This is a genomic window from Aureimonas sp. SK2, assembly GCF_029813115.1.
Classification (GTDB): Bacteria; Pseudomonadota; Alphaproteobacteria; order Rhizobiales; family Rhizobiaceae; genus Aureimonas.
On the sequence record NZ_JAPZDS010000023.1, the window covers coordinates 1 to 41,428 of the forward strand.

Consider the following 41,428-nt stretch of genomic DNA (forward strand, 5'->3'; position numbering starts at 1 on the left):
CGCCGCCGTCGCCAACTACGTCTCGATCCTCGAACGCACGCGCTGAGGCCGACCATGCACACGATCCACCCGAGGGGCGGCGTCGCCCCGGTTTCGCGCCGCGTCATGAATCTTTCGCGCTTCGTCACCCAGGCCGCTCGGCGCGAGCCCGACGCCGTCGCCCTCGTCTGGGGCGAGCGGACCTGGAGCTGGGCCGAGTTCGACGCGCGCATCGACGCGCTGGCCGGCGCGCTGCGCGGGCGCTTCGGCGTGAAGAAGGGCGACCGCATCCTCGTCCAATCGCAGAACTGCAACCAGATGTCGGAGGTCATGTTCGCGTGCTTCCGCGTCGGCGCCGTCTATGTGCCGGCGAACTTCCGGCAGACGCCGGAGGAGGTCGCGCAGGCCGCCCAGTCGAGCGGAGCGAGCGGCCTTGTGTGCAACGCGAGCTTCCCCGCCCATGCCGAGGCCGTGCGCGCCGCGATGCCGGGCCTTGCCTTCACGCTGGCGATCGGCGAGGCGCCGTTCGGCCCCTCCGTTGATGCCGTGATCGCCGAACATGCGGGGACGACGGCCGCGCCCGAGCCGGTGGAATACGACGACCCCGCCTGGTTCTTCTTCACCTCCGGCACCACCGGCCGGCCGAAGGCCGCGGTGCTGACGCACGGGCAGATGGCCTTCGTGGTCAACAACCATCTCTGCGACCTGATGCCGGGCACGACGTCGGCCGACTCCTCGCTGGTGGTCGCGCCGCTCTCGCACGGGGCGGGCGTCCACCACCTGATGCAGGTGGCGCGCGGCGCCAAGACGATCTTGCTCCCGACCGAGCGCTTCGACATCGACGCCGCGTTCGCGCTCATCGAGCGCTGGCGCGTCACCAACCTCTTCACCGTGCCTACCATCCTGAAGCTCATGGTCGAGCATCCCGCCGCCGCGGCCCACGACCATTCCTCGCTGCGCTACGTGATCTATGCCGGCGCGCCGATGTATCGCGAGGACCAGAAGCGGGCGCTGAAGGTTCTCGGCCCCAAGCTCGTCCAGTATTTCGGGCTCGGCGAGGTGACGGGCGCCATCACCGTCCTCCCGCCCGCGCTCCATGCGGCCGAGGACGCGGAGGGCGTGCGGATCGGCACTTGCGGCTTCGAGCGGACGGGCATGGAGGTGCAGATCCAGGACGAGACGGGCCGCGAGCTGGCGCCGTTCGAGACCGGCGAGATCTGCGTGATCGGCCCGGCGGTCTTCGCCGGCTACTACGACAACCCGGAGGCCAACGCGAAGGCCTTCCGCGACGGCTGGTTCCGCACCGGCGATCTCGGCCACCGCGACGCCGAGGGCTTCGTCTACATCACCGGCCGGTCGTCGGACATGTACATCTCGGGCGGCTCCAATGTCTATCCGCGCGAGATCGAGGAGAAGATCCTCACCCATCCCGCCGTGAGCGAGGTGGCCGTTCTGGGCCTCCCCGATCCGATGTGGGGCGAGGTCGGCATCGCCGTCTGCGTTCTGGCGGAAGGGCAGACGGTGGACGAGGCGGCGCTCCTCGCCTTTCTCGACGGCAAGCTCAGCCGCTACAAGATGCCAAAGCGCGTCACCTTTTGGGAGGCGCTGCCGAAATCCGCCTATGGCAAGATCACCAAGAAGCTCGTGCGCGAGGAGCTGGAGCGGCGCGGCGAGACGAGCGATCCGGCGCTCCGGAAGGCGAGCTGATGGACGCGCCCGTGCGCCGCACGCTGCGCCATCCAGGCCCCGTCGCGCCCGCGCGCGTCGCGGCCGCCCCGGTGCGCCTACGCGCCATTGAGGGCGAACTGCGGCCCGGCTTCACGGTGCTCGCCGAGGTCGCGCGCGTGTTCGCTGAGGCGGGCGGCGCGAGCGGCGTCCTGACGCTCCAAGGCGGACGCTGCCGGCCCTATCGCTACGTCATTCCGGCCTGGAGTACGGACGGCGTTCACGCCGCCTGGTACAGCGACACGTTCGAGGCGCCGGACGGTGCGGAGATCGAGGAGGCTGTCGCCATCGTCGGCCTGGAGAACGGCCGGCCCTTCCTGCATTGCCACGGGCGCTGGCAGGCCGGCGCCGGGATGCCCGAGGCCGGCCACATGCTGCCGGGCGAATGCGTGGTGGACGAGGCGATCCCGTTTCGCGGCCTCGTAGCCGACGGCGCAGCCTTCGAGCGCCTGCCCGACTTGGAGACCGCCTTCTCGCTGTTCACGCCGGTGGCCGATGCCGCGCCCGAGCGGCCGGACGGCCTCCTCCTGCGCCTTCTGCCCGGCGAGGACGTGGTGACGGCGGTGGAGCGCGCTTGCGAGGCGGCCGGCATCGGCCGCGCGCGCATCCACGGGATCGGCAGCGTCGACGGCGTGCGCTTTGCGGACGGCGCGCGCGTCGATTGCGCGGCGACGGAGATCTTTTTCTCGAATGGCCGCCGGGTGGCGGACGGCCGGGTGGACCTGCCGGCGGTGGTCGTGGACGTCGACGGCGCGGTCGGCGAAGGCACGTTCGCGCGGGACGACAACCCGGTCGGCGTGACCTTCGAGATCGTCGTGGAAGCTTTGGGAGACATGGAATGACCAGGAACCTCGTGATCGTCACCGGGGCGGCGTCGGGCATCGGCCTCGCCACCGTGGAGCGCTTTCTGGCCGAAGGCTGGCCCGTCACCGCGCTCGACCGCGACGCGGCGGGGCTGGACACCTTGGCGGAGCGGCTCGGCGACGAGGCCCTGTCCGTCCACCCGATCGACCTGACGGACGAGGCGGCCATCGCCGCCTTCGTCGCCGGCCTCGGGGGGCGGCCCGTCGCCGGCCTCGTCAACAGCGCGGGCGTCGGCTTCAACACGAGCTTCCGCGACACGACCCCGGACATGTTCCGGCGCATCTACGAGATCAACGTCATCGCCGCCTTCGCGCTGGCCAAGGCGCTCCTGCCGGCGCTGGAAGCGGGCGAGGGCTCGGTCGTCAACGTCGCCTCGGTGTCGGGCATGGTCGGCAATGCCGGGCGCTCGGCCTATGGCGCGTCGAAGGGCGCGCTCATCACGCTGACCAAGATCATGGCGGTGGAGCTGGCGCCCGCGGGCGTGCGCGTCAACGCCGTGTCGCCCGGACCGATCGAGACCGCCATGGTGCGCGAGTTCCACGACGCGGGAACGCGCGAGCGCTGGCTCAACCGGGTCGCTATGCGCCGCTACGGCCAGCCGGAGGAGATCGCCGGCACGATCGGTTTCCTCGTCGATCCCCGCGCTTCCTCCTACGTGACGGGCCAGATCCTGGCGGTGGATGGGGGCTTTGCCACGGCGGGCCTCCTGCCATGAGCCTGTCCACCCGCGCCGCGCTTCTGCAGGCCTCCCCGGTCGAGCGCCCGTTCGACCGGACGCGGCCGCTGTCGATCGAAACGGTGGAGCTCGACGCGCCGGGTCACGGCGAGGTCCTGGTCCGGGTGCGGGCCGCCGGGCTCTGCCATTCCGACCTGTCGGTCATCGACGGCGCGCGCCTTCGCCCCGTGCCCATGGTGCTCGGCCACGAGGCGGCGGGCGAGGTGGAGGCGGTCGGACCGGGCGTCGAGGATTTGGGCCCCGGCGACCATGTCGTGATGGTCTTCGTGCCCTCCTGCGGCCATTGCAGCCCCTGCGCGGAGGGCCGGCCGGCGCTCTGCGAGCCGGGCGGAGCGGCCAACGGGCAGGGCACCCTCCTGTCGGGTGCGCGGCGCCTGCGCTGGCACGGCGAGCCGGTCCACCACCATATCGGCGTCTCGGCCTTCGCCGAGCGCGCCGTCCTGTCGCGCCGCTCCCTGGTGCGTATCGACAAGGACATCCCGTTCGAGATCGCCGCCCTCTTCGGCTGCGCGGTGCTGACGGGCGTCGGCGCCGTCATCAATACGGCGGGCGTGAGGGCCGGCGAGAGCGTCGCGATCGTCGGGCTCGGGGGCGTCGGGCTCGCCGCGCTGATGGGCGCGCGCGCGGCGGGCGCCGCGCGTGTCGTCGCCCTCGACCTGTCGCCGGAAAAGCTGGCGCTCGCCCGTGAGCTGGGCGCGACCGACGCCTTCGACGCGGCCGATCCGCAAAGCGTCGAGGCCGTGCGGACGTTGACCGGCGGCGGTGTCGACCATGCGATCGAGCTGGCCGGCTCGGCACGGGCTCTGGAACTCGCCTTCTCGCTCGCCCGTCGCGGGGGCTCCACCGTCACCGCCGGCCTCGCCCCTCCTTCGGCTACGATGGCCCTGTCGCCGCTGCGCCTCGTCGCGGAGGAGCGGACCCTCAAGGGATCCTACGTCGGAAGCTGCATTCCATCGCGAGACATTCCCCGCTTCATCGCGCTCTATCGAACGGGGCGTTTGCCGGTCGACAAGCTGATCACCAGTACCGGCACGCTCGACGACATCAACGAGGGGTTCGAGGCGCTCGCGGCGGGCCGGACGGTTCGACATATCCTGCGGATGTGAACGGCATGCCGATGCGCCGGGGACGCGTCCCCATCTCTCGCACCCCCTAGATTTCTCGGCGCCGAACGGTGGTCATGCCGGACGGATCGCATCCCGAGCAGGGAAATCCTGACACAAGGGGCGTAAGCCATCGTGTCTGGGTTAAGGCGGTCACGGGGTGAGCCTTCGATCGCGCCCCGATCCTCGACCGATCAAGACATCGGCCGAGTTTCAGCGTACCCGGCGTTCGGCCAGGTCTCCGCTGGGGCCGGCGATCTCGGCGCTTCCCGCACGGATGCGAGGGGCTCTTTCCACGAAAGGAACCGGTGGGGTCCATTTACCGAGACAGGCATGACCATGGACCCAAGCCCTCGTCAGGCCGGATTGGGAAAGAAGCCGAGGACGGCCTTGGTTTCGAGATATTCTTCCATCCCTTCAGGGCCGTACTCGCGCCCGTTGCCGGATCGCTTGTAGCCGCCGAAAGGTGCCTGGGGGTCCCAGGCCGGCGCATTGATGTGGACCTGCCCCGCGCGGATCCGAGAGGCGACGAAGCGCGCCTGATCGAGATCGGCGCCATGCACATGCGCGCCGAGACCGTAGATCGTGTCGTTTGCGATCTCGATCGCCTCCTCAAGGCTGTCGTAGGGCAGAATGACAAGGACCGGACCGAAGATCTCCTCCCTTGCGATCGCCATGTCGGGATGCACGTCCGAGAAGACGGTCGGCCGCGCGAACAGCCCGGCGTCCCGACCGTCCGGACGCCCCGGCCCGCCAGTGACGAGCTTGGCGCCTTCCGCGATGCCGGTCTCGATCATGGTCTGGACGCGGTCGAACTGTGCCCGGTTCGCGATGGGGCCATGGGTCACTTGCGCGTCCGAAGGGTCGCCGACGCGGAAGCTCTCGGCCGTTCGGGCCGCCAGCGCCTCGACTTCGGCGAGCCGTGCGCGCGGCACCAGCATGCGGGTCGGCGCGCTGCAGGACTGGCCGAGGTTGCGCATGGCCGCCGCGACGCCAAGCGGGATGCAGCGGGCGAGATCGGCGTCGGCCAGGACGATGTTCGGCGATTTGCCGCCAAGTTCCTGCGCGATCCGCTTGACCGTCGGTGCGGCTGCCTGCGCCACCATGACGCCCGCCCGCGTCGACCCGGTGATCGAGATCATGTCGACGTCCTCGTGCGCTGCGAGGGCTTCGCCGACCACGGGACCCGAACCATGAACGAGGTTGAAGACGCCCGGCGGGCAACCGGCTTCCTCCATGATCTCCGCGAAGAGAAGAGCGCTCAGCGGAGAAAGCTCGCTCGGCTTCAGAACCACCGTGCAGCCGGCTGCCAGCGCCGGGGCGACCTTGGCGGTGATCTGATAGAGGGGCCAGTTCCAAGGTGTGATCAGCGCGCAGACGCCGATCGGCTCCTTCAGGATCGCCGTGGTTCCCCGCTTCGAGACGAAGGGGAAGGTCGCGAGATTGTCGGCCGCCACGCGCACATGCGCCGCTGCCAGCGGAACTTGTGCCTCCCGCGCATAGGTGATGGCCGCCCCCATCTCCAGACGGATCGCATGCGAGAGAAGATCCAGCCGCTCGAGCACGAGCGTATGAACGCGGCCGAGCAGTTCGGAGCGTTCGCTCAAGCTCGTGCGCGACCATGGGGCGAAAGCGCGACGAGCCGCCGCAACGGCCCGGTCGACATCCGTCCGATCGCCGAGCGGCAGGTCCGCGATCGATGCTTCCGAGGCGGGATCGATCACCGGGACGCTCTGCCGGCCCGCCGGGGGGCACCAAGCGCCGTCGATGAAGAAGTGCCCGAGGTGTCCCGAACCTTGGAGGTGCGAGATAGGGTCGATCATGGAACGCAGTCCTTCAAACGGTTGCAGGCGCCGGCCGCCGGCGGCAACCCGAGGCTTGCCGAAAGGGCGGGAATGGCGGGTGGGATGCGGCGCCGAGCATGACGGTGCGTCGCGACAGGTACGGCGGACGTCGGTCCGGCCGCTCCCTGTGTGACGCGTGGGCACGGGGCGAACGCTCAGCGAGTTGGGGGCCACCGACAATTCGGGCCTTATCGGTTCTTCGGCTGTTTCGCCGCGAGAGCAATCACTGGCCGTTCGTTGGATCAAGATCGGAGCTCGTACTTCGTCAGCCGCCGCGCATGGCCGCTTCTCAGCTTCCAGCGTGATCCAGGCGGCGCCGAAGATTCTGCCGCAGTTGAAAAACTCCCGGCATCATCGTTCGAAGTTTCGTTTTCGATCGCAGGAATGGCCCTTCCACTGTTCCTGCCGAAACGGACTTCCATCCGCTCTCGAGCGCATTTCCTCAGTTTGAGGAGGTCAAGGCGGACGGGCGCCCCGTGCTCGGCTCGGCAACGCCGAGCGGAACCATCCGGGACCTCGCCAATTATCGACAACAGGCTGTCAAATTGAAAGTCTATTGCGGAAATGGCCGACCTCGATCCCGACGTGCGCGAGTTCGCGTTATCGATCTTCGAAGCCAATGGCCGTTTGGTCAGTGCAGGCAATGACCTTGTCGCCCATCTGGGTCTCACCAGCGCGTGGTGGCAGGTTCTTGCCGCACTTCGATACTCGCCAGTTCCGCTCGCAGTCGCCTCGATCGCTCGCAACATGGGGCTGACACGGCAGGCGGTCCAACGCATCGTCGACCTCCTCGCCGAGCAGGGCTTGGTCGAGTTCAAGCCGAATCCGCACCACCGCCGGGCAAAGCTCGTCGTTCTGACCTCCGCAGGATCCGACGCTCTCCTTGGCGCCGAACGAGCGGTTGCACCGCTCGATCAGGCAATCGTGGATGAGATTGGCGTGGCGCGCATCCGAGAGGCAACGGCGACCATCCGGGCGATGGTGGGCGTCATCTCGGACCGGCTGGACGGCCCGGACGACCACTGATCCAACAACCGAGAAGGACCGACCAACATGATTCTGGTATCTGGCGCCACCGGCGGTATCGGCGGTGAAGTCTGTCGGCTGCTCCAGGCGTCCGGAACGCCGTTCCGGGCGATGGCCCGAAAACCCGAACAGGTCGAAAGCTTCAGGCGGAACGGCATGGACGCTGTCCTCGGTGACTTCGACAAGCCCGAAACGCTGACGGATGCGATGCGGGACTGCGACGTGATGTTCCTCGTCACGCCGCCGACGCCTGACCAGTTCGCTCAGGAAACGGCTGCCATCGACGCTGCCAAGCGCGCGGGTGTGGGCCGGATCGTGAAAATCTCGGCCTCCGACGGCAACGTGCGCTCTCCCGTGCCATGGGCCCGAACGCATGCGCTCATCGATCACCATCTGCGTTCGGCCGGCGTCGGTTGGACGATCCTCAAGCCCACCGCCTTCATGCAGAACTTCCTGTGGTTCAAGGACCCGGTCTCGAAGGGCTTCCTTCCGCAGGTGGCGGGGACGGGGTCGGTCTCCTGGGTCGATACGCGCGATGTGGCGCGTGTCGCCGCGACGGTTCTCTCCCAGGACGGTCATCGGGGAGCGACCTATTTCCTGACGGGGCCTGAGACCCTGGACATGAGAGAGGCGGCCAAGCGCCTATCGGAGGTCTTGAAGCACAAGGTCCGCTACCTGAACCTGCCGAAGCCGCTTTTTCGCCTACTGCTCCGGCTGACGGGCAACTCACGGTGGATGACAAAGGGTCTGGTCGTGCAGTTCGCGGACGTCGTCGCCGGTCATCACGACATCGACCCCACCTTCGAGATCGAACGCCTCACGGGCCAGCGACCACATAGCTTCGCGGACTTCGTCCGAGATCACCGCAAGGAGTTCGCGAAGGCGGGCTCCTGAGGGGAGCGGGACCTGGCCTGCCCCCGTTAGGTGGCCCGGTTCGAATCCGATGCATGGCGGGCTTGGCGTGCCGGAACGGGCCGGTCCGTCATCGGGGCAGCCTATATCCGAGTGCCCCCGCCGCACGAGAGGTTGGGCGCTGCATCCCCGGCATGCCTCCGGATACCAGTCTTCGCGTCGCCCTCGCGACACGGCCTCGGGCCGGCTGGGCTGGAAGCGGTCCTCCGGTCGTCAGGGGATCGTCCCGCCCTTTCCTCGCCGTCACGGCGATGTCCTCCCGACGTCGATCTACATCATCTCCGGCCGCTTGATAGCCGAGCCGTCCGAGAAGCGGCCGAGGCGGAAGGCATCGATCTCGACGAAGGGCGTGTCGTTGGTCGCCAGCTCGCTTGCCAACCGCCCGGCGCCCGGCCCCAGCGCGAAACCGTGGCCGCTGAAGCCGGTGGCGATCGTCAGGCCGCGCAGCCCGGCCGGATTGCCGATCACCGGTACGAGATCGGGCGAGGTGTCGATCAGCCCGGCCCAGGCCCCCGCGACGCCGATGCCCTTGAAGACGGGAAAGTCGGCGACGAGGGCTCGGATCGCTTCGTCCACCAAGTCCTGCTGGGGCACGGGGTCCATGATGCGGATCCGCTCGAAGGGCGAGGTCTTGTCGAAGTCCCACGTGCCCCAGGCGTCGGGTCCGTTGAAGAACTGGCCGTTCAGCCTGTACTTGAGCTTCTTGGCGATCTTGGCCTTCATCATCTCGCGGAACTTGGCGGCGTAGCGGATGCCCTGTGGCGCGAGATTGACGACGCCGTGGCCCGGCACGGAGATCGTGTAGCCGCCGTCGAGGCGGCGGCGCAGCGCATAGCCGGCGCCCGTCACGCAGCCCGCCTCGACGACCTCCGGGGCCGGCGTGGTGCGAAGCGCGGTACCCTCGATGTTGGCCACGGGCAGATCGATCCCGTGGCGACGCAGGAAGCGCGAGCTCCAGGCGCCGCCCGCCAGCACGGCGGCGTCGGCGCGGATCAGGCCGCGCTCGGTCCACACGCCCGTCACCTGTCCGTTGGCGATGTCGAGGCCGCGCACGGCGCAGTTCTGGTGGAGCGAGGCACCGAGCGCCTGCGCGCCTTGCGCAATGGCAGGGGCGGCCATGCCGGGCTCGCCGCGCCCGTCGGTCGGCGACCAGAGGCCGCCGATCCAGGCGCTGGTGCTGCCCTTCATGCGCTCGAGCGCCTGCGCCTTCGTCAGGCTCTCGTTGGTGAAGCCCATGGCGCGGGCCTTCGCGCTCCATGCTTCCCATTTTGCGAGTTCGGCTTCGTCCTTGGTCACGTAGAGACAGCCGGTACGGCGGAAGCCGAGGTCGGCGCCGATCTCCTCGCCCAGTTCTCCCCAGCGCCGAAGGCTGTACATGGCAAGCGGGAGTTCGTGTAGGTCGCGGTTCTGCTGGCGCACCCAGCCCCAGTTGCGCCCGGACTGCTCGCCCGCCACGATGCCCTTCTCGATCAGGGCGACGGACAGACCCTTGCGGGTCAGTTCGTAGGCGGTGGAAGTGCCGACGATGCCGGCCCCGATCACGACCACGTCCACCTTCCCGGGAAACGCGGGGCTGTCCTGGATACGGTTCACGACGATGCGCATGGCCTGTCTGTCTCTCGGGTATGATGCGCCGCGAGGGGCGGCTGTCTTTTCTGGCGAGGCGGCCGCGACGGGACGACCGCCTCGGATGTCCTCGGCCCTACTTGTGGTCGGCGCGCACGTCGAAGGCGTCGCGCAGTCCGTCGCCGATGAAGTTGAAGCTGGCGACCGCGATGGTGATGGCCGCGCCGGGAATGATGGCGAGCCAGGGGGCGCTGCCGAGATATTGCTGCGCGCCGTTCAGCATGTTGCCCCAGGAGGGAAGCGGCGGCTGGATGCCGTAGCCGAGGAAGCTGATATAGGCTTCCATCAGGATGGCGCGCGCGACGGTCAGGGTCGCGGCCACGATGATCGGCCCGATGGCGTTCGGCAGGATCTCGCGGAACATGATGTGCGCGCCGCTGAGGCCGAGCATGCGGCCGGCCAGCACGAACTCGCGCTCGCGCAAGGAGCGCACTTCGGTCTCGACGATGCGCGCGACCTCCATCCAGCTCGTCAGCGCGATGACGACCGTGATCATCGTGGCGCTGGGCTTGAGCGCCGCCGCGAGCGCCAGCACCAGGAAGATCGAGGGAAAGGACAGGAACCCGTCCACCGTGCGCATGAGCACCGTGCCCACCCAGCCGCCGCGATAGCCCGCGACGACGCCGACCAGCGTTCCGATGATCGTGGACAGGAGCATGGCCGAGAAGCCGACGGCCAGCGAGATGCGCCCGGCCTCGAAGAGACGGGCGGCGATGTCGCGCCCGAGCGGATCGGTGCCGAGATAGTGCTGGCCGGTGAAGGGCGGCGCGAAGCGCGCGCGCAGATCGATGTTCAGCGAGGTGTAGGGCAGGAGATAAGGGCCGACGGCACAGGCCAGAACCAGCATCGCGATCATCGCCACCCCGAACAGGGCGAGGTTGTTGCGCCGGAAGCGACGGGCCGTGCGGCTGCGCCACCAGCGCTCTCGGAGGGGATGGGGGAGGGCGACGGTGGTCATGGCGGCTGACTCCCTGTCTCGAACGATGAAGGACATGGCTCAGGCCAACCGGATGCGGGGGTCGATCAGGGCGACCGCGATGTCCGCGAGAAGATTGCTGACGATGACGAGGATCGCCGAGAACATCAGGAGGCCCATCACCACGGGATAGTCGCTGTAGCCGAGGCTATCGAGAAAGAGACGCCCCATGCCCGGCCAGGTGAACACCGTCTCGGTGACGAGCGCGCCCGTCAGCACGCTGGGAAGCTGGATGCCGGCGAGGGTCACCATGGGCAGGAGCGCGTTGCCGACGACGTGCTTCATCAGGATGCGCCGCTCGGACAGGCCCTTGGCGCGGGCCGTCTTGACGAAGTCCTGGTTGATGACGTCGAGCGTCGCCGAGCGCATGTAGCGGCTCCAGACGGCGACATGGACGAGGGCGAGCACGACGCTCGGCAGGATGAGGTGGTGGAGATAGTCCAGCACCGTCTCGTCGCCGATCGTGTACATGTTGCCGGCCGGCAGCCAGCCGAGCTTCAGCGAGAAGACGTAGATGCCGACGAGACCGAACCAGAAGGTCGGGATCGACAGGGCCACCATGGCGCCGACCGTTGAGATCGTGTCGAAGACCGAGCCGCGATGCGTCGCGCTGCGGATGCCGATCCAGGCGCCGAGGGCCACGGCGATGACGGTGGACGAGCCCATCAGGAGGAAGGTCGCCCAGAGGTGGCGGCCGATCACCTCGAGAACGGGGTTCCCGTCGCGGAACGACACGCCCCAGTCGCCCTGCACGAGCCGCCAGGCCCATTCGGCATATTGCACGTAGAGCGGGCGGTTCAGGCCGAGCTGCTCGCTGAGGCGTGCGAGGTCCTCCTGCGTCATGCTCGAGTCGAGGCCGAACTGCGCCAGCGGACCCCCGGGCAGAAGGTTCAGCACCACGAAGCCGATCACCGAGACGATCAGCAAAAGGACGAGGCTCTGGAAAAGCCGTTTGAGGAGGAAGCCGTGCATTCAGCTCATGCCCTTCGGGTGGAGGCCGGAGGCGGTGCCCTCCGCCGGCGGGCGGCGGAGGGCGGCGGAGACGATCAGGCCTTCCAGCGCCAGACCGCGGCGTGCGAGGACGCCGTGCGCGTGTTGGGGTTGAAGACGAAGCCCTCCAGACCCGCTTTGTGGCCCATGACGTTCGTGTTCACGAACAGCGGCATGAAGGGCAGGTCCTCGCGAACGATCTGCTGCACCTCCTGATAGACCGCCTTGCGTTCGTCGATATCGAAGGTGCCGCGCCCCTTGGCCAGGAGCTCGTCCACCTTCGGGTTCGCGTACTGCATCACGTTCGACCCCTTGCCGCCCTTCGCGACGCTGGAGGTGGAGGCGAAGCGGTTGGTGACGTCCGGGTCGGAGGCGATCAGGAAGTTGACGCCCGAGATGGCGGTGTCGAACTGCGACTTGACCCAGAAATCGCCCCACATCACCGCGGCCGGCAGGTTGGAGATGGTCATCTCCACGCCGAGGTCGCGATAGATCTGCTGGATGTACTGCTGAACCTGCTCGCGCAGATGGTTGCCCGCCGTGGTGGAGTTGGCGAAGGACAGGCGCACGCCGTCCTTGGCACGGATTCCGTCCGAGCCCGGCACCCAGCCCGCGTCGTCGAGCATCTTGCGGGCCGCTTCGAGGTCGAAGGCCTGAACCGGCAGGTTCGGGTCGTAGTAGGGGGACTGCGGCGGCATGAAGGTCTCGGTGACCGACGGGACGCCGTAGTAGATTCCGTCGATGATCGACTGCCGGTCGAGCGCGGCGTAAAGCGCCTTGCGCACCGCCGGGTCCTTGAACTGGGGCCGCTCGAGGTTGAAGAAGATGCCCTCGATCGAGGACCCGGTTTCGGTCTCGACCACGCGGTCGGCCAGCGTCTTGGCCTCCTCGTAGTGGTCGGCCGTGATGTAGGCCTGATCCACCAGATCGACGTCGCCGCTCTGGAACTGGGTGTAGAGCACCGTCATGTCGGGGATGTACTTGAAGACGAGCTGCTCGATGAACGGCCCTTCGCCGAAATAGTCCTTGTTGGCGACGAGCTCGACGCGGTCGCCCGCCACGCGCTGGCTCCACTTGAAGGCGCCGGTGCCCACGGGCGCCTGGTTGAAGGCCGCCGCGTTCACGTCGGCCTCCTTCTCCAGGATGTGCTTCGGCACGATGAAGGTTTCGGCGAGGAAGGCGAGATAGGGCGCGAAGGGGCTTTCCATGCGCCAGGTGATCTCGGTCGGCGAGACCACGTTGATGTCACGGACCAGCGCGTGCCCGCCCGTGCGCCAGGCGCGGAACTTCGGATCGACGATCAGCTCGATCGTGTACCTCACGTCCTCGGCGGTGAACGGCGTGCCGTCGTGCCAGGTCACGCCGTCGCGCAGCTTGATCCGCCAGTTCAGGCCGTCGGCGGAGATGCCGCCGTTCTCGAGGGTCGGCACCTCGGCGGCGAGGTTGGGCTGGATCGTGCCCTGCGCGTCGATGCGGAACAGGGCGTCGAAGACCGAGAACGCGACCGCGTCGTCCACTTCGGCATGGACCATCAGCGGATTGAAGACCGTCGGTTCCTGCGACATGCCGACGACCACACGGCCCTTGGGCGCCTCGCTCCCTTGAGCGAAGGCGGCGCCGCCCAGGAACTGGGGGGCGACGAAGGCGGCAAGCCCGCTCGCCGCCATCAGGCGCAGGGCTTCGCGGCGCGAAAGGCCCGACTTCGGGGTGGTCGTGTCCGTCATGACGTCGTCTCCATTCCAGGTTGCGTTGCAGGTTTCGGGTGTCGGGCGGGTGCGCTCGGGCCGTCAGTTCAGGACGGCGGGCCGGCTGTCCGCCGGCTTCTCGCCCGGAATGGCGGCCACGAGTTCGCGCGTGTAGGCCGAACGGGGATCGAGGAAGATCTGCGAGGGCGGACCCTGCTCGACGACGCGGCCCTTCTGCATCACGGCGATCTCGTCGCAGATCTGGCTGGCGACGCGCAGGTCGTGGGTGATGAAGATCATCGAGACGCCCGTCTCGCGCTGGATCTGATCGAGGAGCTTGAGGATCTGGGCCTGGATCGACACGTCGAGTGCCGAGACCGCCTCGTCCGCGACGAGGAGCTGGGGCTTGAACATCAGGGCGCGGGCGATGCCGATGCGTTGGCGCTGGCCGCCCGAGAACTCGTGCGGATAGCGCTCGAAGGCGCCGGCATCCAGCCCGACATGCGACAGGAGCGCCTTGGCCTCCGCGCGCGCGTCCGCATAGGCCGTGCCGTGCGCGACGGGGCCGACGGTCAGGATGTGGCCGATCGTCGATCGCGGGTTGAGCGAGGCGAAGGGATCCTGGAAGATCATCTGGATCTTCGGCCGCAGGGAGCGGAACGCGGCCTCCTCGAGCCCGGCGATGTCCTGCCCCTCGAACAGGATGCGCCCGCCGTCGCAGTCCTGCAGCTTGACGAGAAGCCGCCCGAGCGAGGACTTGCCCGAGCCGCTCTCGCCGACGATCCCGAGCGTGCGCCCGGCCGCGATCTCGAAGGAAACGTCCTGCACCGCCGGCACGACGCGAAGGCTGCCGAACAGCCGGCTGCCGCTGCGGTAGGTCTTCTGCAACCCCTCCACCTTGAGGATCGGCTCGCGTGCGGAGGCCATGGCGCTGGCCCGGTCCTTGCCCGTCAGCCCCGGCACGGCGGCGATCAGGCGCCGGGTATAGGGATGGGACGGCGACTTCAAGACCGCCTCGGCGCTGCCCTTTTCGACGATGTGGCCCTTTTCCATGACGATCACGCTGTCGGCGATCTCGGCCACGACGCCGAAGTCGTGGGTGATGAACATGACGCTCATCCCCTTGCGGCGCTGGATGTCTCGGATGAGATGGAGGATCTGAGCCTGCGTCGTCACGTCGAGCGCCGTCGTCGGCTCATCGGCGATCAGCACCTTGGGTTCCAGCGCAAGCGCCATCGCGATCATGACGCGCTGGCGCTGCCCGCCCGACAGGCGGAAAGGGTACTGATCGTACATGAGCTGCGGATCGGGAAGGTTGACCTCCGTCAGGAGCTCGATGACCCGTCGTCGCTGCCAGTCCTTCGTGCCGACCCCGTGGGCTGTCAGAACCTCGGTGATCTGCGCCCCCACCGTCATCAGCGGGTTGAGCGCCGAGAGCGGGTCCTGGAAGATCATCGAGACCGTGCGGCCGCGAAGGCCGCGCAAGGTCGCAGCCGATGCGCCGATGATGGAGGTGCCTTCCGGCCCGCCGAGCCGGATGTCGCCGGAGGAGACGCGGATCGAAGGGGGCAGAAGGCCCATGATCGTGTTGGCCGTCACCGACTTGCCCGAGCCGGACTCGCCCACGATGCAGAGGATCTGGCCTTGCTGCAGATCGAAAGCGATCTTCTCGACGGCGTGGCGTCGCTCCATGCCCTTGGGCAGATCGATCGTCAGGCCGCGAACTGAAAGCGCCGGCGCCGCCGAGCCGTCCGTTTGTTGGTTCAGCGTCATCGAACCTTTCCTTTGTCAGTGCAGCCAGTGGGATCGGCGCGACATTGGTTGGACAATTCAGCTTCCGATACCTAGGCTTCTGCTTGAAAGAGATCGGGTGCTTATGGGATATTCTTGCTTGAAGGTGGGTATCGGACGTTCCAGTGCGGCGCTTTTATTCCCAACTGCTTTGGTTCCGCGACTGAGTGTTACGCATTTGTGGCAAACTAACTTGCTGCATTTTGCGGGCGCGGCGGCACGAGCTGCTGCAAATTGTCCATGTTTCAGCATCTTTTGCTTCGTAAAGAGGTCTTCGGTCTCCTCTTAGGGGCGGGCCTCATAGTTCAGAGCCGGTGGCGCTGACCTGGAAAACTGGTCCGGACGGCGTGAGAATTTTCGGGCGCGATTTCTCGACGAGAGGAGAGAGCCGACCCTCGACTGCCATACGAGAGAGGTTCTCGCGACCTGTGCGAGGACGAACTTCCGGGCGTATCAGGTCGCCGAGGAACTTGACCGGCTGGTCGCCCATTGTGGCAAGCCGGCGAGCATTCGGGTGGACAACGGTCCTGAGTTCGCTGGTCGGATGCTCGATCAAAGGGCTTATCTGAACAAGGTCGAGCTGGACTTCTCGAAACCGGGAAAGCCGACGGACAACGGCTTCATCGAAGCCTTCAACGCCCGCCTGGGCAGCGAATGTCTGAACGCCTCCTGGTTCCTGTCCATGGCGGGCGCTAGGGTCCGGATCGAGGCCTGGCGGGAGGACTACAACCACCACCGTCCGCACGCGAGCCTCTCGAAACTTGACCCCGGCCGAGTTCGTGGATCAACTCACAAGAGCCCTAGAACTCTCATGACACGTGGGCCAAAGTTCCGGTCAGAACCATCGTTGGGCGGACCTTAGCGAACCGTGGCCGAAATTTAACGGGTCACGTCAGGGGGGCCTCGTTCAGCGAACGATTAATCCTGTCGTTTGATGGCGGCTTTCGGGACGGTCATCCCAACCCGCGATCATGCGTGATGGGTCGCTTGCGGATGGACTGCCGGAGGCTTGGGCACCGCTCCCTTAGATCGCGGGAGCACGCTTCCCCTTGCTGCGGACCGCACCGATCCCTGAGTCCGTCAGCGCACGCGCATACCGTTGAAGAGCAGATCCACCAGATGGGCAACACGCGGCGTCGGTCTGCTGTCCTTTTCGACCGCGATGGAGATGGCGCTTACGACGCAAACGACGTCGTCGAAGCTGGCGTCCTCGCGCACGACCCCGGCCTCCTTCGCGCGTCGGAGAAGGCGATGCCCCTCTTCGGTGATCGCGTTGCAGCCGGGCGTCCCATGTTGGATGACGGTCCCGAGCGAAGCGGCGAGGCTCTGATACACGCTCGTGTTCAGCGCGAGTTCCTCGATAAAGCGACGCAGGGCATCCTCCGGCTCATGATCCGCATCCCGAGCGCGGCTCGCTTCCGCGACCGACGTGAAACGTTCGTCGCTGGTGGCCGCGAGAAGCGCCTCCCGCGTCGGAAAGCGGCGGTAGAGCGTGCCGGCCCCGACCTTGGCCCGCTTGGCCACCTCGTCCAGCGACACGCTCGCCCCCCGTTCCAGGAAGAGTTCCTCCGCCGCGACGAGGATGCGTTGGCGGTTCCGTTCCGCATCGGCGCGCAGCCCACTATCGCTCATGCTTTCTCCCCGGCTTGCAAAGTGGAGAATGTCTCCATATCGTAAGTGGAGAAACAGTCCACTTGAGCGCATGATATGATGACAAAGCGGTTCGACGACAAGGTCGTGGTGGTCACAGGCGGAAGCGACGGCATCGGGTTGGCGTCCGCGCGGCGCTTTGCGGAGGAAGGGGCTCGGGTCTACATCACCGGACGGCGACAGGAGCTCCTTGACGAGGCGGTCGACCACATCGGTCACGGTGCCGTCGGCGTGCGGGGGGACGTTACGAATGTCGCCGACCTCGCGTCGCTCTACGAGCGCGTCGGGCGTGACCATGGCAGGGTCGACGTCGTCTTCGCCAACGCGGGCATGCACCAGCCCGTCCCGCTCGAGGCGATCGAGGAAGCGCACTTCGACTCGACCTTCGGCCTCAACGTGAAGGGCCTGCTCTTCACCGTGCAGAAGGCGCTGCCTCTGATGTCGCAAGGAGGCGTCATCGTCCTCAACGGTTCGATCGCGGGATCGAAGGCCTATCCCGGACAGTCGCTCTACAATGCCAGCAAGGCGGCGGTCCGGTCCTTCGCGCGAAGCTGGACCATCGACCTGAAGGACCGCGGCATCCGCGTGAACGTCGTCTCTCCCGGCGCGACCGAGACCCGGCTGATGCGCGGATACTTCGACGCCGCCCCGGGGACGGAAGAGGCAGTGGTGAGTGGGGTTCCGCTCGGGCGCCTCGGGCACCTCGAGGAGGTCGCGGCTGCCGTGCTGTACCTCGCGTCGAGCGAGAGCAGCTTCGTCGCGGGCCACGAGCTCTTCGTCGATGGCGGGGTCGCGGCGGTCTGATCTCGCGCCGGACTTCAGGACGCGGAGGGAGCCACGCTTGACGCTCCCACATCCTTGAAAGGACATACGATGCTCATGAAGAGAACCATGGCTGCCGCCCTGCTGGCGCTGTCGGTCACAGCACCTGCCTACGCCATGGAACCCACTGACGCCGGAGCGCCGAACAAGGTCGTCGCATCCGCCTCGTCACCGGCGAGCCATGTCGTGCTGGTGCATGGCGGCACGACGGATGGCTCGGGATGGAAGGATGTCTTCGAAATCCTGCGATCCAGGGGACTGACGGTCACCATCGTTCAGTTGCCCCATACCAGCCTTCAGGACGACATCGCGGCGGTGAAGCTGGCCGTCTCCTCGTCGGGCGGCCCGACCGTTCTGGTCGGCCACAGCTACGGCGGCGCCGTCATCACCGAGGCCGGAGTCGCGCCAAACGTGAAGGCCCTGGTGTACGTCGCGGCCCTCCAACCCGACAGGGGCGAAAGCTTGGTCGAAATCAGCAGCCGCTTTCCGATGGGCATCGATTCGACGATGCTCGACGACGAGAGGTTCGTTCCCAACCGCTCGAGCTATCACGACATGATCGGCGCCGACCTTCCCGTCGACGTCACCGACTTCATGGCGGCGTCGGCAAAGCCGATGAGGGTGGACACGTTCCGGATGCGCTTCGAGAAAGCCGCATGGCACGACAAGCCGTCGTTCGGCATCGTGACGACGGAGGACAAGGTTCTCCCGCCCGACTTTCTGCGCTGGATGTATGCCCGCACCTCGACGAAGGTGAAGGAGATCAAGTCGAGCCACATGGTCTACATGTCGCATCCGCAGGAAACGGCGGACGTCATTCTCGAGGCCGTCAACGCCGGCAGTTGACGGAGGGCACGGCCGACGAGCGTGAACCGGGACAACCGCTCAATCCATCGCTTCCTCGGGTCCGCTTCGCCTACGCTGATCGGCGCGACTGGGTGGGAAGGCGACTGTCCGCTCCCTGAGCAAGAATGGCGAGGAGCGGACAGTCGGACGCCTCGGATTGAGGAGATGCACGACGGCAATGGGTTCGAGCAGTGCCCGATCGCGTCGGGCTGGTCGGCTGCGGAGACGTGGTCGTAGGCTATAGGTTGTTATGAACCTTGGACAGGTGTTGTGCTGGCCGCACGGGATCGCCGGATAGGAGCCGGGCGCAGCCACGGCAGCAGCGGCTGCCGGAGATAGCACCGCTATCGGCAAGGCCGGCGACGCCCTCCGGCGATCCCGTGCGGCCAGCCCAAAGTGTCGGATGACTTCCCTCATCCGACCCAACGCCTGTCCAAGGTTCATAACAGCCTCTGGGAACCAGCGGCCCCCGTCTGCGAGTTCGGTGCCCCCTCGATCGATTTCAGGGGCCGACCTGTATTCGCCCATGCGCGCATCAAAGATGCGTCGGAGGGCGCGTTCGGTGTTCGCAGATCTGCACGGAAGTGGCGCGCCGGCCAGAACAAAACTGCGAACACGTATGTCGTTGAGATTGCGAGATGATCGACGATCATTTCTAGTCAGGGAACTATCCAAGGTATGGCCAAGATTGACTGTGTCCATCCGCCATTGGTCGTTTGGATGAAAGTGCGATCATACGCGATCTGTGCTGGCTGTCGGAAGAGGTCTAGCTGTTTGATCCCAGGGTTTGATGGCGCGATCCTTTCCGTAGAATGGAAGGAGGCTTTATGGGACAGGTTCGTCACGGCAGCGCCACGACCACGCACGCCATCCGAGCAGCAATACAGCGATCGCTTGTTTTCCTCGCGGCGCTGAGCCGAGAGTTCGGCATCAATCCGAAGACGGTAGCCAAGTGGCGCAAACGTCAGACCCTTGAGGACAGGAAGACCGGTCCGAAAGAGCCGCGTTCGACGACCTTGAGCGAGGCCGAAGAGGCGATGGTCGTCGCATTTCGCCGGCATACGCTGCTGCCGTTGGATGACTGCCTCTACGCGCTACAGCCGACGATCCCGCATCTGACCCGGTCAGCGCTGCACCGGTGCCTCCAGCGGCATGGCATATCCAGATTGCCGGATTTGGAAGGTGACAAGCCAAAGCGGCAGCGCTTCAAGCGCTACCCGATTGGCTTCTTTCACCTGGACATTGCCGAAGTGCAGACTGGCGAAGGCAAGCTCTACCTGTTCGTCGCGATCGACCGCACCAGTAAGTTCGCGGTCACCCAGCTCGTCGACAAAGCTGACAGACGGACGGCCTGGGAGTTCTTGGAACACCTGCTGCAAGCTGTGCCCTATCGGATCCACACGATCCTGACCGAGTTCGGAGGATCAGAAATCGATCCAGTGAATCGATTTCCCGGAGAACGGCATCCAGTTCGCCGAGCAGCCGCGCAACCGTAACACCGCCTGGTCCCGGCAGATGCGCTTCGACATGATCTGCGAGGCCAACGGCATCGAGCACCGCCTCACCAAGCCGAACCACCCCTGGACGAACGGTCAGGTCGAGCGGATGAACCGCACGATCAAGGAAGCCACCGTCGAACGCTTCCACTACGAGAGCCACGATCAGCTTCGAACGCACCTCGCCGACTTCATGGCAGCCTACAACTTCGGCCGCCGGCTCAAGACGCTCGGTGGTCTGACGCCCTACGAATACATCGCCCGGATCTGGACCTCAGAGCCAGACCGGTTCATCGTCAATCCGATCCATCAGATGCCGGGACTGAACACCTAGGCGGTGCTGGAGCCGCACCTGCTGAAGAACGAACCCCGCAAGCCGCGCGCCGATGACTGGCGGGTAGGCGAGGAGCGTCGCAAGACGGGCGGAAGCGGCAGGTGATCCGTGACGGCAACCGCTTCCGACGTTATAACCAGATGAGGTGGGGCTGGACGCTGAGTAGCGTTGGAGCACACGCGTTTCGAAACCGTACGGGTTTTGGCGTTTAGCCCGAATGACGCTCCAGCGAAGCTTCTGCACGCTGGTCCAGCGACGCTTCGCCAAGCAATGTCATCGCGATGCTGGCATTGGAGGCTTGCACCATGATCCGATGATCGTGGCCGTCACATCGATTGTACGCGACAGGTCTCGAAGGTCGACCCATTCGCCGATCCCCTTCGCCATTGTCAGATTGCCGCATGCCGGACCGTAACCGACGGTTGGCATGGAGCGCTGGACGAGAGGGTTGCGGATGTCGCTCGACGTATGGAGCGGGTTCACCTTCGGGTTCGCTCCGGCATCCTGCAGCGTCCCCCGGACCAGTCGGTAGAGCGGCCCCTCGACGTCCGTTTCGGCGGCCGATACCCCGGAGAGCCATTCCACCACGGGCTTCTCAGCCAGAGGCCATTCCAGTTCGTGCAAGGCGCCTGATACGGCATCGTCCACGAGTGCCTTCGCGTCCGCCAGGGTCTCGCCCGGCACCAGCGACATCACCGCCTGGATCCGGCAGGAGGCTGGGACGCGCGCCGAGGCGCCTGTTTCTCCGGCCTCGATCCGCGTCACGAGGAGGTTGGTGGAGCGGCCGACCGCGTCCTGCAGGAGGGGGTGTCGGACGCTTTCGCCTCGCACGCGGTCGAGGGCCGCCAGCGCGTTTAGGACGGCTCGCATCGCATCCAGCGGGTGACGGGCCAGATGGGCGAAGGCTGCGTGCGAAGGCTCGTCGGTTTGCGGGGGAACTCCCTCGATCTCCACCGCGAACTCGATCTGCCCCGGCGCAAAGGCCTTGATCTCGTCGAGACCGGCGCCTGATTCCGCCGGATGCAGGTAGATCGCCGCATCCGCCACGAGCCCGCTGGCGAGCGCTGCGGCAATTCCCCGGCGATGCCGCTTCGAGGGCGCCGATACGAGGGTGACCGGTGCCGGCGGAGCCCAGCCGCGGGCCCGCAGCCGCGCGAGCGAAGCCACCATGATCATGATCCCGGCGATGTCGTCGGCTACGCCCCATCCGATCAGGCGACCGTTCTCGATCCGCGGCGTGTGCGGATCCTGGTTCCAGCCGTGATCCGCCTGACAGGGCTCCACGTCGGGATGGGCGAAGAGAAGGAGACTTTTGGCATCGACCGTCGAGACCGAGGGCACGATTCTGCCGATCAGGCATGTCTGCTCGCTGGAGACGAGATCGACGCCGGAGGCGAACTCTTCGATCAGCGGGACGGCCCGCGGATCGTAGGCGAGAGGCTCGACCTCGCAACCCACGGCCTCCATCGCCTCCGCGACGAGGCCTGCAAAGGTCGTCTCATCCTTCGCAGCCACGACGAGCCGCATCAGAAGGTCGAGCTCTTCCGGGGAAAGGTCGCCATGGCCGGGGGCTGCGGCTGCCGAGGTCATCATGGAATGCGGCTCCCTATGGGACGGTGGATCAAATCCGACGGCCGTCCGCTCGAATGCCCGGACCGCCGCTAACTCCCTTCGCCGCTCAGTCCAGCCGGAAGCGGATCGACTTTGCACCCGTCCACAAGGTGCCGCGGCCGAGTTCGGCCAGCGTGTCCAGCTTGTCGGTGATCGTCAGGAAATGGTTGCCCGCCAGCGGTCCGGCCTTGGAGGCGAAGGCGACCGGGCCGTAGGCGATGAGGATCTCGGTTTCCGAGACGCCACCGGGATAGAGGATCATCTGGCCGGGATGGGGGTGGCTGGTCGCGTTCTCGTAGCCGAGGCCGAAGTCCGTGTCGCCGAGGGGAATCCAGCAGGCTTCTCCCGACCAGCGGACGTGGATCACCCGTTCGGAATAGGGCAGGAGGCTGCGAAAGGCGGCCACGGTCTTGGGCGCCGTCTCGCTTTCGAAGCGCGCGGCAAACGAATGGCCGTCGATCTCGACAGTGAGATTGCTCATGAAGGTCTCCTTAAAGGGCGGTTCTCAGACCGCGTTCGAGCGGGGCCTGGATGGAACTGCGCGACCGGTAGCGTCCGGCCCCCTTTTGCCCGACCAGCGCACCGTCCTCGATCATCGTCCGACCGCCGAGAACGACCGTGGTCGGCCAGCCCCAGATCTCAAGCCCCTCGTAGGGGCTGTAGTCGGCGCCGTCGTGAAGATCGGCGTGGCGGATGGCGCGACGCTCCTCCGGGTCCCAGATCGCGATGTCGGCGTCCATGCCGACCGCGATGCGCCCTTTTCGCTCCAGCCCATAGACCTCGGCGTGGTTCGTTGCCGTCAGCGCCACGAAGCGGGGCAGGTCGATCCGCCCCTTCATCACCCCTTCGGAGAACAGGATCGGCAGGCGCGTCTCGACGCCCGGAATGCCGTTCGGGATATGGCGGAAGCCTCGGCGGCTTCCCGGATGCAGCTTGCCGGCGGGGTCGTCGTAGCGGAACGGGCAGTGATCGGAGGAGAACAGGTCGAAAACGCCGGTCTCCAAGCCGCGCCAGCAGGCCTCCTGGCTGGCCGCATCGCGCGGCGGCGGCGAGCACACGAACTTCGCCCCCTCCCAATCCATGCCGTCGAGGTCGGCGGCGGTGAGCATCAGGTATTGCGGGCAGGTCTCGCCGAAGACGTTGACGCCGCGGGCCCGTGCCGCACGGATCTCGTCGATCGCCGGACCGTTGGAGACGTGGACGATGACGATCCTGGTGTCGACAACTTCGGCAAGCGAAAGGGCGCGATGCGTCGCCTCGCGCTCCACCACGATCGGCCGCGTCAATGCATGGAAGCGCGGCGCAATTTCGCCCGCCTCTTCGGCCCGCCCGATGAGGTAGCGGATCGCGTCCTCGTTCTCGCAGTGGACCATGACAATCGCTCCGGTCCGACGGGCGACATCGAGCGTCCGGATGATCTCGGCATCGTTCAGGCGAAGGCCCTCGTAGGTCATGAAGACCTTGAACGAGGTGTAGCCGTCGGCGACCAATGCCGGCAGGTCCTGGCCCAGTATGGCGGCGTTGATCTCGGGAAGGATCAGGTGGAACGAGAAATCCGTATAGCACTCCCCTTCGGCGAGGGCGTGATACGCGGTCAGTGCTTCCCGCAGCGGCTGCCCCCTGGCCGGCAGGCAGAAAGGCAGGACGGTCGTGTTGCCGCCGAAGAGCGCCGAGCGCGTACCGCTCTCGAAATCGTCGGCCATCACGATGCCCTCACCCGACGGCTGGGACAGGTGGACGTGGCTGTCGATGCCGCCGGGCAGGACGTAGCGGCCGGTGGCGTCGATCTCCTCGGCGCCCGGCGGCAGCGCTTCGCCGATCTGGACGATGCGTCCGTTGCGGATGCCGATGTCGGCCGTAAAGACGTCGGAGGCCGTGGCGATCGTGCCGCCGCGAATGACGAGGTCCAGCATCACGGTCGCCCTCAATGTCGCAGGATCTTGCCGAGGAAGGTCTGCGTCCTCGGATTGGTGACGTCGGAGAAGAACGCCTCGGTCGGTCGGTCCTCGACGATCTCGCCCTGGTCGATGAAGACGACCCGCGTCGCGACGTTTCGGGCAAAGCCCATCTCGTGGGTCACGCACATCATGGTCATGCCCTCGCGGGCGAGGCCGACCATGACGTCGAGGACTTCGGCGATCATCTCGGGGTCGAGCGCGGAGGTCGGCTCGTCGAAGAGCATAGCCATCGGGTCCATCGCTAAGGCACGCGCGATCGCCACGCGCTGCTGCTGGCCGCCCGACAACTGGCCGGGATACTTGGCCGCGTGGTCGGCGAGCCCCACCCGGTCGAGCAGCGCCATTCCCTTGGCCTTCGCAACGTCGGGCGTGCGCTGGAGGACCATCTCCTGCGCGATCGTCAGGTTCTCGATGATCGACAGGTGCGGGAAAAGCTCGAAGTTCTGGAACACCATGCCGATTCGCGTGCGCAGGTTCGGCAGGTCGGTCTTCGGGTCGCCGACCTCGATGCCCTGGACCCGGATCGAGCCCTCGTCGAAGCCTTCGAGCCCGTTGACGCACTTGATGAGGGTCGACTTGCCCGACCCCGACGGGCCGCAGACGACGACCACCTCCCCCTTGGCGACATGGGTGCTGCAGTTCTTGAGGACCTGGAACTTCCCGTAGAACTTGTTGACGCCTTGGATCTCGATCATGGGCGGCCTTTCGCGAAGCGCGTGACGGAGAAGGGGCCGATGTCGTGCGTCGCGGGCCTTCCGGCCACGAGATCGGCGGTGATGCGGCCAACGAGCGGCCCGAGGGTGTAGCCGTTGGAGGTGACGGCGTTGAAGAAGCCGGGGGCGTCGGGGTGCTCGCCGAGGATCGGCGCGCCGTCGATGTTGATGTTCATCGCCGCCCAGCTCCGGATGACATGCGCCTTGCGAAGCGCCGGCACGACGTGCTGCGCCACCCAGAGGTTGCCCTCCAGGCTGTCGAAGAGCGGGCGCGGATGCTGGTGCACCGGATCGAGCCCGGCGGTCCAGCCACCGCCGATGATGATGTTGCCGTTCGCCGCCTGCTTCAGCGTCAGGTGGCGGCCGGCATGGGCGACGAGGCAGGATACGAGCGGTGCGACGGCTTCGGTCACTACCATCTGCAGCGGGGCGCCGAAGACCGGCACGTCAAGCCCGAGCATGGCTCCGATGCGCGAGGCGAAGGCGCCTGCCGCGTTCACGACCCGGCGCGCCCGGATCGGGCCGCGCGAGGTATCGACGGCATAGGCGTCGCCCTCGCGCCGGATCGCCCGGATCTCGGCGTTCGTATGGAGGCGTGCGCCGGCCGAAAGGGCCGCCGATAGGACGCCTTCGGTGGCCACGAGCGGATTGATCTTGCCCTCCTGCGGGCAGAACGCGGCGCCGAGGAAGTGCTCCGACAGCGCGGGCTCGCGGCGGCGGAGCTCCGCCGCATCGATCAGGTCGCAGGCGATCCCTTGCGAGCGCTCGACCGCAGTCTTGGCTTCCAGGAAGCGTAGATGCTCCTCGGTCTCGGCGACCATCAGGCCGCCGGTGACCTTGATTTCGAAGTCCGACGCCAGCTCTCGCTCCAGCTGGCGCCACAGGTCGATCGAGTCCCGCTGCAGCGGGAGGGTGCGCGCAGCCGGCCCGCCGCCGGCTTCTGCGCGCGCGCCGTAGTCGAAGGAGAGGAGCTGCGCATGCAGGCTCCCGGCATTACCGCCCGAGGCGCCGGAATTGGGAACGCCGCGTTCGACCACGGCGACGTCCTCGCCCGCGCGGGCGAGGAACAGCGCGGTGGACAGTCCGGCGATCCCGGCGCCGATCACCAGCGTTCCGACGGAAAGCGGCGGCAGCGGTTCGGCGTCCGGAGCCGCCCGGTCGGGCAGGAGCGCGCGGCGATGGCCGCCCCATTCCGGCTTCTCCAGCGCGAGCGCGGCGAGGGGGATCGGCCGGAGCGGCATCTGCGCGGCGAGCTTGGGCACGACCTCGCGGGCCTTGGGATCGCGCGCGGCGGCCCGCGCGAGGACCGGGCCGCAATAGCGGCCCTGGCAGCGGCCCATGCCGGCGCGGGTCATGCGCTTGAGGCTGGCGGTGTCGCCATGGGGCCCCTCTGCCAGCGCCTGCGAGACGGCCGCAAAGCTCACCGCCTCGCATCGGCAGGCCAGCGTGTCCGCGGATGGCGGCGGAGCGTCCGACGCGTCGAAAAGGGTCCAGAGCGCAGCCTGGAAGGTCTCGTGCCGGGCGAGGCGCCGGCGGTCGGCCCGCTCCTCGTCCGCCTCGGTCGCCGTGCGGGAGCCGAGCTCGCGCGATGCGGCGCGGCCCGCGAGCCGACCCTGCGCCAGCGCCACATGGGCGCCGGCGAAGCGGCCGGCCTCGCCGATCACGAAGACGTCGGGCTGGGACGTGCGGCCGGTCTCGTCACGCTCGACCTCCAGCCGGCCGCCGCGATCGCGGTGGGCGCAGCCGAGGAGCCGCGCGAGTTCGTTGGCGGAGGCAAAGCCGCTGCCGACGACCACGGCGTCGACCGCGGCGCGCCGCTCGCCCTCGGGGGTCGCGTAGACGGCGGCCTCGACCCGCCCGTCGCCCTCGACCCGCACGAGTTGCGAGGACCAGGAGAGGGGGATGCTCGACGCGCGCAGCCGGGCCATCTGCCGCATGCCGGCAAGCGCGAGCGCCGGGTGGCTGATGACAAGACGACCCGCCTCGCGCGGCCGCGTGTGCGGGGCCGGGGCCCGGTCGAGAACCGCGGCGACCGTCGACCCCGCGGCGGCAAGCTCCAGGGCCACCTGCAGGTTGAGAGGACCGTTGCCGGCCACGAGGACGCGCTGCCCCGCGGACACGCCGTAGGAGCGGATCAGCGTCTGCGCCCCGCCGGTGGTCATCACGCCCGGCAAGGTCCAGCCGGGAAGCGCAAGCGGCGTCTCGAAGGCGCCGGTGGCGACCACGAGCACGCGCGGGCGCCAGCGGGCCGCCTCGCCCCGGCTGACGGTTCCGAGAACGAGTTGGCCGTCCTTGTCCCGCTCGGCGCCCCAGACCAGCGTCTCGTTGCGGATGGCGACGCCGAGGCCGCGCACCCGCTCGATCAGCGTCGCGCCCTCCTGCATCTGCCCGTCGCGCGCCGCCATGCCCTGGCGCTGCTTGTAGAACTGCCCGCCGGGGCCGGGACGCTCGTCGAGCACCGTCACGCTCGCCCCGTGCCGTGCCGCGGCCTCCGCGGCCGCAAGGCCCGCCGGCCCGGCGCCCACGACCAGGACGTCGACGCTCTGTTCGGCGATCTGCATCGGCAGTCCGGCGAGATCGGCAAGGTAAGGATCGAGGAGGTCGATCCGCGCGGGATGGCTCCGCACGTCCTGGCCGTCCTCCGACTTGGTGAGACAGGCGCGCTGCCCCGCGCGTCCGTTCACCACCACGAGACACTCGTGGCAGACGCCCATGCCGCAGTAGTGGCCGCGCGGGCGTCCGTCCTTGCCGATGGACTGCGCCTTCAGGTCCGCCGCGATCAGCGTCGCGGCAAGGCTCTCGCCCGGCACGGCCGGGAGAGCGCGGCCATCGAACCGGATGGTCGCCGTCGCGCCGACGCGGGAGCTGGGGGCGGGCGCCATCGGCATGTCAGGCGGCGAGTGCCCGGGTGAGGCCGAAGTGGTCGACCAGCGCCTTCATGCGGGCGTCGTCGGCCGCCGGCAGCGGCAGGCGGGGCGGGCGCGGTTCGCCGACCGCAAAGCCCATGTGGCCGAGGAGCGCCTTCGTCCCGCCGACATAGAGATGCCCGCCGACCGCCTCGATCAGCGGCAGCCATTCGAGATAGAGCCTGTGCGCCTCGGGAACGCGGTTCTCGTCCTTCACCAGCTCGAAGATGCGCGCCATCTGCCGTGGGGCGACGTTGGACGCCACGGCGACCCAGCCTTCCGCCCCTTCCACGAAGGACTCAAAGCCCAGGATGCCGCCGAAGACCGTCATGTTGGAGCCGGCCTTGCGGATGATATCGCGCACGCGCGTCACCTCAAGCGTCGACTCCTTGATGTAGTCGCAGCCCCCGATCTCGGCGATCCGCGCGACGAGATCGGGCTTAAGGTCCACGTTGGCTGTCGCCGGATTGTTGTAGACCATGATCGGGAGCTTGGTCGCTGCGGCGATCGTGCGGTAGTGGTGGACGAGCTCGTCGTCGGTCGGCGTCGAGTAGAAGGGCGGAATGATCATCACCCCGTCGGCCCCGAGGTCCTCGGCCTGTCGCGTAAGGCGGACGGCCTCGCGCGTGTCCTCGGCGCCCGTGCCGATCAGGACGGGGACCCGGCCGGCGGCCGTCTCGATCACGGTCCTCGCGACCTCGACGCGCTCCTCCTCGGACAGGGACAGGAACTCGCCGGTGGAGCCGAGCGGGATCAGGCCGTGGATGCCTTCCCGGACCTGCCAGTCGGTGAAGGCTTTGAGCGTTTCGACGTCAAGCCGTCCGGCCTTGTCGAACGGCGTGATCATGACGGTGTAGACACCGCGAAAGGTCTTCTGCATGGCGATGGATCCGTTGAAAGGCGGGGTCAGCGCTGCTCGCTCGCGGCAAGCGGCTGGTCGGAGCGTCCGAAGCGCCGCTCGATCCGGCGCTGAACAAGGTCCCAGAGCGTGGTCAGGAGAAGGTAGTAGATCGCCGCGACGGTGAAGAGTTCGAGCACCTCGAAGCGCTCCTGGATGAGGACCTGCGTGCGGCGCAGGAGTTCCTCCATCGAGATCACCGAGGTGACAGAGGTGGTCTTGAGGAGGCCGTTCACCGAGTTGCCGAGCGGCGGCACGATGATCTTCAGCGCCTGCGGAAGCACGATCGAGCGCATGATCTGCGGCTCGCGCATGCCGAGCGCGCGCGCGGCCCGCACCTGGCCCTTCGGCACCGCCTCGATGCCGGCGCGGATGATCTCGGCGAGATAGGCCGCCTCGTTGAGCGACAGGCCAATCAGCGCGGCCTGCCAGACGTTGAAGCGGATGCCGAGTTCGGGCAGGGCGGTGTAGATGACGATGAGCTGGACGAGTAGTGGCGTTCCGCGGAACAGCCAGACATAGGCGCCCGCCAAGCCCGAGAGGATGCGCGACGACGAGCGCCGCATCAGGGCGAGGCCGAAGCCGAGCACGAGGCCGGCGAGGATGGCGACGACCGTCAGCCAGAGCGTCGTGAAGACGCCCTGGAGGATGAACGGGTTCACGAGGTAGCCGAAGAAGCCCGACCAGTTCCAGTTCAGCATGCGTGCGGTCCTTCGCCGGATCGTCGCCGAGGCGGGGTGGAAAGACTGGCGGTCAGCCCGCCGGACCCTTCACGGCGAGCTCGCCGGACACCGGCTCGACGCCGTACTCGGCAAACAGCTTGTCGAAGGAGCCGTCGGCCTTCATGTCCGCGAGCACCTTCGCCACCGCGTCCGCCAGCGGGCGGCTCTTCATGGCGAGGGCCACCGGCGTCGGGCCGATCCCGTGCAGCGCGCGGTGGAACTGGCCGCGCTTGGCGTATTCCTCGGCCACGCCGTCGATCGAAACCATCGCGTCGACCTGGCCGGCGCGCAGCGCCTGATAGGCGAGGGCGAAATTGTCGAAGGTCCGCACCGTCGCGCCCTCGAGGCCCTTCTCGCGCAGCTGCGCGTCGATCGCCTTGGCCTGCTTCTCCTCGAAGCCGCCGATCTCGACGCCGATCGAGTGGCCGGCGAGATCGTCGAGCGACTTGACCTCGATGCCGGAATTATTGGCCGTCGAGATGCTGATCGCCTGGTTCTCGTAGGGGATCATCTGCATCATCGCCGCACGCTCGGGCGTGTAGAAGATGCCGGTGTTGATGAGGTCCCAGCGGCCCGACTGAAGCCCGGGCACCATCGCCGAGAACTCGATGCGGATGTATTCGGGCTCAAGGCACAGCCGCTTGGCGATCTCCCTGCCGAGCTCGACGCGCATGCCCTTCAGCTCGCCCGACGCATCTACGAACTGCAGCGGCGGCAAGGTCGGGTTCGTCGACATGACCAGCTTGCCCGGTTGAATGAGTTCGCTGTCGGCGACGACGGGCTTGCAGTCCTGTGCCTGGGCCGTCGTGGCAAGGAGGAGGGCGCCGAGCGCGATCGTCAGGGAAAACCGGATGGGCATGGTGAAACCTCTTGGCAAGATCGGGAGGAAGTGCGCATGCTAGTGGTATACCAATATTATGCGATGAATGCCGGAGGCTTGCAAGATGGATTCTTCGAAGTCGTCAGAAGCGTTCGAGAACGCGTCGGCGGATGCCGGACAGGTGTCGCCGCATCGCGTCCGCCGCCTGGTCGGGCGCGCGAAGCGACAGCGCGGTCAGGATCTCCCGGTGCTCACCGTTGTCGACGTGCAGCGTCGCCCGCCATTTCGTCTGGCGTTCGTAGAGCGTGGTGTAGCGGCGCATATCCTGGAGGTACCGCGTCATGAACGGGTTGCCGCATTGGGTCGCGATCAGCGCGTGGAGATCGTCGTCAAACAGGAGGAGGTCGATCTCCTGGAGGTCGTCTGTCGTCTCCAGCCGCGCCATCTCGGCCTCGAGCCGGGCGACGTCGGCGGCCGCAACGGCCGTGGCCGCGAGCGACGCGGCGGCTGGCTCGACGAGCGCGCGCATCTCCAGGGTCTGCAGATAGTCCTGAAGGCTGAGGGCGCGAACCGCCAGGATGCCGGTGTTGCTGCGCACCAGCAAGCCCTCGCCGGCCAACCGGCCGAGGGCGTCGCGCAAGGGCGAGCGCGAGACGCCGATCTCCTCGGCGATACGCCGTTCCTGGATGGGAGTCCCGGCCGCCAGGCGCGCGTCGAGAATGTCCGACAGGATTTGCCGGTAGGCCTTTTCAGAGAGATTGGTGGGTTCCGCCGGGGCCGGGGGCTTCGCCATCTGGAGCTCGACTGTTTGCTTCCGCACGGCGAAGGAGTGGCATACCAGTCGTGTATAGGCGAGGGGCGAGTGCGGGCGAGGGCGAGGCAGTCATGATTTCAAACGAAGAGGCTGCGCCGACCGCGGCCGCCGATCGCAGCCCGAACCTTGCCAATCTCGCCTACCGCTCGGTCGCCGAAATGATCCGCAGCCGTCGCCTGCGCGGCGGCGACGTGATCGTCGAGGCCAAGCTTGCCGCGACGCTCGGCGTGTCGCGAACGCCGATGCGCGAGGCGCTTCAGAGGCTGGAGGGCGAGGGGCTCGTCCACAAGGGTGAGGGGCGCAACTATGTCGTGCGTCGCGTCGACCTCGGCGAATATCTTCAGAGCCTCCGACTGCGACTCCTGATCGAGCCCGAGGCGGCGGTGCTTGCGCTCGACAATATTCCCCGCCGCACGCTTCTCGCCGTGCGCCTCGAGATTCTGGAACTCCTCGACGCCAAGACGTACCACACCGATCAGCACTGGTTCTCGGACGACCATCTGCACGGGATGATCATCGATCATTGCGGCAACGCGGTCATGGCGCGCGTGCTCCGCGACCTGCGGGCTGCGACACGGCTCTTTGAGATCGACCAGCTAAAGGAGCGACTGATCCCGGACTCCTCGGAGCACCTCAGGATCATCGAGGCAATTCAGGCCACGGACGCCGAGGCCACGCGGGAAAGCGTCGCCGTCCACATCCGCAGCCTCATTGCGTTCGCCTTGGCGGCCTTCCAACTGAAGTAGCGGGATGGCTAGGTCCCGAGCCTTGGGCTACTGCTCCGCCTTGGGTTGAGTGGTTGTATCCCAATGTGGCGGAGCGGAGAGGACGAGCGCGCGGAGGTCGGCGGGCTCGGCTGCGTCGTCCATCCGGGTGTCGCCCTTCGCTGCGGCAAGTGCGAACCACGCCATACGTTCGCCGGCAAGGTTCATGTTCTCCGGGGATTGCGTCGCAAGCTGATGGGGGCCGTGGAAGACGAAGATGTCCTTCAAGCCCTTCGCGCGGTTCAGGGCGACGAGGCTGCCCTCCAGCCCCTCTACGTAATCCCAAGTGCCCTTGACGATCTGCAGCGCCGGCCAGCGGACGACGCCAGCCGCGACCTCGCCATCGGGATAGTACGTCGTCGAGAACTCCTCGCGCAGCGCCGCCTCAATCACGTCGTGGCCCTTGACGCGCGTCCCGAGACCGCCGGCGTTCGGACCGTAGAGGATCGCGCCCTTAATGTTGGCGCGCCCGAGCGCCGGGCCGCAGGCACCATCGGGGACGTCGCGGTCGCAGGTCTCAACGAAATTCTTCTGCATGGCATAGGCGACAGCGTAGGAGCCGCGTGAATAGCCCATCAGGACGATCGGCATCGCCACGATGTCGGCGCCGTCCATCACGGTGGAGGCCGCCCGCGCACCTTCGAGGGCCTTGCCGTCCGGCCCCAACGCCCGCATGCCTTCGCCGGACGCCAACTGCTCGAACTCGCGGACCATGTCGTTGGCCTGTTCGGCGGTATTGAAGCCGTTCTGGCCGCCCGAAATTCCGTTGCCGCGCCGGTCGGTCACGAGGACGTCGAAGCCTGCTTCATGGAAGGCGTGGGCGAAGCCGCGCCAGTGGCGCATGCCAGGCTCTTCCGACAAGCCGTCCGGCGTCTCGTTCAGCACGTACTTGCCGCTCGCCTCGTCGTGCGCGACGGGCACCGAGTTCGGATTGTCGAGCGCGGTGATCTCGTTGCCGCCCCCGTTGTTCATCACGACCAGCGCGCGTTCCCGCTGGCCGTCGTCGGACGCGATGCCGTCACCTCGGATATACCAGCCGCGCAGCTTGATCTCGCCGTCCGTCTTGAGGTGAACGCGCTCATAAGCATCGCGCGGCGCGGTGAACTCGACCACGAAAGTCTTGTCATCGGCGTCCGCGATCGGCTCGCCGTAGGGTGCCTTGCCGAAGTCGGCCGGGCGGCGGATATCTGACAGATCGACCGTGCCCTCTGGATCGATCTTGCCCCTAGTGCCGACTGTGCCGGTCTCTCGCGTCTCGACGCGAGCAAACCCCTTGGCGCCCTTGCGGGCCGCCGCCGCGCAGGCCTCGTCCGCCTTGCACCCAAGCCAGCGCTCGCGGATCTTGGCGTCGGTGAACTCGGCCGTGTAGAAGTCGCCGGCATAGCCCTCCGGCACGAGCTGGTTCAGCGGCATGAAGGGCTGGCAGAGGCCGGCGGCGTCCCGATAGCCGGGGAGATCGGCGTTTCGGTCGTAATTGACGCGGGCCGTGCAGTCGGGAGCCGGTGTTCCAGCGTTCACGACCGGCGCTTCCTGCGCCCCCGCTGCGCCCGACAAAACAATCAGGCTCGCGGCTACCAGAGTTCGACGCATCCTGTTCCTCCCAGTTTCTAGAAGCGACGCCGTCATTCTGCACACCGGCGATGAGATCGTCAGGTGCCCTGATCGTTAGGGGCACGCCGATCGGCGCGACCTACTGCGCGGGCTCAGCTGGTGCGGCTTCCAACCGCTGTTCGGCCAGCCAGTCCCAAAGTGCGGAGTCATTCAGCGCCGCCGCCTCGACTGCCTCATGGCTGGTGTTCTCGAAGACGGTCAGGCGCGCGTCGCGCTTCAGCGCCTTCAGACGCTCGTAGAGCACGACCGAGTCCGACAGCGGGATGACCTTGTCATCGGTCCCGTGAAAGACCCAGAAGGCTGCCTTCTCGCCCGTGCGGTTCAGATAGTGGCGATTGCCGCCGCCCGCGATCGGCACCACGGCGGCGAAGGTTTCGGGATACTGCTCCGCCATGGCCCAAGCCGCGAAGGCGCCGCGGCTGTATCCCATCACGACGATGCGGGATCGATCGACGCGGAGGTTGGCGACGACCTCGTCAAGCGCCGCCTTCACCTTCTCGATGGGATAGAGCAGTTCCTCATTCGGGTTCTGCGGCGAGAAGACGAGGTAGGGCACTTCGCGTCCGCCCTCGATCATCGCCGGAAGTCCGCTCGATCGTACCTTCTCGACATCGCTGCCGCCCTGATCGCCCCCGTGCAGCCAGACGATGAGCGGAAAGGCCTCATTGGAGGTCTCGTAGCCGGGGGGGGTGGATAGGAGATAGTTCAGATCGGCCGGGATCGTGGCGGTGGACCGGGCTGCCGTCTGTTCGGCTTGAGCCATTGGCATGCCGAGCCCAACGGCTGCCGAAAGGGTGAGCGAAGCGAGTATAACGCGCATGTGGATGGGTCCTCCCTGAAGACGAGGATGTGCCGGGCGGGGGGTCTTAGCTCGGAAGAACGGTCGCTACGATGCTCCGGTCCAGCGCCTCGTAGTCGAAGTAGCGAATGGTCTCGTAAAGTTCGGCGCGGGTCTGCATGCGATCGAGGAGTGAGGTCGCCGTTCCCTCGGACGCCAGGCGCGCATAGAGTTCGCTCTGCGCCTTTGCGGCCACCCGCAGCGAAGTGACTGGCCAGATCACCATGGCGTAGCCGAAATCCTGAAACTCCTGCGCCGTCAGCGGCGGAGTGCGGCCGAACTCGGTCATGTTAGCCAGAAGCTTCACGCCGGGCAGACGGCTTGCGACCTCGCGGAACATCTCGACCGAGGTCAGCGCCTCCGGGAAGATCGCGTCGGCGCCGGCCTCAAGATAGAGCTTCGCTCGCGCGACCGCTCCCTCGATCCCCTCGCTCGCCGCCGCGTCGGTGCGTGCGATGACGACCAGATCGCGCGAGGCGCGTTTAGCGGCGTTGACCTTCGCGGCCATGTCTGACGGCGCGGCGAGCTGCTTGTCGTTGAGGTGGCCGCATTTCTTCGGCAGGAGTTGGTCCTCAATCTGCACCGCGCCGGCGCCCGCATCCTCGAAGGAGCGGACCATGTGCATGACGTTCAGCGCTTCGCCGTAGCCGGTATCGCCGTCCGCCAGCAACGGCAGGCCGGACGCTCGCGCGATCTGACGGATGAAGAAGCTCATGTCCTCGACGGTGAGAATGCCGAGATCGGGCAGACCCATCGAGGCGCTGACCGCCGCGCCCGACAGGTACAGCGCCTCGAACCCGGCATCGCGCGCCTGGATCGCGGCGAGCCCGTTGTGCGCGCCGGGAATCCCAAGGATCTGCGGGCGCTCGATGAGCGCGCGGAACCGGGAGCCGGCGGATTGCCGGGGAAGATGGGCGGCGACGAGATAGGTCATGAAGTCAGGTCCTTGGGCGTCAGGTCTCGCTGTCGGCCATTTGGGCGACGCGCTTGCGCAGGCGGGGCGCGATCAGCGGAATCAGCAGGACGGCAAGCGCGACGAGCCAGATGACGACGGCGATCGGCGACTGGAAGAGGATGGTCGGGTTGCCGTCCGACAGCGACATGGCCCGGCGCAGGTTGTCCTCGAAGAGCCGCGCCAGCACGAAGGCGATGAGAAGCGGGATCAGCGGGAAGCCGACCTTGCGCATGACATAGGCGAGGATGCCGAGGAGCACGGTGAGCACCAGCTCAAAGGGCGAGTTGGTGGCGGCATAGACGCCGGCGAAGCTCAAGCCGAGGATGCCGGGGAAGAGGATCCAGTAGGGAACGAGCAGCAGCCGGGCGAAGAGACCGACCAGCGGCAAGTTCAGGACCAGGAGCATGATGTTGCCGATGTACATCGACGCGATCAGCCCCCAGGCGATCTCAGGCCGTTGCGTGAACAGGAGCGGGCCCGGCGTCACGGAATACATCATCAGCGCGCCGAGGAGGACGGCGGTGGTGCCCGATCCCGGGATGCCGAGCGCGAGCATCGGGACCATGGAAGCGGTCTGCGCGGCATTGTCGGCGGTTTCCGGCGAGGCGAGCCCGCGCATGTCGCCCTTGCCGAAGGTGCCCTTGTCCGAGACGCGCTTCTCCACCGTGTAGGCCAGTGCGGAGGAGACGGCCGCGCCGGTGGCCGGCAGGATGCCGAGGAAGAAGCCGACACCGGTCGCGCGCAGCATGGCGGGCGTGCAGTAGCGGATCTCCGACCACTTCAAGCGCTCGCCGCCCCCATAGTTCGTCACGGTGCCGGAGCGCAGACCTTCGGCCACCACCAGAATCTCGCTCACCGCGAAGAGACCGATCGTCAGCGTCGCGAAGTCGATGCCGCCCAGAAGCTCCAGCGAGCCGAAGGTGAAGCGCTCGATCCCCGAGCCGCCGTCGATGCCGACCATAGCGAGCAGCAGGCCGAGGGCAACCGCCGCCCAGGTCTTGGCCGGCCGCGCCTCGCCGATCGTGGCGAGCATCGTGAAGGACAGGGTCATCAGCGCGACGTATTCCGCCGGGCCGAAGGTGACGGCGATCCGGGCGAGCGGCACGGCGAGGAAGGTCAGGAGCACGACGGTGAGCGTGCCGCCGACGAAGCTGCCGATGCCGCTGATGGCGAGCGCCGCCGCCCCGCGGCCCTTCTGCGCCAGCGGGAATCCGTCCAGCGTGGTCATCACGAGGCCAGGATCGCCCGGAATGTTCAAAAGGATCGACGAGATGCGACCGCCGTAGCCGGAGCCGTAGTAGATGCCGGCCAGAAGGATGAGCGCGCTCTCCGGCGGCAGGCCTAAGGCAAAGCACAGCGGTAGGAGAAGAACGATCGAGTTGATCGGCCCGATGCCGGGCAGCGCGCCGACGGCGGTGCCGAGCGCCGCGCCAAGAAGCGCCAGCAGAAGGTTGAAGGGCGTCAGCGCGACGGAGAAGCCGTAGGCGAGTGAAGCGAGGGCATCCATGGCTCTACAGTCCCAAGGGACCGCGAGGCAGGCCGAGGCCGAGCCCGAGGTCGATCAGCACGAAGATCACCACTGCCATGGCCACCGAGCCCACGAGCGCGGGAATGGGCCGTCCCTTGAACGCCAGTGCGCACAGAAACCCCAGAACCGCGGTCGCCGGGACGAAGCCCAAGGGGGGCAGGATGAAGGGGTAGGCCAGCGAGGAGAGGGCCACCAGAAGGATCCGCCCATAGTCCCCGACCTCCCAAGCCATCGCAGTGGGGCCAAGGGCGATCGATGCCCCGCAGACCACGAGGATGAGGCCGGCGATGATCGGAAAAGCCTTTGGTCCCACCGGATCGGCCGCGAAGGCGACCTCGAGACTTAAGCCATGCCAGACCGCTCCGATGCCCAGCAGAAGAACCGCCAAACCGCTGATGCGGTCGAAGATCGCGCTCGCGGCCATCAAATCACTTCCCGCTGGTCGGCAGGCCGACCTCGGCGGCGAGCGCACGAAAATCCTGCGTGCGCTTCTTGGCAAAAGCGTCGAACTCGGGCCCCACGAGGTCGTATTCAAAGAGGCCCTGCTCGGTGCGCGCCTTCTGCCATTCGGGGTTGGCGTTCAGCTTCGCGAGAGCGTCCGTCCAGTAGGTGTATTCCGCATCCTTGATGCCGGGAGGCGCGTAGAAGCCGCGCACGATCGGCCATTCGACGTCGTAGCCGGCCTCCTTGGCAGTGGGGACGTCCGCATAGGCGCCCGGCAGCCGCTCGGCCGAGAAGGTGGCGAGCACCCGGATCTCGCCGGCCTCCAGTTGGCCGAGCATCTCCGACGCGTCGCCGGGCAGCGCCTCGATCGTGCCGCCGAGGAGGGCCGCCAGAGCTTCGCCGCCGCCCTCGTAGGACAGGTAGCGCATCCCCTTGGGATCGACGCCGGCGGCCTTGGCGACGAGCGCGGGCTTCATCCAGTCCTGGCTGCCGACGGTGCCGCCGGCGCCGATCGCGACGGAGGAGACGTTCTCCTTCAGGGCCGCGACGAAGTCCTCCATCGTCTTGAAGCGGCTGTCCTTGCGCACGGCGAGGACCCCGTAGTCGGCGCCCACGGCGCCGAGCCAGCGGACGTCGTTCTCGGAGAAGCGCCCGAACTTGCCCTGCGCGAGGTTCACCCACGAGCCCGTCGAGACGGCGACGATCACGTTGGGGTCGTTTCGCCGCTGGGCCTGGATCATGTTGTAGGCGACGGCGCCGATGCCGCCCGGCATGTTGGTGGTGCGGATCGTCGGCTCCACGATGCCGAGATCGTTGAGTTTCTGCGAGGTCAGGCGGCAGGTCAGGTCAAAGCCGCCGCCGGGCGCCGCCGGGGCGATGCATTCGGGATTACGAGGCTGGAAATCCTGGGCGATTGCCGGTCCCGAACACAGGACCACAGCGGCGGTGAACCAGCGGGCATATCTCATTGCGAACCGTCCTCCCAAACGATAGCCTAATGAAGTGTCGACACAATCTTCCTCAATTGACCATTATGCAACCCTGGATTCAATTTTTCTGCATAGATTGTCGACAAGATGGTTTAAGTGTCTCATTTCTTACGAGGGCGCATGCGTTTCAATCAGTCCGCCTCCATCTATGAGAAACTCAGTCAGGCCATCCTGCAGGGCGAACTCGCCCCCGGCGCGAAGCTGAGCGAACCGGCACTCGCCGAGCAGCTCCAGGTGAGCCGCGCACCCGTGCGAGAGGCGATCCGCCGTCTTCAGGAGCGTGGGATCGTGACGCATGTGCCCAATCAAGGTGCGCGCGTCGTATCGCCCAGCCTCGACGAGTTCCTGGCCATTCTCGACGTGCGCGAGGCGCTGGAAGCCATGGCGTGCCGGCTGGCCGCCACCACCATGAGCGATCGCGCGATCACGGAACTGCAGGAGATCGTGGCCATGCACGGACGAGCCCTCGAGGCCGATCCAGCTGGTCCCTACCTGCAGCAGGACTTCGACACCGACTTCCATGTGCGGGTCGCCCGCGGCTGCGGCAATCCGATGCTGACCGATCTCCTCTGCGACCAGTTCTACCCGCGACTCAAGCTCTGCCGCGCTCGACATCGGTCGGTGAAGGGCCGCGGCTTCGCCGCCTGGAAAGAGCACGGACGGATCATGGAGGCGCTGGCCGAGCGCGATCCGGACGCCGCCGAGTTCACCATGCGCCGTCACGTGAGGGCCGCGAGGGCGGCCTTGATCGCCGCGACATCCGAGAGCGCCTCGTAAGTGTTGGTCCGATCAGACGCGAAACGATAAGGATTGGACGAACGTCGCGAGCCGGAGGAGGGGCCAATGAGAAAACCGGGGTCGGTCAAGGCGCTGGAGGACCTCGGTCGGGTTCGTCTGTCGCCGAACTTCTTCATGCGCGACTTTCTGCATTCCGAGATCGCCGACTTTCATGGGATTCCGAACATCCCCGACGACCCCGATCTTGCGGTGACAGTCGGCAAGCGCCTCTGCAAGGAGCTTCTCGAGCCGCTTCAGGCGACCTTCGGACGCCTTGCGATCCGGTCGGCCTATCGCTCTCCCGCCGTCAACGAGTTCGGTAATCGCAACGGCCTGTCATGCGCCGTCAACGAGGCCAACTACGCCGGTCACATCTGGGATCGTCGCGATAAGGCCGGCCATATGGGGGCGACCGCCTGTATCGTCGTCCCCTGGTTCGCCGATCGCTACGAGGCGGGCGATGACTGGCGCGCCCTTGCTTGGTGGATTCACGATTACCTGCCGTACTCGAGCCTCTACTTCTTCCCGAAACTCGCGGCGTTCAACCTGACGTGGCACGAACGACCGGAGCGCCGGATCGACAGCTACATCACGCCGAAGGGCTGCCTGACAAAACCAGGCATGGCCAACCACGATGGCCTCCATGCCGAATGGTACGAGGCGCTTCCGGCGCTGAGGCTCGGTCCTTGAGCGAGGATGTGTGAACGAGCCAGACAGCGCGAACTCGTGTTTTCCGACGTCACCGGCTCAATCGCGGTCGGAACGAATTTCACGAGTTCGAATACCCGGCCTGCACAGTAGGCTTTATCAATGTGCAGTTTGATCGCTCCCGAAGCATGGGCTGAGGAAAGTTCGTGCAGATGTGCGTCAAGAAGCGGTTGCGTCCGCAACGCCTCCGTGTAAGCATTCCATCATGGACCAAGCCGTCGCTCCTTTCGGGACCACCGCCAACCGCCGCCATGTCATGGCCCGCGGTCGCGCGTCCAAGCGGCGGCGCAGCGCTCGCTGGCATTTGCGGTCATCGCTTCTGTTCGTCGTCCTTCTTTCGGCGATCCAAGGATCAAACTCCTGATCTGAATGCCGAATCGGCTTCTTGAGTCGATCGCTTCCCTTCGCGTTTCCATCGGCCATCCGCAGTCCCGGTCTTCGATCGGGCGGCAAGCGATGCGTCCGTTCCGCCACGTGCCGTCGGGATGAAGCCCGGCCCGCGAACGGTCCTCTATACTTATCGGACAGGAGATCGATGCATGGATATCGACAGGCGTCAGGCAAAGTACTTGGTCGGCGGCGGTCTCGTGGCGCTGGGCGCGGGGCGAACCGCGCAGGCCCAGGAGGCGCGGGAGATGGTGATCGTCACCTATCCGGGCGCCCTGTCCGGGCCCCATCGCTGGCTGGCCGACCAGATCGAGGCGCGCCATCCCGGGCTTGCGATCCGGCTGGTGCCCTCCGACAGCCAGGACATCGTCGCGCAGATCAAGGCCGCCCAGGGCTATTCGCCCTACGATGCAGGGCCCAACGACGAGCCGCCGCACCTGATCGGCATGTCCGAGGGCTATCTCGCCAAGCGGGACGACGCGGCGCTGCCGAACTTGGCCAACGCCTATCCCGAGCTCCTGGCCAAAAGCGGCGGCTACGGCGTTCCCGCCACCTATTCGCTCGTCGGGATCGCCTATAACACCGATCTCGTGAAGACGCCGCCGGTGTCCTGGGCTGGTCTGCCCCCATCAGGTGGCCCGGATCAAATCTAATGCATGGTGGGCTTGTCGGCGACGTTTGATGTGGCCGGCGAAGCGGGTTGGGGTAGCGCAGCCGGCCATGGCGCAGCGGCAGGTGCTGGCGGACGGTAGCCCAGGCTCGAGTGTGGACGTTTGGTGTTGTAGTGCTGGCGCCAGCTTTCGATGACGATGCGGGCCTCGGCGAGGCTGTAGAAGATCTCGCCGTTGAGCAGTTCGTCGCGAAGCTTCGAGTTGAAGCTTTCGCAATAGCCGTTCTCCCAAGGCGAGCCCGGCTCGATGAACGCGGTCCTGGCGCCGACCGCCGTGATCCACTCACGCACCGCTTTGGCCACGAACTCGGGGCCGTTGTCGGAGCGGATGTGGCCCGGCGCGCCGCGCACGATGAACAGATCCGACAAGACGTCGATGACGTCCGAGGATCTTAGCTTCCGATCGACGCGAATGGCCAGGCACTCACGCGTGAACTCGTCGATCACATTGAGCATGCGGAACTTGCGGCCGTCATGGGTTCTCGCTTCCACGAAGTCGTAGGACCATACATGGTTGGAACGCTCGGGCCGAAGCCGAACGCACGAGCCGTCGTTCAGCCAGAGCCGACTGCGCTTGGGTTGCCTGGCCGGTACCTTCAGACCCTCCTGCCGCCAGATCCGCTCAACGCGCTTTACGTTGACCCCCATCCAGCATCCCGCAGCAGGGCCGTGATCCGGCGGTATCCATATCGACCACAGCGGGTTGCCAGCTCGATGATGTCGGCCGTCAACGCCGCATCGTCGGCTCGCCCCTTCGGCACCTTGCGCTGTGTCGACCGATGCTGCCCCAGAACCCGGCACGCCAGCCGCTCCTTCACGCCATGCTCCTTCATGACGTGTTCGATGCAGCGGCGACGCCGGGCGGGGCTTACCAGTTTCCCGATGCAGCCTCTTTCAGGATCAGCTTCTC

Annotated in this window: 34 protein-coding genes and 3 pseudogenes; 14 read left to right on the forward strand and 23 right to left on the reverse strand. The window is 66.9% G+C overall.

Going from position 1 to position 41,428, the window contains the following annotated elements:
* The first annotated feature begins 54 nt into the window (after positions 1-54).
* The 4 genes from O5O54_RS20165 to O5O54_RS20180 are packed head-to-tail and all read left to right on the forward strand — an operon-like array spanning position 55 to position 4,410.
* The gene (locus tag O5O54_RS20165; protein ID WP_279483654.1) at positions 55-1,686 is read left to right on the forward strand and encodes an acyl-CoA synthetase; all 1,632 of its coding nucleotides are present in this window, start codon (positions 55-57) and stop codon (positions 1,684-1,686) included.
* Positions 1,686-2,546: a PCC domain-containing protein gene (locus O5O54_RS20170; RefSeq protein WP_279483655.1), complete on the forward strand. Its 861-nt coding sequence runs from the start codon at positions 1,686-1,688 to the stop codon at positions 2,544-2,546. The genes O5O54_RS20165 and O5O54_RS20170 overlap by 1 nt, the downstream gene beginning before the upstream one ends.
* Positions 2,543-3,283, forward strand: coding sequence for an SDR family NAD(P)-dependent oxidoreductase (locus tag O5O54_RS20175; RefSeq protein WP_279483656.1), 741 nt, complete (start codon positions 2,543-2,545; stop codon positions 3,281-3,283). Before O5O54_RS20170 ends, O5O54_RS20175 begins: the two co-directional genes overlap by 4 nt.
* Before the next feature lie 2 nt (positions 3,284-3,285).
* Positions 3,286-4,410, forward strand: coding sequence for a zinc-dependent alcohol dehydrogenase family protein (locus O5O54_RS20180; RefSeq protein ID WP_279483685.1), 1,125 nt, complete (start codon positions 3,286-3,288; stop codon positions 4,408-4,410).
* A gap of 353 nt (positions 4,411-4,763) precedes the next feature.
* On the opposite strand, the gene O5O54_RS20185 is transcribed toward O5O54_RS20180, so the two are convergent.
* Positions 4,764-6,230, reverse strand: coding sequence for an aldehyde dehydrogenase family protein (locus O5O54_RS20185; protein WP_279483657.1), 1,467 nt, complete (start codon positions 6,228-6,230; stop codon positions 4,764-4,766).
* Positions 6,231-6,815: 585 nt separating this feature from the next.
* Between O5O54_RS20185 and O5O54_RS20190 the strand changes: the two genes are divergently transcribed.
* Positions 6,816-7,277: a helix-turn-helix domain-containing protein gene (locus tag O5O54_RS20190; protein ID WP_279483658.1), complete on the forward strand. Its 462-nt coding sequence runs from the start codon at positions 6,816-6,818 to the stop codon at positions 7,275-7,277.
* A 27-nt stretch (positions 7,278-7,304) separates the two neighbouring features.
* Positions 7,305-8,171: an SDR family oxidoreductase gene (locus tag O5O54_RS20195; RefSeq protein WP_279483659.1), complete on the forward strand. Its 867-nt coding sequence runs from the start codon at positions 7,305-7,307 to the stop codon at positions 8,169-8,171.
* 288 nt (positions 8,172-8,459) lie between these two features.
* Here the strand turns inward: O5O54_RS20195 and O5O54_RS20200 are convergent, their stop codons facing one another.
* The 5 genes from O5O54_RS20200 to O5O54_RS20220 form a co-directional block, all read right to left on the reverse strand.
* Complete coding sequence (locus O5O54_RS20200; RefSeq protein ID WP_279483660.1) at positions 8,460-9,794, reverse strand: FAD-binding oxidoreductase; 1,335 nt, start codon at positions 9,792-9,794, stop codon at positions 8,460-8,462.
* 97 nt (positions 9,795-9,891) lie between these two features.
* Positions 9,892-10,773, reverse strand: coding sequence for an ABC transporter permease (locus O5O54_RS20205; RefSeq protein ID WP_279483661.1), 882 nt, complete (start codon positions 10,771-10,773; stop codon positions 9,892-9,894).
* Positions 10,774-10,812: 39 nt separating this feature from the next.
* Entirely contained in the window at positions 10,813-11,763 is a 951-nt protein-coding gene (locus O5O54_RS20210) for an ABC transporter permease (RefSeq protein ID WP_279483662.1), read from the reverse strand.
* Positions 11,764-11,837: 74 nt separating this feature from the next.
* Complete coding sequence (locus tag O5O54_RS20215) at positions 11,838-13,505, reverse strand: peptide ABC transporter substrate-binding protein (protein WP_279483663.1); 1,668 nt, start codon at positions 13,503-13,505, stop codon at positions 11,838-11,840.
* A gap of 63 nt (positions 13,506-13,568) precedes the next feature.
* Positions 13,569-15,239: an ABC transporter ATP-binding protein gene (locus tag O5O54_RS20220; protein ID WP_279483664.1), complete on the reverse strand. Its 1,671-nt coding sequence runs from the start codon at positions 15,237-15,239 to the stop codon at positions 13,569-13,571.
* Positions 15,240-15,651: 412 nt separating this feature from the next.
* On the opposite strand from O5O54_RS20220, the pseudogene O5O54_RS20225 reads away from it, so the two are divergent.
* Positions 15,652-16,072, forward strand: a pseudogene (locus O5O54_RS20225) (integrase core domain-containing protein); the annotation flags it as partial.
* Between the two features lie 265 nt (positions 16,073-16,337).
* On the opposite strand, the gene O5O54_RS20230 reads toward O5O54_RS20225, so the two are convergent.
* The gene (locus O5O54_RS20230; protein WP_347814900.1) at positions 16,338-16,961 is read right to left on the reverse strand and encodes a helix-turn-helix domain-containing protein; all 624 of its coding nucleotides are present in this window, start codon (positions 16,959-16,961) and stop codon (positions 16,338-16,340) included.
* Between the two features lie 6 nt (positions 16,962-16,967).
* On the opposite strand from O5O54_RS20230, the gene O5O54_RS20235 reads away from it, so the two are divergent.
* From O5O54_RS20235 to O5O54_RS20245, 3 genes and pseudogenes are all read left to right on the forward strand, one after another.
* A complete protein-coding gene (locus O5O54_RS20235; RefSeq protein WP_279483666.1) occupies positions 16,968-17,711 on the forward strand; it encodes a glucose 1-dehydrogenase in 744 nt (247 codons plus the stop codon).
* Between the two features lie 69 nt (positions 17,712-17,780).
* Positions 17,781-18,575 (forward strand): alpha/beta hydrolase, encoded by a 795-nt coding sequence (locus tag O5O54_RS20240; protein WP_279483667.1) that lies wholly within the window; start codon positions 17,781-17,783, stop codon positions 18,573-18,575.
* Positions 18,576-19,402: 827 nt separating this feature from the next.
* Positions 19,403-20,405: pseudogene (locus O5O54_RS20245) on the forward strand (IS481 family transposase).
* Positions 20,406-20,678: 273 nt separating this feature from the next.
* Here O5O54_RS20245 and O5O54_RS20250 read toward each other — a convergent pair.
* The 9 genes from O5O54_RS20250 to O5O54_RS20290 form a co-directional block, all read right to left on the reverse strand.
* Positions 20,679-21,998: a M20 family metallopeptidase gene (locus O5O54_RS20250; protein ID WP_279483668.1), complete on the reverse strand. Its 1,320-nt coding sequence runs from the start codon at positions 21,996-21,998 to the stop codon at positions 20,679-20,681.
* Between the two features lie 85 nt (positions 21,999-22,083).
* A complete protein-coding gene (locus O5O54_RS20255) occupies positions 22,084-22,497 on the reverse strand; it encodes a DUF3830 family protein (RefSeq protein ID WP_279483669.1) in 414 nt (137 codons plus the stop codon).
* A 10-nt stretch (positions 22,498-22,507) separates the two neighbouring features.
* The gene (hydA, locus tag O5O54_RS20260) at positions 22,508-23,929 is read right to left on the reverse strand and encodes a dihydropyrimidinase (RefSeq protein WP_279483670.1); all 1,422 of its coding nucleotides are present in this window, start codon (positions 23,927-23,929) and stop codon (positions 22,508-22,510) included.
* 11 nt (positions 23,930-23,940) lie between these two features.
* Positions 23,941-24,669, reverse strand: a complete 729-nt coding sequence (locus tag O5O54_RS20265; protein WP_279483671.1) for an amino acid ABC transporter ATP-binding protein — start codon at positions 24,667-24,669, stop codon at positions 23,941-23,943.
* The gene (locus O5O54_RS20270; protein ID WP_407061741.1) at positions 24,666-27,575 is read right to left on the reverse strand and encodes an FAD-dependent oxidoreductase; all 2,910 of its coding nucleotides are present in this window, start codon (positions 27,573-27,575) and stop codon (positions 24,666-24,668) included. The genes O5O54_RS20265 and O5O54_RS20270 overlap by 4 nt, the downstream gene beginning before the upstream one ends.
* 1 nt (position 27,576) lies before the next feature.
* Entirely contained in the window at positions 27,577-28,473 is an 897-nt protein-coding gene (gene dapA / locus O5O54_RS20275; RefSeq protein WP_279483673.1) for a 4-hydroxy-tetrahydrodipicolinate synthase, read from the reverse strand.
* A gap of 26 nt (positions 28,474-28,499) precedes the next feature.
* A complete protein-coding gene (locus tag O5O54_RS20280; RefSeq protein ID WP_055887092.1) occupies positions 28,500-29,192 on the reverse strand; it encodes an amino acid ABC transporter permease in 693 nt (230 codons plus the stop codon).
* A gap of 52 nt (positions 29,193-29,244) precedes the next feature.
* Positions 29,245-30,072, reverse strand: a complete 828-nt coding sequence (locus O5O54_RS20285) for an ABC transporter substrate-binding protein (RefSeq protein WP_279483674.1) — start codon at positions 30,070-30,072, stop codon at positions 29,245-29,247.
* Positions 30,073-30,175: 103 nt separating this feature from the next.
* The gene (locus tag O5O54_RS20290; RefSeq protein WP_279483675.1) at positions 30,176-30,826 is read right to left on the reverse strand and encodes a GntR family transcriptional regulator; all 651 of its coding nucleotides are present in this window, start codon (positions 30,824-30,826) and stop codon (positions 30,176-30,178) included.
* Between the two features lie 92 nt (positions 30,827-30,918).
* Between O5O54_RS20290 and O5O54_RS20295 the strand changes: the two genes are divergently transcribed.
* Positions 30,919-31,593, forward strand: coding sequence for a GntR family transcriptional regulator (locus O5O54_RS20295; RefSeq protein ID WP_279483676.1), 675 nt, complete (start codon positions 30,919-30,921; stop codon positions 31,591-31,593).
* Positions 31,594-31,620: 27 nt separating this feature from the next.
* Here O5O54_RS20295 and O5O54_RS20300 read toward each other — a convergent pair whose 3' ends face one another.
* From O5O54_RS20300 to O5O54_RS20325, 6 genes are all read right to left on the reverse strand, one after another.
* Positions 31,621-33,129, reverse strand: a complete 1,509-nt coding sequence (locus O5O54_RS20300; RefSeq protein WP_279483677.1) for a hypothetical protein — start codon at positions 33,127-33,129, stop codon at positions 31,621-31,623.
* Positions 33,130-33,301: 172 nt separating this feature from the next.
* The gene (locus O5O54_RS20305) at positions 33,302-34,042 is read right to left on the reverse strand and encodes a prolyl oligopeptidase family serine peptidase (protein ID WP_279483678.1); all 741 of its coding nucleotides are present in this window, start codon (positions 34,040-34,042) and stop codon (positions 33,302-33,304) included.
* Between the two features lie 46 nt (positions 34,043-34,088).
* Positions 34,089-34,994 carry a methylisocitrate lyase gene (prpB, locus tag O5O54_RS20310; protein ID WP_279483679.1) on the reverse strand — a complete coding sequence of 302 codons (906 nt, stop codon included), beginning with the start codon at positions 34,992-34,994 and terminating at the stop codon, positions 34,089-34,091.
* A 19-nt stretch (positions 34,995-35,013) separates the two neighbouring features.
* Complete coding sequence (locus O5O54_RS20315; RefSeq protein ID WP_279483680.1) at positions 35,014-36,522, reverse strand: tripartite tricarboxylate transporter permease; 1,509 nt, start codon at positions 36,520-36,522, stop codon at positions 35,014-35,016.
* A gap of 4 nt (positions 36,523-36,526) precedes the next feature.
* Positions 36,527-36,967: a tripartite tricarboxylate transporter TctB family protein gene (locus O5O54_RS20320; RefSeq protein WP_279483681.1), complete on the reverse strand. Its 441-nt coding sequence runs from the start codon at positions 36,965-36,967 to the stop codon at positions 36,527-36,529.
* Between the two features lie 4 nt (positions 36,968-36,971).
* Positions 36,972-37,955, reverse strand: coding sequence for a tripartite tricarboxylate transporter substrate binding protein (locus O5O54_RS20325; RefSeq protein ID WP_279483682.1), 984 nt, complete (start codon positions 37,953-37,955; stop codon positions 36,972-36,974).
* 141 nt (positions 37,956-38,096) lie between these two features.
* On the opposite strand from O5O54_RS20325, the gene O5O54_RS20330 reads away from it, so the two are divergent.
* The 3 genes from O5O54_RS20330 to O5O54_RS20340 all read left to right on the forward strand — a co-directional run bounded on the left by O5O54_RS20330 (position 38,097) and on the right by O5O54_RS20340 (position 40,501).
* Complete coding sequence (locus O5O54_RS20330) at positions 38,097-38,753, forward strand: GntR family transcriptional regulator (protein WP_182422241.1); 657 nt, start codon at positions 38,097-38,099, stop codon at positions 38,751-38,753.
* Positions 38,754-38,819: 66 nt separating this feature from the next.
* A complete protein-coding gene (locus O5O54_RS20335; protein WP_279483683.1) occupies positions 38,820-39,443 on the forward strand; it encodes a hypothetical protein in 624 nt (207 codons plus the stop codon).
* 557 nt (positions 39,444-40,000) lie between these two features.
* Positions 40,001-40,501, forward strand: a complete 501-nt coding sequence (locus tag O5O54_RS20340) for an extracellular solute-binding protein (protein WP_279483684.1) — start codon at positions 40,001-40,003, stop codon at positions 40,499-40,501.
* Here the strand turns inward: O5O54_RS20340 and O5O54_RS20345 are convergent.
* A pseudogene (locus O5O54_RS20345) lies at positions 40,498-41,428 on the reverse strand (IS3 family transposase); the annotation flags it as partial. The gene O5O54_RS20340 and the pseudogene O5O54_RS20345 sit on opposite strands and share 4 nt — an antisense overlap.

Excerpts from the sequence above, each read along its gene's own strand:
- O5O54_RS20205 (WP_279483661.1), bottom strand. The coding sequence starts at position 10,773 with ATGACCACCGTCGCCCTCCCCCATCCCCTCCGAGAGCGCTGGTGGCGC.
- O5O54_RS20280 (WP_055887092.1), bottom strand. The coding sequence starts at position 29,192 with ATGCTGAACTGGAACTGGTCGGGCTTCTTCGGCTACCTCGTGAACCCG.
- O5O54_RS20290 (WP_279483675.1), bottom strand. The coding sequence starts at position 30,826 with ATGGCGAAGCCCCCGGCCCCGGCGGAACCCACCAATCTCTCTGAAAAG.
- O5O54_RS20215 (WP_279483663.1), bottom strand. The coding sequence starts at position 13,505 with ATGACGGACACGACCACCCCGAAGTCGGGCCTTTCGCGCCGCGAAGCC.
- O5O54_RS20240 (WP_279483667.1), top strand. The coding sequence starts at position 17,781 with ATGCTCATGAAGAGAACCATGGCTGCCGCCCTGCTGGCGCTGTCGGTC.
- O5O54_RS20285 (WP_279483674.1), bottom strand. The coding sequence starts at position 30,072 with ATGCCCATCCGGTTTTCCCTGACGATCGCGCTCGGCGCCCTCCTCCTT.
- O5O54_RS20340 (WP_279483684.1), top strand. The coding sequence starts at position 40,001 with ATGGATATCGACAGGCGTCAGGCAAAGTACTTGGTCGGCGGCGGTCTC.
- O5O54_RS20335 (WP_279483683.1), top strand. The coding sequence starts at position 38,820 with ATGAGAAAACCGGGGTCGGTCAAGGCGCTGGAGGACCTCGGTCGGGTT.
- O5O54_RS20165 (WP_279483654.1), top strand. The coding sequence starts at position 55 with ATGCACACGATCCACCCGAGGGGCGGCGTCGCCCCGGTTTCGCGCCGC.
- O5O54_RS20230 (WP_347814900.1), bottom strand. The coding sequence starts at position 16,961 with ATGCGCTCAAGTGGACTGTTTCTCCACTTACGATATGGAGACATTCTC.
- O5O54_RS20250 (WP_279483668.1), bottom strand. The coding sequence starts at position 21,998 with ATGATGACCTCGGCAGCCGCAGCCCCCGGCCATGGCGACCTTTCCCCG.
- O5O54_RS20220 (WP_279483664.1), bottom strand. The coding sequence starts at position 15,239 with ATGACGCTGAACCAACAAACGGACGGCTCGGCGGCGCCGGCGCTTTCA.
- dapA (WP_279483673.1), bottom strand. The coding sequence starts at position 28,473 with ATGCAGAAGACCTTTCGCGGTGTCTACACCGTCATGATCACGCCGTTC.
- O5O54_RS20265 (WP_279483671.1), bottom strand. The coding sequence starts at position 24,669 with ATGATCGAGATCCAAGGCGTCAACAAGTTCTACGGGAAGTTCCAGGTC.
- O5O54_RS20195 (WP_279483659.1), top strand. The coding sequence starts at position 7,305 with ATGATTCTGGTATCTGGCGCCACCGGCGGTATCGGCGGTGAAGTCTGT.
- O5O54_RS20255 (WP_279483669.1), bottom strand. The coding sequence starts at position 22,497 with ATGAGCAATCTCACTGTCGAGATCGACGGCCATTCGTTTGCCGCGCGC.
- prpB (WP_279483679.1), bottom strand. The coding sequence starts at position 34,994 with ATGACCTATCTCGTCGCCGCCCATCTTCCCCGGCAATCCGCCGGCTCC.
- O5O54_RS20270 (WP_407061741.1), bottom strand. The coding sequence starts at position 27,575 with ATGCCGATGGCGCCCGCCCCCAGCTCCCGCGTCGGCGCGACGGCGACC.
- O5O54_RS20210 (WP_279483662.1), bottom strand. The coding sequence starts at position 11,763 with ATGCACGGCTTCCTCCTCAAACGGCTTTTCCAGAGCCTCGTCCTTTTG.
- O5O54_RS20320 (WP_279483681.1), bottom strand. The coding sequence starts at position 36,967 with ATGGCCGCGAGCGCGATCTTCGACCGCATCAGCGGTTTGGCGGTTCTT.
- O5O54_RS20330 (WP_182422241.1), top strand. The coding sequence starts at position 38,097 with ATGCGTTTCAATCAGTCCGCCTCCATCTATGAGAAACTCAGTCAGGCC.
- hydA (WP_279483670.1), bottom strand. The coding sequence starts at position 23,929 with ATGCTGGACCTCGTCATTCGCGGCGGCACGATCGCCACGGCCTCCGAC.
- O5O54_RS20175 (WP_279483656.1), top strand. The coding sequence starts at position 2,543 with ATGACCAGGAACCTCGTGATCGTCACCGGGGCGGCGTCGGGCATCGGC.
- O5O54_RS20185 (WP_279483657.1), bottom strand. The coding sequence starts at position 6,230 with ATGATCGACCCTATCTCGCACCTCCAAGGTTCGGGACACCTCGGGCAC.
- O5O54_RS20170 (WP_279483655.1), top strand. The coding sequence starts at position 1,686 with ATGGACGCGCCCGTGCGCCGCACGCTGCGCCATCCAGGCCCCGTCGCG.
- O5O54_RS20325 (WP_279483682.1), bottom strand. The coding sequence starts at position 37,955 with ATGAGATATGCCCGCTGGTTCACCGCCGCTGTGGTCCTGTGTTCGGGA.
- O5O54_RS20190 (WP_279483658.1), top strand. The coding sequence starts at position 6,816 with ATGGCCGACCTCGATCCCGACGTGCGCGAGTTCGCGTTATCGATCTTC.
- O5O54_RS20200 (WP_279483660.1), bottom strand. The coding sequence starts at position 9,794 with ATGCGCATCGTCGTGAACCGTATCCAGGACAGCCCCGCGTTTCCCGGG.
- O5O54_RS20235 (WP_279483666.1), top strand. The coding sequence starts at position 16,968 with ATGACAAAGCGGTTCGACGACAAGGTCGTGGTGGTCACAGGCGGAAGC.
- O5O54_RS20295 (WP_279483676.1), top strand. The coding sequence starts at position 30,919 with ATGATTTCAAACGAAGAGGCTGCGCCGACCGCGGCCGCCGATCGCAGC.
- O5O54_RS20315 (WP_279483680.1), bottom strand. The coding sequence starts at position 36,522 with ATGGATGCCCTCGCTTCACTCGCCTACGGCTTCTCCGTCGCGCTGACG.
- O5O54_RS20305 (WP_279483678.1), bottom strand. The coding sequence starts at position 34,042 with ATGCGCGTTATACTCGCTTCGCTCACCCTTTCGGCAGCCGTTGGGCTC.